General features: G+C 35.4%; 54 protein-coding genes. 52 read left to right on the top strand and 2 right to left on the bottom strand.

Going from position 1 to position 44,689, the window contains the following annotated elements; translation table 11 throughout:
• Window positions 1-561, bottom strand: a 561-nt coding sequence (locus A5819_RS19535; protein WP_217809035.1) for a hypothetical protein, incomplete at its 3' end; no start/stop codon positions are given.
• A 581-nt stretch (window positions 562-1,142) separates the two neighbouring features.
• Between A5819_RS19535 and A5819_RS17350 the strand changes: the two genes are divergently transcribed.
• The 45 genes from A5819_RS17350 (at window position 1,143) to A5819_RS17145 (ending at window position 37,131) form a co-directional block, all read left to right on the top strand.
• Window positions 1,143-1,415 (top strand): hypothetical protein, encoded by a 273-nt coding sequence (locus A5819_RS17350; protein ID WP_086282400.1) that lies wholly within the window; start codon window positions 1,143-1,145, stop codon window positions 1,413-1,415.
• Between the two features lie 61 nt (window positions 1,416-1,476).
• A complete protein-coding gene (locus A5819_RS17345) occupies window positions 1,477-2,436 on the top strand; it encodes a hypothetical protein (RefSeq protein ID WP_139843342.1) in 960 nt (319 codons plus the stop codon).
• A 15-nt stretch (window positions 2,437-2,451) separates the two neighbouring features.
• Window positions 2,452-3,813 carry a hypothetical protein gene (locus tag A5819_RS17340; RefSeq protein ID WP_086282397.1) on the top strand — a complete coding sequence of 454 codons (1,362 nt, stop codon included), beginning with the start codon at window positions 2,452-2,454 and terminating at the stop codon, window positions 3,811-3,813.
• A gap of 5 nt (window positions 3,814-3,818) precedes the next feature.
• Entirely contained in the window at window positions 3,819-5,081 is a 1,263-nt protein-coding gene (locus A5819_RS17335; RefSeq protein ID WP_086282395.1) for a CHAP domain-containing protein, read from the top strand.
• 5 nt (window positions 5,082-5,086) lie between these two features.
• Window positions 5,087-5,698, top strand: coding sequence for a hypothetical protein (locus A5819_RS17330; protein ID WP_086282393.1), 612 nt, complete (start codon window positions 5,087-5,089; stop codon window positions 5,696-5,698).
• A gap of 26 nt (window positions 5,699-5,724) precedes the next feature.
• The gene (locus tag A5819_RS17325; RefSeq protein WP_086282392.1) at window positions 5,725-6,102 is read left to right on the top strand and encodes a hypothetical protein; all 378 of its coding nucleotides are present in this window, start codon (window positions 5,725-5,727) and stop codon (window positions 6,100-6,102) included.
• 197 nt (window positions 6,103-6,299) lie between these two features.
• On the top strand, window positions 6,300-7,037 hold the full coding sequence (locus tag A5819_RS17320) for a hypothetical protein (protein ID WP_086282390.1): 738 nt from the start codon (window positions 6,300-6,302) through the stop codon (window positions 7,035-7,037).
• Window positions 7,038-7,068: 31 nt separating this feature from the next.
• On the top strand, window positions 7,069-7,407 hold the full coding sequence (locus A5819_RS17315; protein ID WP_086282388.1) for a hypothetical protein: 339 nt from the start codon (window positions 7,069-7,071) through the stop codon (window positions 7,405-7,407).
• A complete protein-coding gene (locus A5819_RS17310) occupies window positions 7,382-8,380 on the top strand; it encodes a conjugal transfer protein (protein ID WP_086282386.1) in 999 nt (332 codons plus the stop codon). Before A5819_RS17315 ends, A5819_RS17310 begins: the two co-directional genes overlap by 26 nt.
• A 12-nt stretch (window positions 8,381-8,392) precedes the next feature.
• On the top strand, window positions 8,393-8,782 hold the full coding sequence (locus A5819_RS17305) for a hypothetical protein (protein ID WP_086282384.1): 390 nt from the start codon (window positions 8,393-8,395) through the stop codon (window positions 8,780-8,782).
• Entirely contained in the window at window positions 8,728-9,126 is a 399-nt protein-coding gene (locus tag A5819_RS20160) for a TcpE family conjugal transfer membrane protein (protein ID WP_086282382.1), read from the top strand. Before A5819_RS17305 ends, A5819_RS20160 begins: the two co-directional genes overlap by 55 nt.
• Entirely contained in the window at window positions 9,126-11,648 is a 2,523-nt protein-coding gene (locus tag A5819_RS17295) for an ATP-binding protein (RefSeq protein WP_086282380.1), read from the top strand. The genes A5819_RS20160 and A5819_RS17295 overlap by 1 nt, the downstream gene beginning before the upstream one ends.
• Window position 11,649: 1 nt before the next feature.
• On the top strand, window positions 11,650-13,875 hold the full coding sequence (locus tag A5819_RS17290) for a hypothetical protein (RefSeq protein WP_086282379.1): 2,226 nt from the start codon (window positions 11,650-11,652) through the stop codon (window positions 13,873-13,875).
• Window positions 13,868-16,000 carry a TraM recognition domain-containing protein gene (locus A5819_RS17285; protein WP_086282377.1) on the top strand — a complete coding sequence of 711 codons (2,133 nt, stop codon included), beginning with the start codon at window positions 13,868-13,870 and terminating at the stop codon, window positions 15,998-16,000. The genes A5819_RS17290 and A5819_RS17285 overlap by 8 nt, the downstream gene beginning before the upstream one ends.
• Entirely contained in the window at window positions 15,960-16,391 is a 432-nt protein-coding gene (locus A5819_RS17280; protein ID WP_086282376.1) for a hypothetical protein, read from the top strand. The genes A5819_RS17285 and A5819_RS17280 overlap by 41 nt, the downstream gene beginning before the upstream one ends.
• Window positions 16,392-16,913: 522 nt before the next feature.
• Complete coding sequence (locus tag A5819_RS17275) at window positions 16,914-17,747, top strand: replication-relaxation family protein (RefSeq protein WP_139843341.1); 834 nt, start codon at window positions 16,914-16,916, stop codon at window positions 17,745-17,747.
• A 13-nt stretch (window positions 17,748-17,760) separates the two neighbouring features.
• Entirely contained in the window at window positions 17,761-17,952 is a 192-nt protein-coding gene (locus A5819_RS17270) for a hypothetical protein (RefSeq protein WP_086282372.1), read from the top strand.
• Window positions 17,952-18,404, top strand: coding sequence for a hypothetical protein (locus A5819_RS17265; protein WP_086282370.1), 453 nt, complete (start codon window positions 17,952-17,954; stop codon window positions 18,402-18,404). Before A5819_RS17270 ends, A5819_RS17265 begins: the two co-directional genes overlap by 1 nt.
• Before the next feature lie 43 nt (window positions 18,405-18,447).
• Window positions 18,448-18,936 (top strand): hypothetical protein, encoded by a 489-nt coding sequence (locus tag A5819_RS17260; RefSeq protein ID WP_086282367.1) that lies wholly within the window; start codon window positions 18,448-18,450, stop codon window positions 18,934-18,936.
• Window positions 18,937-19,350: 414 nt separating this feature from the next.
• Window positions 19,351-20,094 carry an N-6 DNA methylase gene (locus tag A5819_RS17255; protein WP_086282365.1) on the top strand — a complete coding sequence of 248 codons (744 nt, stop codon included), beginning with the start codon at window positions 19,351-19,353 and terminating at the stop codon, window positions 20,092-20,094.
• 491 nt (window positions 20,095-20,585) lie between these two features.
• Complete coding sequence (locus tag A5819_RS17250) at window positions 20,586-21,029, top strand: JAB domain-containing protein (protein ID WP_086282362.1); 444 nt, start codon at window positions 20,586-20,588, stop codon at window positions 21,027-21,029.
• Window positions 21,030-21,099: 70 nt separating this feature from the next.
• Window positions 21,100-21,519: a Cas9 inhibitor AcrIIA9 family protein gene (locus A5819_RS17245; RefSeq protein WP_086282360.1), complete on the top strand. Its 420-nt coding sequence runs from the start codon at window positions 21,100-21,102 to the stop codon at window positions 21,517-21,519.
• Window positions 21,516-22,850 (top strand): PcfJ domain-containing protein, encoded by a 1,335-nt coding sequence (locus tag A5819_RS17240; protein ID WP_176271499.1) that lies wholly within the window; start codon window positions 21,516-21,518, stop codon window positions 22,848-22,850. Before A5819_RS17245 ends, A5819_RS17240 begins: the two co-directional genes overlap by 4 nt.
• A 144-nt stretch (window positions 22,851-22,994) precedes the next feature.
• Window positions 22,995-23,156: a hypothetical protein gene (locus tag A5819_RS19395; protein WP_176271498.1), complete on the top strand. Its 162-nt coding sequence runs from the start codon at window positions 22,995-22,997 to the stop codon at window positions 23,154-23,156.
• Window positions 23,157-23,577: 421 nt separating this feature from the next.
• A complete protein-coding gene (locus tag A5819_RS17235) occupies window positions 23,578-24,060 on the top strand; it encodes a hypothetical protein (protein ID WP_086282356.1) in 483 nt (160 codons plus the stop codon).
• A 35-nt stretch (window positions 24,061-24,095) separates the two neighbouring features.
• Entirely contained in the window at window positions 24,096-24,353 is a 258-nt protein-coding gene (locus A5819_RS17230; RefSeq protein ID WP_086282354.1) for a hypothetical protein, read from the top strand.
• A gap of 15 nt (window positions 24,354-24,368) precedes the next feature.
• Complete coding sequence (locus A5819_RS19390) at window positions 24,369-24,527, top strand: hypothetical protein (RefSeq protein WP_176271497.1); 159 nt, start codon at window positions 24,369-24,371, stop codon at window positions 24,525-24,527.
• A 25-nt stretch (window positions 24,528-24,552) separates the two neighbouring features.
• Window positions 24,553-25,125, top strand: a complete 573-nt coding sequence (ssb, locus tag A5819_RS17225; RefSeq protein ID WP_086282352.1) for a single-stranded DNA-binding protein — start codon at window positions 24,553-24,555, stop codon at window positions 25,123-25,125.
• 21 nt (window positions 25,126-25,146) lie between these two features.
• Window positions 25,147-25,437: a hypothetical protein gene (locus tag A5819_RS17220; RefSeq protein ID WP_086282350.1), complete on the top strand. Its 291-nt coding sequence runs from the start codon at window positions 25,147-25,149 to the stop codon at window positions 25,435-25,437.
• A 1-nt stretch (window position 25,438) separates the two neighbouring features.
• Window positions 25,439-26,053 carry a thermonuclease family protein gene (locus A5819_RS17215; protein WP_086282348.1) on the top strand — a complete coding sequence of 205 codons (615 nt, stop codon included), beginning with the start codon at window positions 25,439-25,441 and terminating at the stop codon, window positions 26,051-26,053.
• 15 nt (window positions 26,054-26,068) lie between these two features.
• Complete coding sequence (locus A5819_RS17210; RefSeq protein WP_086282347.1) at window positions 26,069-26,353, top strand: hypothetical protein; 285 nt, start codon at window positions 26,069-26,071, stop codon at window positions 26,351-26,353.
• 37 nt (window positions 26,354-26,390) lie between these two features.
• On the top strand, window positions 26,391-26,849 hold the full coding sequence (locus tag A5819_RS17205) for a hypothetical protein (RefSeq protein WP_086282345.1): 459 nt from the start codon (window positions 26,391-26,393) through the stop codon (window positions 26,847-26,849).
• 41 nt (window positions 26,850-26,890) lie between these two features.
• Window positions 26,891-27,484, top strand: a complete 594-nt coding sequence (locus tag A5819_RS17200) for a DNA methyltransferase (protein ID WP_176271496.1) — start codon at window positions 26,891-26,893, stop codon at window positions 27,482-27,484.
• 13 nt (window positions 27,485-27,497) lie between these two features.
• Entirely contained in the window at window positions 27,498-27,995 is a 498-nt protein-coding gene (locus A5819_RS17195; protein WP_086282343.1) for a class I SAM-dependent methyltransferase, read from the top strand.
• A 397-nt stretch (window positions 27,996-28,392) separates the two neighbouring features.
• A complete protein-coding gene (locus A5819_RS17190; protein ID WP_086282341.1) occupies window positions 28,393-28,713 on the top strand; it encodes a hypothetical protein in 321 nt (106 codons plus the stop codon).
• Window positions 28,713-29,921, top strand: coding sequence for a lipase (locus A5819_RS17185; protein WP_176271495.1), 1,209 nt, complete (start codon window positions 28,713-28,715; stop codon window positions 29,919-29,921). Before A5819_RS17190 ends, A5819_RS17185 begins: the two co-directional genes overlap by 1 nt.
• A gap of 18 nt (window positions 29,922-29,939) precedes the next feature.
• A complete protein-coding gene (locus A5819_RS17180) occupies window positions 29,940-30,272 on the top strand; it encodes a hypothetical protein (RefSeq protein WP_086282339.1) in 333 nt (110 codons plus the stop codon).
• Window positions 30,269-30,538: a hypothetical protein gene (locus A5819_RS17175; protein ID WP_086282338.1), complete on the top strand. Its 270-nt coding sequence runs from the start codon at window positions 30,269-30,271 to the stop codon at window positions 30,536-30,538. Before A5819_RS17180 ends, A5819_RS17175 begins: the two co-directional genes overlap by 4 nt.
• Window positions 30,539-30,725: 187 nt before the next feature.
• Window positions 30,726-30,962 (top strand): hypothetical protein, encoded by a 237-nt coding sequence (locus tag A5819_RS17170; RefSeq protein ID WP_086282336.1) that lies wholly within the window; start codon window positions 30,726-30,728, stop codon window positions 30,960-30,962.
• Window positions 30,955-31,560 (top strand): recombinase family protein, encoded by a 606-nt coding sequence (locus A5819_RS17165; RefSeq protein ID WP_086282334.1) that lies wholly within the window; start codon window positions 30,955-30,957, stop codon window positions 31,558-31,560. The genes A5819_RS17170 and A5819_RS17165 overlap by 8 nt, the downstream gene beginning before the upstream one ends.
• A 108-nt stretch (window positions 31,561-31,668) precedes the next feature.
• Complete coding sequence (locus A5819_RS20155) at window positions 31,669-31,752, top strand: putative holin-like toxin (protein ID WP_369011017.1); 84 nt, start codon at window positions 31,669-31,671, stop codon at window positions 31,750-31,752.
• Window positions 31,753-31,958: 206 nt separating this feature from the next.
• Window positions 31,959-33,209 carry a hypothetical protein gene (locus tag A5819_RS17160; protein ID WP_086282332.1) on the top strand — a complete coding sequence of 417 codons (1,251 nt, stop codon included), beginning with the start codon at window positions 31,959-31,961 and terminating at the stop codon, window positions 33,207-33,209.
• 435 nt (window positions 33,210-33,644) lie between these two features.
• Window positions 33,645-34,490 carry a ParA family protein gene (locus A5819_RS17155; RefSeq protein WP_086282330.1) on the top strand — a complete coding sequence of 282 codons (846 nt, stop codon included), beginning with the start codon at window positions 33,645-33,647 and terminating at the stop codon, window positions 34,488-34,490.
• 3 nt (window positions 34,491-34,493) lie between these two features.
• Complete coding sequence (locus A5819_RS17150; protein ID WP_086282328.1) at window positions 34,494-35,036, top strand: hypothetical protein; 543 nt, start codon at window positions 34,494-34,496, stop codon at window positions 35,034-35,036.
• Between the two features lie 586 nt (window positions 35,037-35,622).
• Window positions 35,623-37,131 (top strand): primase C-terminal domain-containing protein, encoded by a 1,509-nt coding sequence (locus A5819_RS17145; RefSeq protein ID WP_086282326.1) that lies wholly within the window; start codon window positions 35,623-35,625, stop codon window positions 37,129-37,131.
• Window positions 37,132-37,263: 132 nt separating this feature from the next.
• Here the strand turns inward: A5819_RS17145 and A5819_RS17140 are convergent, their stop codons facing one another.
• A complete protein-coding gene (locus tag A5819_RS17140; RefSeq protein WP_086282324.1) occupies window positions 37,264-38,193 on the bottom strand; it encodes a hypothetical protein in 930 nt (309 codons plus the stop codon).
• Window positions 38,194-38,981: 788 nt separating this feature from the next.
• On the opposite strand from A5819_RS17140, the gene A5819_RS17135 reads away from it, so the two are divergent.
• The 7 genes from A5819_RS17135 (at window position 38,982) to A5819_RS17105 (ending at window position 44,618) form a co-directional block, all read left to right on the top strand.
• Complete coding sequence (locus tag A5819_RS17135) at window positions 38,982-39,296, top strand: hypothetical protein (RefSeq protein ID WP_086282322.1); 315 nt, start codon at window positions 38,982-38,984, stop codon at window positions 39,294-39,296.
• A gap of 426 nt (window positions 39,297-39,722) precedes the next feature.
• A complete protein-coding gene (locus A5819_RS17125) occupies window positions 39,723-40,010 on the top strand; it encodes a hypothetical protein (protein ID WP_086282318.1) in 288 nt (95 codons plus the stop codon).
• An 11-nt stretch (window positions 40,011-40,021) separates the two neighbouring features.
• On the top strand, window positions 40,022-40,234 hold the full coding sequence (locus tag A5819_RS17120; RefSeq protein ID WP_254907332.1) for a hypothetical protein: 213 nt from the start codon (window positions 40,022-40,024) through the stop codon (window positions 40,232-40,234).
• Between the two features lie 34 nt (window positions 40,235-40,268).
• Window positions 40,269-40,529: a helix-turn-helix transcriptional regulator gene (locus A5819_RS17115; protein ID WP_086282316.1), complete on the top strand. Its 261-nt coding sequence runs from the start codon at window positions 40,269-40,271 to the stop codon at window positions 40,527-40,529.
• A 34-nt stretch (window positions 40,530-40,563) separates the two neighbouring features.
• Window positions 40,564-40,713 (top strand): hypothetical protein, encoded by a 150-nt coding sequence (locus tag A5819_RS19385; RefSeq protein WP_176271494.1) that lies wholly within the window; start codon window positions 40,564-40,566, stop codon window positions 40,711-40,713.
• Window positions 40,714-40,730: 17 nt separating this feature from the next.
• The gene (locus A5819_RS17110; RefSeq protein ID WP_086282314.1) at window positions 40,731-41,834 is read left to right on the top strand and encodes a hypothetical protein; all 1,104 of its coding nucleotides are present in this window, start codon (window positions 40,731-40,733) and stop codon (window positions 41,832-41,834) included.
• A 162-nt stretch (window positions 41,835-41,996) separates the two neighbouring features.
• Window positions 41,997-44,618 (top strand): SpaA isopeptide-forming pilin-related protein, encoded by a 2,622-nt coding sequence (locus A5819_RS17105; RefSeq protein WP_086353074.1) that lies wholly within the window; start codon window positions 41,997-41,999, stop codon window positions 44,616-44,618.
• Window positions 44,619-44,689 lie beyond the last annotated feature (71 nt).

Below are 44,689 nucleotides of genomic sequence, written 5' to 3'. Positions count from 1 at the left end.
CAATAAAAGATACACATTAATGGGATCAATAAAAATCAAGGATTCAAATTGTATGTTTGTATTTGATTGTTTTAATGAGTTTAAATTATTTATGAAAAGAATAACCACAGGAAGAAAAGAAAAAGATTTAAACAAATTTAGTCGACGTTCTGCAAGTTCAATTTGTTTTTCATAGTAGTTCAAAAGCAATGTTGTGCTTTTTTCTAAGTCAGTTGATTTTTTTAAATAAATATCAATTTTCGCAATGCTTTGTTTAAGCATGTAAGTAGAAAAAATATTGAGTATACAAGCAACAATATATATATAAAGTCGATTATTATAAAGAATTTCTGACAACCCTGTTTTTATATACAATAAGGAATTAGATTCTAAAATAAAGGATGCAATTAATAGTAAGACTCCCCAAACTAGATTTGTGTTAAGCGAAGTTTGAACAGAAAGTAAGTTAGAAGCTTGCAGCGTTGATAAAAAGTCGACATTTTTAGAATCTAAGTGATCAAAATAGAGGTGGATAAGAAAAATGATTAAACATTGAATTAGGATTAGTAGTATTAAAAACAAGAAAGGTGCACTCCAATCATTAAGATATTGTTATATATATTATACTATGGAAAACAAAAAAACAAAACTAAGGTTAAACATACAGAAAGAGTGCAACTGTTCCAACGTAGTGAACTGTTGTGCTTTTTCTGTATGCCAAATCGGCACGTAGTTAGGCCGATTATTGCTTTTAGTGGAAAGGAGATGCAAGCATGAAATTTCTTGCAAGAAAGATTAGTAGTAGGTGTCAAAAATGAATATAAAGATTGTTGATCCGAAAAATGAATGCTAGAAAGTGCTTATAAAGCACCTGGAACGAAGAATAAAAGATCTTCAATGGCAACTAGAATCAATCATTCCAAAAACTGGAATAGTTTATGAATCTATTGATATTCAATACATTTATAGTATTAAAGAAGAAATTAGAATGCTGAAAAATGAATTACTGTCTCTAAAAATTAGGAATAAAATTGAATCTGACGGACATGCAGTTTTTTATGTAAAAAAAAGCTACACTCCATTGAATCAAAGAACACAAGATATTCTAAAGAGAGTTGCGAGTAAACGAAAGAAAATAATTAATAAATAGGAGGAATAGATCAATGTTCTATGCAATAGCTTTAGCGTTAGGTGTAGTAGTCGGACTAGTCTCGTACCCAAATATCGCAAGTATTTTTAAGTTTCAAGAAAGAGGGCAAGAACGGGCAATCTGCAAGAAGTTCGACTGTAAGAAAAATGAATTTACTTATTTCTACAGTGAGAATGACGATTTTTTTATTGCAACAGTTAACGGGAAAGAGTACCACATTAAATTTTCACAGAAAAAACCAACACAGGTTATTTACTCAGAAGAGTTGTTTACAACGCCAAATTAACAGAAGACGAAAGAAGGTGATATAGGTGGCAGTTTCTTTTGTTTTTTTGGAAGTTTCAAATATGGAAGTGCCTATAAGCCGAGAAATACCTTTAGATAATGCGCTTCTTCTATTAACCAAACAAAATCAGATTGCAGAACAAGAACACAGTCAAATGACTTTTACGTATGCTTTGTACACTGAAGATCAAGAAATTTATCAATCAACTGTAGAGCTTCCACAAGCTGATTTTTCTTTATTCTTGACCATTATTGCTGAGATAAATGAACAACCTTTTGAAGACGAACAACAAAAAGAAGAACTTTTACAGTGGTTTTACACTGTTTTTGGGGAAAAAATCAAGAAGAAAAAAGAGGCCAAAGAGAAGAAAGTAAAACAACCAAAAGAAAAAAAGCCCATGAAGATCTCTACAGGAGCAAAGAAAGTAGCTTTATTCGTTGTAGTAATCACGGGTCTAATAGCTTTTGGGGCAGGTACTTTTTACTACGCGACAAGTAGAAAAGAGATAGTGCCAACCCTGGAAGACTATTTACAACGTGAAGAGTACACAATGGCAGCTGAAAAATATCCAAATGAGATAACGACTATTGAGAATGAGCTGTTTATGCTAGTTCGTACAAAGGATAAATCTTTTTTAAAAGCGCTCAAAGAGTACAACAAGCAGTTTCCCACCATACAAGGTGAGTTTGACCTCGCAATGTTTGATTATGATTATACGACCGCTGCTAAAATCTATGGAAAAAATATAGATTTATTAAAAAAAGATAGTGATAGAAGCACTTTAGCAGGATATTCCTATCTAAAAATAGACGATTTAAAAAGCGCAAAAGAAATCTTATCTGAAACGAATAATGCAGAATTAGAAAAATTTGTTCTACTTTATGAACAGTTGACGAAGATCATTCAGGAAAAAAATAAAGAAATCAAAGAACTTCAGAAAAAGCCAAGTGAAAACAAGGAAACTATCGAAAAAGCGATCAATGAACTGTACGACGCAAAGGAAAAATTGAATCAGTTTTGATAGAAGGAGGAACTTATGAATCACAAAAAGAAGATCAGTAAAAAAATTATCGCAGGCGTTAGTCTTTGTGCTATTGCGTTAAGCGGTATTGTTGGGTATGGTGTGTACCACAATTTAACTCCTGAAAAAGTTGAAACGAAAGGAACGCCATTAAACCCAACAGAAAGAGGACACCAATTACCGGTTATTCCTGATGCTGAAAAGTCCACTAAAAAAGGAAATGCTGTAACAGACGCTGTCAAAAAAGCAACGCAAGACAGCAGCTTAGAAGACTTTAAATCCATTCCGTACACAAATAATCAACAAGAAAAAACGCAAGCATTAACACAGCTGAACAATTTAGTTCGACAAGAGCAACAGTCACAGAAGAAACAACAAGAAAACAACAAACAAGGGGAGCTAACACAGCTAGTTAACAAACCAGCTGAGGTGAAGCCGTCGGTTCCAAGTGATGGAGGAAACAAACCAGTCACACCAAAACCAGAACCAGAGAAGCCGATCAAGCCAGTTGACCCCATAGATCCACCAGTTGTTGAAATTGATTATTCAGCTTTACAAACATTAGTACAACAGGCGCAAGAAATCAATCTATCTTTGTATTTATCTTCTAGTATTGAACAATTCAAGCTTGAATTGGTTGTATCTCAACGTATGCTTGAAGATTCGTCTAGTTCTCAAGAAGCGGTGAACAATCAAGTGTACAGGTTACAGCAAGCAATCAACCAGCTGGTTTTAAAGGGAGACAAAACGGCCCTTCAAACTTTATTGATGGACAGTCAAGGAATGAAAACAGACATTTACACAGACGAAACGGTAGCTTCGTTTGAAGAAGCAAAAAGCCAAGCACAATCAGTTTTAGATAATGCTGAAGCGCCTCAAATTCAAGTTGATCAAGTGAAACAATATTTACAGCAGGCAATCGATAACTTAAAAGAAAAAGAAGAACCGTATTTAAGTTTGGCCTATCTTCAAAGAATTGTTGATCAGGCTCAAAAAATTAACGCTTCAGAGTACACACCTAGTACAGCTGAAGTTCTTACAGTTAAATTAACTGAAGTTACTGAATATCTTTCCAAAAATGAATATACCAAAGAATTAAATGAGAAATACGGTGAAGAGTTGCAACAAGCAATCGATCAGCTTCAAAAGAAAGGGGATACTTCAAAAATTAAAGAACTTTTAACGACTATTTCTGCAATTGATCGAACTAAATACACTGAGGAAAGCCTAGCGCACCTTGACACTGTATGCAGTGATATTCAAGTGCAACTTTCTAATGAAGAGCTTACACAAAAAGAAGCTGACACTCTATATCAAAACTTATCAGAAGCTTTCTCTCAACTAGAAGAACTAGTAGCTACTGACCAAGAGAAGTAGAAACAATGAAGAAAAAATTTGCGTTAGGCTGTTTTCTTTCATTTTTTTCTTCCTTTTTAGTTCTTTTCGGATTATTTATGGTCATTTTTATGGTAGCTAGTAATGAAACGGATAACACAGATTGTGTTGCACCAAGTATAGACAATCCAGGAGACGGTACAGCCGTACCAAATTCTGTTGAAGAATTTGTAAAAGGCCACAAAGACGCTTATATTCTATCATGGAAAGCAGGTGGCTTTTTACCTTCAGCTAGTATCGCACAAACAATGGTTGAAAACGGCTTTAATTTTACAAACCCTTCAGGTACTTCATTTTGGCAAGCTCACAATATGGGCGGCGTTAAAACGTCAAAAAAAGAAGACTTTCCCGTAACATTACGAATATTTGGTGCAGACTCCGTGGATATCACAGGGACGAAACCAGGGACAAATGTTGGTGATAACACTGGTGGGGCGTACACATGGTTTAAGGACTACAATGCAGGGATAGTTGGCAAAGCTGAGTTTATGGCGAATCAAACACTGTACACAGGAGCAATCAACAACACAGATGGTCTAAGCGCCCTTAATGCAATCTTTCATGGTGGGTGGGCGACAGATCCGACTTATCTTTTAAAATTACAGGCTACGTACAACAATTTAGGAAAACAATTTCAGTGGTTGGACAAAGAAGCGATTCTAAAGTATGGAGCAACACCTTATGAAAAAAGCACCGATCTATCAAAAGAGAATCCATCGCTTCCAAATGCTGAAAAAGAAACTGATTCTTCAGGTTGTGTCGTAACTTCAGACACAAAAGGTCAAGTTATCGGCGAAAATTCAGCACCAACTTTAGAAGCTCCAAATGAATATCAAGGAAAATTGACATTACCACCACCGGATAATAACAATTATGCAGGAAATGAATATCCATATGCTGAGTGTACCTGGGGAGCCTTTAATAGAATGGCTCAAATAGGTCAACCGATTGAATGGTTTTCTGGTAATGGAGGACACGGTGGTGCATGGGCTGAAAGCGCTCGAGCAAGAGGTTACACCGTTGTTAAAGGAGAACCTAAAGTCGGTTGGGCAGCCTGTTTTCAAGGCGGTGTTGCGGGATCAATTCCACCGTATGGACACATTGCGGTAGTGGAATACGTGAACTCTGATGGCAGTATTTTGGTTAGTGAAGTCAATGTTATTAACATGGGATCAGGTACTCGATCATGGCGTGTATTAAATAAAGAAGTTGCTTCTCAGCTTGATTATATTCAAGGAAAGGGGAATTAAAAAATATGGCTTACTTTTCCACCATAAGTAAATTTTTAACACCTGCACTACTAATTGTATTAGTAGCAGGTGGCTTTTTGTTCTATTCTAGTAAGCAAACAAGTTCAAGAAGAATAACTGCATTAGAAAAAGAACTAAAAGTAGAAAAAGAAAAAAATGAATCAGCAGCATATCAAAATAAACAGCTAACACAAGAGTTTGAAACCTTGTATGTAGAAAAGAATGGAACTGCAAATAAAGAGCTTACAACGGCTACTCAGGAGCTATTTTCAACAGTATTTACTTATCGTACTGATCGTGAAGAGGACAGCATTAAAAGCAGAAAAGAAAAAGCAACGGAAGTGACAAATCAAACCGCTTTAAACGGCTTATTTCCAAAAGACGCTGAGAACAGCAAGCCTTCAGTCTTAACGATTTCTCGCATGACCAAAGACCCTGAAGTGTATCTAATGCCTTCAAATGAGAAAGAGCTAACGTCATTAATTGTGGTTCATTATGCAGTATCGATCGCAGGTAGCGACGAACAAGTAGGAACATTTATGTACAAAGCGGTATTTAGCCCGCTAACAAGTCAATTCACTGAAATTCAGAACATTGGTGAAGTAAATATTCCTTAAAACGTATGAAAGAGAGGACACACGAGATGATACTATTAATCGCTGGTTCAGTGTTAGGTGCTTTTTTTCTATACGACACAATATATGGTGAAATTCAAACCGGGAAAATTAGGAAACACTACTGCGAAAGAATAAACAGGAGAGAGATTTTAAGAGAATCATTTTACGATGAAAGTAAAAAAGCGGAACACAGTAAAAATGTTCAGGTGGTGTTGAATAAACACGATCTTGTAATTAGAAAGCGGATTGCTTCGGGACAAGAAATTTACAAAGAAAGTGATCTATACACTGAACGTGTCTACTTAAGGGAGCTTTTGAAAGACATTCAGTTTGACAGGTATCAATACGAACTACTAGATATGCCTAGAGAAGATCGTAGATTGGATGATTGGAATTTATTTTAAAAAAAATCGAAAGAGGTGGTTTAGTGGACAGAGTAAGGGAAATTCTGAACACAAAAATTACCATTAAACTAAGTTATTTCAGCTTAGAACAAAAGTTACTTATTATTTTAGGTATATGCGGTTTATGTATTGTTTTAATAAGTTTTGTCTCGAAAGATTAGTATTTCCCAAAAGGATTAGCAAACAGGAGGCATTTAATGGCTGAAAAGAATAACAATTCAATGGGTTTAAAAAAATTTGTTCAGGAGCTACAAGAGATCATTTACACATCAGTTTACACTTTCAACAAAAAACACTATTTCTTTGATAATGCACATTATCCCGATATTGAAGCAATTCTGATGTTGTCAAAATTCCAAACAAGCACTAATGCTGAACTACTACTAAAAAGAATATACAATCAGCTAATCACAGAAAGCATGGAAAAGTACGCAAAGGCAATCAGTAAGTATCAGCAAGAAAAAACAGAAAAGAATTACAAAAAAATCGGGGATTTAATTGTACCAATAGCAGAAAGCCATTTAAACATAGTTCAAGGAAGAGAAACGATCGAAAAAAGCGAATGGATCAGAGAATTTGAAAAAGAGTTTCAGTTACTGTTTTTTGGAAAGTCGAACGAAGAAGAGAATATCGTCTATTTTGAAAACATGAGGCAAACCGAATATTGTGTCGAAATTAACCACAACAGAAGAATAATACACATTAAAAAGTTTGAGCTTGAAAACACTCCAGAGTCTGTCGAAAAAACAGTAAACATTCTTAATTTTCTACTAGATAACACTGATAAATGGCATGAATTGGGGTTGATAGCAGTTCCTGAAAATTCAGTTTATGTCATAAAAAATGTAATTGAGAAAGATTTCTACTATGAAGTGTTGTACGGAGAGAAAGAAGCTTTAAATGCTTTTGGAAACTTTGATTGGTCCGATTTTTAATAGCAAAATTACTTAAAAGGAGAGAAACAGAGTGAACGAACAAAACCACGAACCTCAACAAAGAAAAGAAAATAAGCAGATACAAATGAACAGGATCACGTCAGTACAAGGGGAATTTAAAGCAAATGAAAAAATTCAATTGTTTATCATGTGGCAAGTCCTCAACAAACGCTACGTAATCGGTTCTAAACTATTTTACGATGATATTGAAGCAAAAGTAGGGGCAAACAAACAAGCCTATTCTAAGGCCTGTATGTTCTTAGAGGGGGCAGGCTTGATTGTAGATAAAGTAGTAATTGCAAACAAAGTACCTGACAGTTTAGTAGAAAGGTTTGGACTAATTAATGAATCAACAACGTCCAAAAATTAACTTCGATGCACTACAGAAACAAAAGCCCCCCACCAAAGAAAAAAAGCCTAAGAAACAGAAAAAATCAAAAGATAAAGGTATTGAAAGCACTCGTGACTTTCGATTCGAGCGCAGGAAGGTTGGAAACTATCTAACCTTCTTTTTTTACGCATTGTTCTTTTCTATGGCAATTTTACTGCTGATTTTTAACAGTCGATTAGGCGAAATAACGAAAGTATCACGTTCAAAGGCAGTAGATACACAAAAAATAGTATCACTGGTCCAAAGTAAAAATGAACAAACAGACACAATCAAATTTCAAGGCAGCCAATTTTTAGAAACGCTGATCAATCGTACTACTGATGAAGAAACAGAGAAAAAGAGAGCTGAAACACTTCCGTTGTTCTTGCCAAAAGAACTAAGTGGTCAATCATTGCTGTTCTCTTCAAATGCAATCAGAACGGTAAAAAAAATTGAGTGTGTTCAGCTTGAAGCCAAAGAAAAGGATCAGTACCGATTGCTATATGACGTTATATATAGTGAGGGTAAATTTGATACGAGCTTGCTGATACGTCTAGATACTGTCTTCAAGAAGGATCAGCTTCAGATCTTAAATGTACCTACGATTATCAGCTTTGAAGAAAAGAAAGCGGAAGACATTGAAAAAGAACCATACAAACCAAGTGATTTTTACTCTAAAGGAGAAGCAGTTACAGAATCAGAGCAACAAAAAGTGAAAGAGTTTTTATCAAACTTTTTTGATCTATATGTTTCAAATAACGAAAAACTTCACTTGATCTCAGCTGTTTCAGGGTTAGAAGGTGGTACTTACGACCGATCAACGATTGAAAATGTCGTTAAAACAGGAGAAGAAACATACGAGGTACAAGGAAGTTATCAGTTTCATTTTCAAGAGGACAACAAGATCACTTCGTTTTTCAGTTTAACCATTCAGGTAAATAAAGATAGTTTTTATGTAGAAAAATTTAATTAATTGGAGGATCACATGAATAGTTTAAAAAACATAGTACCAGTTATAGGTACAGCAGCACCAGTTACAATGCCTTTTGATTTTTCACCATTAGCGAAAGGGTTTATCGGTCAAATTGTATGGATCTTAGTAGTTGTTGCAGGCTTTTTTATAATCGGAGGAATTTTCACACAGGGTATTGGGGGAGTTGTAACGAAAGTTGCTGGAATATTTTTCTTAATATTCCTACTTGTTGCACTTACAAAAGGGCAAGAAATCGGTCAATGGTTACTTGATGCAATCTGGAAAGACGACGCAACCGCAGGAGCAGGAATCATTGTTCCGCCGTTTATACGTGGAGGTGCATTTCAATGGAATATTGCTACACTAGAGAGTTCAATCAAAAGCATAAGCTTTATACGATAGGCGGAAAAGGGATCCCGTTTGCACCTAACGGGATTGCTTTAGAATCAATTTTACTCTTTTTTGGCATAATAGCAGTTTTAGCAGTAATTGCCGTTGTTGCTTTTGTCAAGAAAGTTTCTTTTTTACAATCGCTGTTTACAAATGCTTACTTGATCATAATATTCGGAGTCGTTATTTTTGTATGGTTCTTATTTTCGCTGACATGGGATAATAAGAGCTTTTTTGGATTTCTAAAAGGACGGTTCACTTTTTTTGCTAACAGTCGCATACAGACCGAACATGAACATAAAACGGTACTGTACAAGCAGAAAGTCAGTTATCAACGTAAAAAGAGGTGGATTTAGTGGATTTTAGACAGACGAAAAGTAAAGTTGTTCGTTTTCCAGTAGAGAATTATGTAGGAAATTTTTACTTCTCTTACACTAAGAACCCCATTACGCAAGATAACGACGTGTGGGTCGGCTATCACCTAAGTAAACAAAACTATCCGTTAAATGATCTGAAATTCTTCAATGAATACATTGAAGAGGGAAAAGGTCTGTTTGAAAACGATACGCTTGAATATCAGTTAATGAACATACCTACCCGTTTTGAAGTGAGTGAACACATTGACGAGACGGTGAAACACCTCGTCAAAGGTCAGTTTAAAGATTTAGGAGAAATTTACTTCAGAGAAGCAGGAGAGATCATACAAGACGAGATCCAAATCAATGAATATGATACGTATTTATTCGTTAAGCTGACGACAGCTGTTCAAATAGTCAACCCTGTTGAATGGCTGTCATTACTAAAAGAAGCAATCAGTCAAGGGTTTCAATCAGTCGCAGGTCAAGACAACAACGTTCAAACGTTGTTGTCTTATTACATGAGAAGAGAAAAACAAATCTTTAGTGATTTATTGAATCACAAGCAAGTTCGACGACTAACTGAAGACGACTACGAAAAAATTACGTATTATCAGTTTCACCGCTCGAACGATAAGATCCCGACTAGAAAACTTTTAAAAGAAGAGATCAACGAGGGAATCATTGAAAATCAAAACGGCCACATTACGATCGAACAGCTAGAAAAAACACATTATGTTTCGTTTGTTAATTTAGTTAATTTACCGTCTAGTATCTTAGGCAGTGGAATTGTTCAAAACATTCAGGATAGCTTAGCTTTTCCTATTGAAACGCAAGTAAGAGTTCGTTTTGAACATGAAAAAAAGGATATGTCTAAACTTTACAAAATGCGGAAGAGAATGCTTCAGCAGAATAAAGATATCGATACTACCGATGCGATACTAAACGATGATGAAGTTTTGCTGTTTGGTGAAGAACGGCTGACAGACCTAAACAACAAACTGAAAGCGAAAGATCGGCGGCTATGCCGTGCTTCTATCACTTTTGTAATCAGTGCCGATTCAAAAGAAGAACTAGAAAATAGGGTAAAAGACCTAGAATTTTGTTTAGATGGCACTGATTTTAAAGTTTATCGATCTGTAGCCGACCAGCTGACACTTTTCAATCAATCACTCATTGGCAGTAAATATGCTTTCAAGTCGTTTGAACAGGTTGTGACAACAGGTTATATTGCTGATCTAGGTCTAAACCTTACTAAAAAGGTAGGGAACGAGTATGGTATGCCACTAGGACGTGTCATAACGTCTAAGAAGTTTAAAAGTGTTAAGCAGGCGTTAGCCTTCAGTACGAACATTGTTTGGTTCTACCCGAACCTAACGAAAAAAGATATTGAAGGATCAGTACACAAAAATGGTAACACGATCATTACAGGCCCCCCTGGCATGGGAAAATCAGTCCTCGTAAAAAACATTTTCTTATGGTCAACGTTTCTAGGTCAAAAGGTATTATACGTTGACCCCAAAAATGAGACAGAGCTATTCTTTGCTAAAGCATTAGAGAAATACGGCCACATTTCACACTTTAGAGAAATGTATAACCGTATAAACTTTATCTCTTTGTCTGAAGACGAAAAATACAGAGGAATCCTTGATCCACTAATCTTTTTACCTAAAGAACAAGGAATCCAAACGGCCCGAACTGTTCTTCACAGCTTAGCTGAAATTCACAAAGATAGCGCAACATTTAGCACTAAAAAGACGTTGATCAATGACTGCGTTTCTGAAGTAGCCAACGGATCAGGTAAAAAGAATCTTTCACGAGTAATTGAGATTATCCGTTCTCATGATCCTCAACTAGCGAATCTGTTATCGAGCTATAATATCGGCATATCTAAAGTGTTGATCGGTAACGATGATTCTACAGCTATTGATTTTGGAAACCAAATCAATGTTCTAGGTATTCAGGGCTTGAAGCTTCCTAGTCAAAAAGAAATTGAAGCAGATAAGCTAACAAATGAACAGATTTCCAGTAACGTTATTATGGAAGTGATCATGAAGCTTACGTACATTTTCTCAACGGATAAATCAGAAGACGCGTGTATTATCTTTGATGAAGCAGGAGCGATGGAAAATACTTCTCAAGGTAAGTATCTAATTGACGATAGTCTAAGAAAAGGGCGTGCGAATAATACCGATATCTACCTTGTTACTCAGGCATTTATGGACTACGACAAAGAAGATATGAAAGAATTGATTTCTTACAAATTCGCATTCAGACCAAATCAAGAGAAAGCACAAGAAAAAATTATTGAATTTTTTGATATGGAGCCAAACAAAAGTAATATGAAACTTTTAAAATCTCTTAAATCTGGTACGTGTCTTTTCCAAGATCATTTAGGCAGAAACCAAGCGATCGCCATTGATATTATGTTTGATTCATGGTTGACGGCTATCTCTTCAACGGCCAAAGAATCAGCTGATATTCAAACAGCTTTAGCAATGGAGCAAGGGAGGGCAAGCTAACATGAAGAAAAAGTTTATTTTACGATCGATCATTCTTGCCTTACTTGTTTTTTTAGTTTTTCCTGTATACAGTTACGCAGACAAATCTTCTAGTTTATCACCTAAAGATAAAATAGAAGAGCTACACGACGAGGTAGTAGAAGAAAAGGAAGCGTCCGAACCTATTGCTTTAGAAATTCCCAAAAATGATAGTGAACTTTATGAACGATATGAAGACAGTCAATTTCAGCTGATCACAAAAGAAGCAAAAGGCATAACAGGTATATTTATAAACATAAGTGGAGCGCTTAAAGAAATTGTCTTTGCAGGAATTGTAGCTACTGGACGTTTCAACACAGCAATGGTTGATTTCATGTTTAGTTACAATCTTGACGACAGCGTAAAAAAGCCGATTCTTGACATTACTTCAGGACTTGCCGGTGGATTGCTTTCACTTGCTGGTACGTTGGGTATCGCTAGTGTTGTTCTGGTAATGGCGCTTAAATACATTGCTGAACAGAATCTCAAAAAAATAGCTATTTTATTTTTCATGACAATTTCCTTATTTGTAGGTTTATTGATCCTGAAAGATAGCACAAAAACCGACAGCATAGCTGAAACCGTTGTAAATGTAGATAATTCGATCGAAACAGTGTTTATCACAGCAAACCCGACCTTTACGCAAGAGCCTACAGATAATGTACCAATGCCCGATGAAGGCACACCGACAGGCGGGTTAAAATCAGCTAGTGATCTGATTAGTTCAAAAGTCTTTCGTACAGGTGTTTACGAACCGTATCTACTATTTACTTACGGAACAGCAAACGAAGAAACGATACGAAAAAAGACCGTCAAATACAACGAAAAAGAATACGATCGGATCGGCATTCTTCTAGACAATGACTTTGACAATGAAAACAGCCGAAAAATTTTTGAAGCAGTGACAAAGTATGAATCTGAAGAACTGAAAAACAAAACGATCTCATGGAAAAACAACATGAGCCTTTTTGTTCAAGGGATATTCTATATAACCTTAAACATAGCACAAGGGATTGTCTACTTCCTTCTAAGTATGGTACGACTCATTTTAGTGCTATTGCGTTGGATCATGTTTCCACTCACAGCTATATTACTGTTTACAGCCTTTTTCAATTCAGGAGTAAATGTCTATAAAAATGTTGGTAAGGGGTTTGCTACTGTAATTGGTCTTAAAGCGATAGTATCGTTTGCGATGGTTTTTGTCGCTAGCTATATGAGCTTAGGCTACAGTGTTTCTTCAAAAGCAGATAATCCGTTTGTTAAAATTTTTATTATTTTGATCTATCTAGTTACCCCCGTAGGGCTTTATTTCTTCCGACATTTAATCGGTAAAATGATTACTGGAAACTTGAGTTTAAATGACATAGGATCGATTATACGCAATCCTTATCGTTCAGCAAGATTAATGAACAAAGCTAGCCGAGAACAATCTAAGCTAGCTAAAGAGCGCCGAAAACAAATGAAAGAAGATCGGAAAAAGAAGAAAAACGGCGGAGATAATGAAGATGATGACAACAACGAAGACAAGAATGCACCAAATCAACCTAAGAGCAGCGAGAACACAAGATCAGATAAGCGAACAGATGGTGAAACTGATTCAGATTCACCTGAACTAGACAAAGATGGTGAAGTTCGTGAAAATGTCCAAAGTATGAGGCGTTATAGAACGGAGAAACCTGAAAAAGAAGTAACGCCAAAATCAAATACACCTCGCTTCAGTAATCTAAGAAGGGAAAAAGCCAACTCTAACACAGAGAAAAATCGTTCTAAGGCTGGCGAAAAACTAAACGATTTGCACGAAAACAGCCGTTATCAGGATATGAAAGAGAAACGTGATCAACCTGAAAGACAACACGTAAAACGCCAAGCACACCAACGAAACGCACAACGACAACAGGAACAATTAAGAGTTTCAGCCGTTGGCCGATCGCCTAGACGTTCAGGGCAAACAACCAGTCCAAAACAAGGAGAGTTCCAACGTAATGCAGGAAACACACACAAGCAATCAAATGCTCGATACGAACCGAAGAAACAAAAGACAGAAATACAACCAAAAGCAAAATGGCGTAAACCTAGTAGCAGTCATACAGTATCACCTAAAACGCCTAAAGCTTCAGTAGCACCCAAAAATACAACTAGAATGCAACAATCAAGAAAACAGACTGCACCAACACCAAAACGAACAGGAGTGAATCGTAGACGTGTTTAATGAAGAAGATCCAAACGGTAAATTCTTTGAGAAGAAACAGAAGAATAAACCGAAAGAGAAAACAAAATACGAAAAAATGGTACTTGCTTTTATAGCAAGTATCCTTTTTTTATATCCGTTTGCCTTTGTGGGACTACCTTTAGCTTTCTTAGGCTTGTGGCTTGATAAAAGAGATCAGGATAACCACATAGAAGATATGGACTACAAAAGCTTTCTAGAGCGTCATACATTGGGTTTAGGAATGGCAACGTTCTTACTATTTGCTATAAACTCACTAATTTTTGTCTTAGTAATGCCAAGAGGCTATTTCTCGGCCTACCTACTGTTTCCGTTCAATTTGTTCCAAAATACACTCGTTTTTAACTATGAAACTGTAATCGCTTTGATCATAGGTAGCATTCCAGTAACCGCATTATACTTAACAATGTATTCTTTCAGTGGTAAACGAAGAGTTCAATCTAAGTCTGATAAGAGAAGAGCGATAAAAGAATCTGCTTCATACAAAAAACGTTTGGCGAACAAGTTTACGCTATCTGAAGAGGAAACGAAAGAATACAACCGAGCGTTTTTAGAAGCCAAAAAGAACAATGATTTTGAAACATTAAATGAACTAAAACAATATATTTTCATTGGTACTGACGAGTTCGGAAACTCCTATTTCATGACCTTCAAAGAGTTCAATCAACATGGGATGTTCGTTGCTACCACAGGTGGTGGGAAAACAACAGCACTTGAATTAATGATCGAGCATTGTGCAAAATTTGATATACCTTGTCTTGTTTTAGACGGTAAAGGGGCCAAAGATACACTTGTTGCCACGCAAAAAATTGCAGGCTTACAAGGTAAAACAGTCTGTAATTTCTCAGACAAAGGAACCGTTTCGTATAACCCAATCAAGCAAGGAAACTCAACAGGAATTAAAGATAAGTTAGTCGAGTTAGCAAAAACCGAGAGTGTTTATTATTCGGCTGCCAGTGAACTATTGATCATGAACACCATACAGTTAATTGATCATTACAAGATCCCGCGTACATTTAAACAGTTTTCAAATTATCTATTGCCTAGAAATGTTTTATTACTTTTCGCTGATGAAATTCTTTTATTGAAGCCTGATTTGTTCATTTTTGAGGTAGAAAGTAAACCAAAGAAAGAACCTAAAAAAGAATCAAAAAAGAAAAAAGAGAAGGAAGAAGAAGACGATTCAATTTCACAACTTGACGAGGATCTTCAGCAATTAGAAGACGAAGTAATCGCTCATGAAGAAACAGAATATGTAACGCTTGATCCTGAAACAATAGATTTAGAACAGCTATATGGTGTTCTAAGGTATTCAAGAGAGTTACTCAACACTCGTAGCTTAGAACTGTTTAATCAACTGTTTACCCGTTACGAACACAAGAAGAACCCGTTCTATTTGTATGCGACGTCGGAGAACTTGCAAACACAAATCAACATTTTAATGGATAGTGAAGTAGGGCGTTTGTTTGATACTGAAGGTAATTCAAATGAACTCGATTTACTAAATGCAACACGCAACGGTGATATCGTTTATGTCTCTTTAAACGGCCTGATCTATTCAAAATTTATTAAAACAATGGCACAGTTTATCGTTTCAGATATCAATTTCTTAGCGGCCGAGCGATACGAAATATCCGAATCATTTCCGTTTGTGGTCCTTTTTGATGAACCGTCAGCGTACCTTACAGACGGCTTTATTGACACAGCGAATAAGACTAGAGGGGCGGGAGTACATGCAATCTTCTCACCTCAAACACTCGCTGACATTGACAAAATAGATCCACTAATCACTAAACAATTAATTGGAAACGTGAATACTTACTTTGTCGGACAAACCAATGAAGCGACCGAAGTTGATTACTGGTTGAAGCTTTTTGGAACGTATGACGATATAGAAGTTACGTCAATGATTGAACAACAGAGCGGTTATTCAGATGTAAATAAATCCGATTGGGTAGCTGAAAGAGGAACTAAAAGAAACGTTGAGAACTTCATTGTCACAGGACAAACCTTGCGTGATCTACGTACAGGTGAGTTCATAATTTATCGTAAAGGAGCAAATACTCGTGAACCAATCCGAAAAGTTTATCTGCGGAAAGTATCATAAAAGAGGGAAAGCATTATTTGTTTCCCTTCTTTTTTTATCTTCTTTTGTGCTTTTATCATGTAGCAAAGCTAATGCTGTTCAGCACTCAACACTAGACGAAGTAATGAACATAAGAGATAAAGAAGTGATTATCTACTTAGCACGTGATGATTGCCCAACTTGTAAGAAAACGGATCAGCAGTTGAAAAAAGTTACTGCTGGATCACAACCTAGCATATACAGAATAGAGACAAAAAAAGAACCAAATAGAGAACTTCTAAACAAATTAATTCAAGAGCAAAACATAAAAGAAGTACCTACTTTTTTATCAAAAAAGAACGATAAAGTATTCAAGGTCAATTTAAAAATGGACCAAAAGAAACCCACTTTTCAGAGATTGAGTGAAGATTGAGTAGAGATTGGGTGGGGATTGACTGAAGATCGAGTGCGGGGGGCGCCCTGCCCCTATCCATTGGTATTAAAGCGTTTCTGCGCCTAATTTGATTTTGACCATTATCTCCCAACGTAGTCTGACGACTACTTATGAGAGATAATGGTCAAAATCAAATTAACTACGAAACAAAATAAATGGATAGGGGCAGGGCAAAGGAGAAGTTAGGATAATAAATATAAATAATAATAAATAATAAAGGGCATGTGTGTGGTGTGCGTGTGGCTGTCGAAAGAACGTGACAGCACACGCACACCACACACACAAAGATCAACTACCTTCCGTCCTTCAATCATGAAGGAAACTTCTGTCCCCTCTAATCCCCACCTGTTCACTGGGGAGGAATCAACCCCTAGCGCCTACGCCCCAGTGTCCTTGGGGCTGTCTTAAAAGAGGGGATAATCGTTCCCTATGGCTACGCCATAGAAAACGATTATCAAGGTGGAATTAGAAATAAATTTCTAATTCAAGAGCATTTAGTAATTGGCAAAAATCGTGCCAATTAAAAGAAAGGAGATACGAATGAAAGCTTTACTCGCTCATTACTATATACGCTCGTTTTCATATCGAAATACTGACTTAATTATTTTATCTTTGCTTCATGAACTACGTATCATGACAGCAAAACAAATTCACGTCATGCTGAACTTTGAATATGAAATATCGCTTCAAAATGTTCAAAAAAACTTAACTGAATTACGCAGAAATGAACTGATAGGCCGCATCAAATCAGAAACAGATAGAAAGACTTTTTGTTACTACTTAACAAAAAACGGTCATAACAATATTGGTGGTATGTATTCATTTCCAAAAGTTCCTGAATACAATCTTAACCACCACTTGATGGTAACTAATGCTTTAATTGATACTTTTAAAATTGTTGGCCAGCAGCCACATTTAAAAGTAGTTCAAACAGAGCGACGGCAGGCTTATGAAATAAAAGATTTTAACAAAGAGATGAAGGGTAGAGTTTTTAGTGTAGCTGATTTTCTTTTCCGTTTTCGTGCGAAAAATCGACGAGATATAAACTGGTATTTTGAAATAGAGTTGTCTTCAAAAACGAAACGACGATATTTGCACGGAATTTTTCCAAAATATATTCGAGATTTAGAAAAAAATCCTGAAGCACATTTGTTTTACGTGACACCTAGTCATTACATTTTTGAAGAATTAGAACGTTATAAGGAATACTTTGTTCAAAAATCAAAAAATAAAAATATAGAAGAAGTATTTGATCGACTTCATATTATTCCACAGCCTAAATTTAAAGAAGAACTAACTAGATTAGCTAAAAATGATTTATTTATTAACTGGTGAAGGAGGAAGACTGATGAAAGAGGAAACAATCGCACTCCATTTTGAAAATAATGAATTAGCAGCGATATCCGAAGCTATTTCAGAATGTAAAAAAAATCTTGACTCTTCAAGGGACTTAACAGACTTTAACAATGCTGAGAATAAGATCGAGAATGCACTATACAATTTAATGATTAGTGAAATGGAAGATGAAGGGAGCAGCTAATGAGACGGATGGAAAAAGAATTCAACAAAATTTTTCTAAAATATCAAAACGAATTAGAAAAATTTGGAGTATTAGATACGGAGCAAGCAGAAAATCAAAAATGGTGGGCTAGAGACACGATCGCAAAAGATTGTGATTTGAATCTTGATGTTAAGAGGCTTTGTTTGATGGGACGAGTTGAGATTAGAATGTATTACGACGGAACATTCGGTCTGAGCAAGGAATGTGTGCCATTTTTTGTCAATGATCTGGTTTCTTTACAAGGCGTGATGAAGTATTTCTATGGAACACCTTTTGAACTTCATTTTAGGAAAATTAATAAGCTTGACTTTGTTCGTTATGAAGTGTCTATACCAGAAATTAAGGCAAATAATTTCAGAAAATTAGAAATCTACATTGAGCAGATGAACATTAGCTTACATGAAATCGATAAACATTGTCACTATGATTAACAGCTGTTCAAATGAAAACAAAAAGATAAGGAGAATAAAATCTATGAATGACAGAATTAGTGATGATGAACTAATTGTAAGACTTAAAGAATTAGGTACGTTTTATCATTTAAATTCAGACAGTGACGAAAAAGACTATCGTTTTACATTAAATTTACATGATATGCACACACCATATAACGGATACAATGACTTCACCTTAAATGATGATGCTAGCTTTTCAGTTGGTGGCTATACCACAACAATCGATATAAATGTGATCGAGGAACGTCATTACAATTATGACGTTGGATTATGTAGCTATGGCTTTGCGGTTACAGAGTTAGACGAATTAAGAAAATTGATTTCTATTGTATATGGTTCAAATTTTTCAGTGGAATTACAACGAATCGATGTAGGCTGGGTGAGGTACGAAGTCAAGCTATCCATGTTGAAATGTCACAACGAATACGACTTAGAAATAAATATTAGAGCACTAAGACATATAATAGTCCAAATTTTGAACCAAGTGAAATTACAAGGAAGTTTTTAAAAATAAATAAACGATGAACATTGCAGCTATGATTAATAGCAATTCAAATAAAAAGATTAAGAGCGGTCCCTAGAAAAATCTAGGGATCATTTTTGTTAAGGTCATTCATTCGATCCTGAGCCTTTTTCAATTCTTTTTCGGTTGTCTGTAACGGACAGTTGCTTTTTTAGGTTATAGCCTATTTTTAGCCATTTGAAAAGGGTATATGAACTCACGTTGTTCGCCCTGTTCAACTGCCTAAAAATAAGCTAGGGCATAACCTAAGCAAACGCCCGAACAGACTATGCGAAATAGAAACCTATTGAAAAACAGGAGAGTTGCAGTCGCTCATTCAAACACAAAAATTAAAGATCGAAAGAGCCGCCACTCACGCCTGTCGAAATAGGTTTCCAAAAACGAAAAGGACTGGTGAACATGAAAAAAGACTTTAAACAAGAAATCGTAAAAGAAATAAAACGGCTATCAGGAAAGAAGAACGTATCGCAAATATATTTTGATTGGGTTCATATCATGGCATACACACTTTCAAATGGTGCAGATAAGATTCAATTTAGAAAGCGTGAGGATGCCTATTTAGAGCTTATAAATCAATACAACAAAAAAGAAGTAGAAGTATTTACGAAATGTTTTGCGCTTCTTATAGAAGCATTGGAATACAAAATGCATGACTGGCTCGGCGATATTTATATGGGACTTGAAATCAGTAATAAAAATGCAGGTCAATTTTTCACACCTTACTCTGTATCGCTATTGATGGCAGAAATAACCTTTACCAGTAGTGAGGAAAAATTGAAAGAAAAAAACTGGATAGGATACTATGAGCCTTGTTGCGGAGCTGGAGGTATGACCATTGCGTTTGCGGAAGCAATGCAAAAGAAAAAATATAACTTTCAAACGCAGCTCGTTGTCTGGTGTGAGGATATAGACGAGAATTGCTTATTAATGACATACGTTCAACTGTCGTTATTGGGCATAAAGGCGATTTGTAAAGTGAAAAACAGTTTATCACAAGAAGAATTTTCAACATGGTACACGCCGTTTTATATCTATTTTCCGCCTAAACTTGAGAAAAAAGAGGAAACATTGGAAAAAGTGGTTGAACAGGTAGTCGAGCAACAAGAATTAACCGGAGAAATAGAACAACTAGCCTTATTCTAACTACATAAACTCTCTTTGGTAGGGGCTAAAGAGAGTTTTTAAATCATAAAGACCAGGATAAAAATAGCACGCTATTTTTCTTCAGGAAGGTCAAGTTCAAAACATAGATCAAAAGCATTAAAATTTCAGAGCGATTTTATCGTTATTCAGACTTTCTTTGATGTGATCCTTTTTACCTAACAAGGCTACTTACTATCGGCGCAGGCGCTTATACACTTTTCATATTCAGAAAAAAAGGGGCGTAAATAAATTGAAGAAACGCTGGCGCAAACAATTTTTTTACTACAGCACTCCCTTTTTTTTTGTCTATTTCAAGTGTTTGGCATAAGCACGCCGATAGTAAGCAGTTAGGTAGAAATGGATCTAAATTCAATCAAAGAAAGGGCTGAAATCTAATAACAATAAAATTGAAATTTTTAAAACCTTATCCGCCTCCTGACACACGTTGGCAAAAATGAATTTTGAAAAACACATAGAAAGAGTGATGAAATATGGATTCAGTTTATGAAATTTTGAAATTAAAGCAAGAAATAATCGTTCGTGAAGATTTTGCCCCTATGAACGCAAATTCGATTTACAGTGTTGCACGTTGGTTACAAGAAGAAATAGGACATGATGCACAAGAAAATGTAGTTGTCTTGTGTTTGGATACTAAAAGAAACGTAGTTTGTTACTCTACAGTGCATAGAGGAACCGTTAATCAATCACTTGCACACCCAAGAGACATATTCCAACGTGCGCTACTTTCAAATACTAATTGTTTTATAGTTGCCCATAATCACCCGTCAAACAATCCTAGACCTAGTGAGACTGATACGGAATTTACAGGTAGAATCAAGAAATGTGGGGATTTATTAGGTATCAAGCTACTTGACCACGTGATTGTCGGGAAAGACACCTATTTTTCCTATAGAGAAGATGGTTACCTCGTGTAAGAAGCTCATATCGAGTGCTTTCAAAAAGCGTGAAAGCACTCGAAAATAAAGAACAGAGGAGAGAAAGAGCATGACAACGAAAGAACAGGCTGTTTCAAAGATGGAAGTTGAACTATTGGAAGAACATTCAGAAATCGAACAAGCACTATTTGATTGGCTTATTGAACAAGAGGACGAGGAACTATTCAAAGGCATTTTAGAAAAAGAAAAAAGTCTTGTAAACGCTAGACAATACGCCTACAATCAAGCGTTTAAAATTCAAGTTGGCGGGTGTGCAGTCGTGAAAAAAGAAGATGTTTACGCATGGACGGCGGAATATTTCAAAACGCCAATGGTTGTAGCAACACAAGGCAAGCTCACCAAAGAGAAAAAAGTGGAGAAACCAAAACAAAAATGCGAAAACCATGTCAAAAAAGTCGAAAAAACAGAAGAAGAACCGAAAGAAGAACTGATGAAAGGGGAGCAATTAGATTTGCTAGATTTCTTATGATGAAAAAAACGCCGAATGAGTATTATAAAAATAGACTGACACCACCAAAGGCTTTCTTTGAGTGGTGTTACAGTCAAATGCCAACGTACGTATGGAAAAATAAAGAGAAAACGATCATTGCTTCAGATAGAAAACACGATTTTATCAAAGAGAAGCGCTTGACAAAAAACTCTCGTTTAACTTTTTTTGATAAAAAGGAAACCTTTGAAATTATTTTATCAACGAGCAAACGCATTGAGCGCCAATTCTATGAGGTATTTTCACTTTTTGACAATGGGATACAATATTTTGAGGTTAGATTATTGAATTTACACGTATTCACAAACAATGCATACATTAAAATCCATAGAGAAAATGAAGAAAACTATACTTTTGGACTGGCACCTGTAGTCGGTATGTTCAATTATTACGCTCAGCCGAGCCGATACCCAAATAATTGGGTAGAGCGATTAGAACGTGTATCAGAGCTAAAATACATCAATTTAGAAGAACTATCAGTTGACCTGTTGCAATGGTATTATCGCTATCGAGATAGAATTGAGATGATTCAAAAAATGGGAGCTAAAGGAATTGAGAAAGAATTTAATCAAGGACGGCTTGATTTTAGGATTGTGACGATGAACTGGTTAAAACGTTGGAAATTATATCTAAGAAATTCAACTCATACGTTTAGTGATGTACGGTTGAAACAAAAAATCGAGCAATTAGGCGGAAAGTTCGTAGAAGGAATTGAACCATATTTATCAGAATGGGACATTGAAAAACTTCCAAAAGAAATGAGTTTAGTCCGTTTTCAAAATTATTTAATCAGACAAGAAAAATCTTTTGGCTACTATAAGGACTATATCGGAATGTTAGAGGACTTAAAACGAGAAATTACGAACAAACGTCGGTTCCCTAAAAATCTAGCAGAAGCGCATGACGAGGCGGTAGATACACTAAACGCCCTAGAGCATGAAGCTGTACGTGAAGAATATGAAATACGCAAAAAAGAGCTGTCAGAACTAGAACTGACCATTGATAATTTTGTATTTGTGTTACCTTCTAATGCCAACGAATTGATTAAGGAAGGACGAGCATTAAAGCATTGTGTAGGTGCTTCAAGATATATCAACGGACATGCGGAAGGCACAACAACGATTGTTTTTGTTAGAAGAAAGGAAAAAATGAATGAATCATTTTTTACGATTGAATACAAAAAAGGAAAAATAAAGCAATTACAAGGCGTTAAAAATGAAGAAACGGTTCCTAAAGAACTAGAAGAAGCAAGTGAGAAATGGCTTAAAAGAGTAAATCAACTGATGGAAAAAGGAGGGCAACAAGTTGCCTGATGTTCACAAAGAAAAAGACTATCTTAGTTAGAGCCTAAGATAGTCAACTGAAAGCGTTGTTCGTTTGTTCTGTTGTTAATTGTACCAAATAATATCGGAACAATCAACAACAGAAAAACAACACTGAAAGGAATGTGAAGGATCATGTATCAAATCAAGGAAGAACAAGGCGAATTTGTCGTGTATTGCGGCGGAAAGGAGATTGCTCGTTTCGGAAGCGAGAGAGAAGCGGAAAAATTTTTAACAAAGGAAACGGAATATTCTATTCCGCAAGAAGGAAAAAATACATTTTCTATTATTGACTAAAAGAATAAACCCCAGGATCTAAAGATCAAAGGTCAAAAGCAGGCACTAGGTAAACCTAGTGCTTATTTTTGTCAAACCCAATCATTCGTTCCTTCTCTAGCGCTTTTTTACGTTTCCATTTCGATAGGCTGTAAAGTTCGTCTGCTGAAAGGCGGTTATAGCCCATTTTTAGCCCGTTGAAAAGGGTATATGAACTCACTGCGTTCGCCCTTTTCAACGGGCTAAAAACAGGCTAAGGCATAACCACAGCAAACGACCTAACAGCCTAAACGAAATGGTAACTAAACTAAAAAAAGAAAGGAGTAGTCGCTCATTCAATGACAAAAATAAAAAGTCAAAAGATTCCAGCTTCACTCCCAAAACGCCTGCCGAAATAGGTTTGAAAATCAAAAAAATAAAAAAGCGAAAGAAGGAAATCAGAATGTTGAAAGAAAAAAGTATTGTAGTTATTGTCGAAAATGAAAAAGAAGTTTTGTACAAGGTTGACTGTATTCCTTATACCTATCTTGCAGATTGTACAGCATATCACGCAGAATTAGGATTTTTTCAAGGGTGTTTAAATCCCCACGAAAACTATCCTTTAGCAACAGGTGAACAAGAATCGGAGTTTGAAAATGCCTTTTCTGATTTATTATCTGAAATTGAGAATCCAATTACTAAATTTAGATTTTTAGACTATCGAGTAAAAAAAATTCTAGGGGTTGATTATACATTTACAGCGATAAGCAGAACAAAACAAGGCTTAAAAGTAAAAGCTATAACACGTGACACCAATCCACTTGTTAGTGTTGAAAAGTTTGAAGAAATAGTTCTTCAAATACATGTTGATGAAGAAAAGAAAGAAGAATTTGTTCATATATTCGGAATAAAAGTTTATGCTTCTCAATTTTCATATGGATCTTGAAAGCTGATTACTCAAAAGAAAGGAGAGATTGTCTAATGAATGAACAAACAATTCAAGGGCTATGGTCAGCAAGCACAACGCTTGCGAACCATGACCCACTAAACAAACAAGAATCGGAAGCGCTACGCTATTTACTTGACCAGTTGTTAGGAACGCTGGTACCTACACCGCAAGAAGTGAAACGTTACAAAGAATGTAAAAATTATTTAGTTAAGTGTGAAAGTGAGACACAAAAAGACTATTTTGAACCAACAGTTTTGCAGTACGAACAGAAATATTCACTAGTAAATTAGGAAGGATTAATTTTAATGGAACAGATGATTGAAGTTAAAAAGACACAGTTAGAAAGTGTTTTGACACTATTGGAGCGAGCAGAGTATCTGCTCCCCGATACTGATAGCCGAGTGATTGACTACAGACAAGAAGTGTTGAACATTAAAGAGTTACTAAAATCAGACAAAGTCTAAAAAAATAGAAAAGAGGAATTTATTTATGATTAACAATGTGGTATTAAATGGACGTTTAACAGAGGATTGCGATTTGCGTTATACAGGGAGCGGTAAAGCAGTTGGCAATATCACAATTGCAGTCAATCGTGATTTTACCAATCAGCAAGGGGAGCGTGAAGCTGATTTTATCAACTGCGTTGTTTGGGGAAAGCCTGCTGAAACGTTTGCCAATTACACAAGAAAAGGGTCTTTGGTCAGTGTGGCGGGACGTTTACAGAGCCGGAACTACGAAAATCAACAAGGGCAAAAGGTATATGTTACAGAGGTAGTTGTCGAACATTTTGACTTTTTAGAAAGTAAGGATCAATTAGAATTTCGTGAACAAAAGAGACGAGAGCAACAGCAACAGGGTGGTAATACGCAACAAAATCAACAACAAAATCAGCAAGATTACAATAATGCTGCAAATAATATCGCCAACAGTCAACAGCAGCAAGCACAAAATAATCAGCAAAACTATAACACTCAACAAAATAATAATATGAATAATCAACAACAATCACCTCAAAATAACAATGGTACAAATCAGTATGGCGGTAAAAACTACCAACAATAACAAGTAATGAGGGAGAAAAAAATGACTATTTTCTATTGTGAAGCTAGATTATCTACGATCAGGAAAAAAAGTGATGTTTCAGAAATATTAGGGTTGCTTAGAAAACAAGATACTTCCATTCGCTACTTTGCGAATGGAAGCACAGTAAAACTGGAGCCTTCCCAAAACATAGACCGAACCAATTCATTTGACTACACTCAGCTTCATTCGATGAATCCACTCTTAAATGTAACGATTGTTTTATCTGAAGCTGAAGCAATTGATCAGCTTTGGAAAGAACGAAAATACTATAACATGCAGGGGAGAGAATAGAATGAAGTACCTATTTAAAAAATGGTGGCTACTACTTTTAGTAGCTACCGCCCTATTAGGGGCGAGCTGTTCTACTCAACAAGTAGATGATGCCAACAAACTAGATTTAAAGGCAAAAAAAGATGAACTCGTCAGCAAATTTTTTGGTAGTCAGTCGGAAGAGCTACAAAAAAGTGTTCTTATTCCAGTGCAACTAAGTAGCCATGTGGATGGTGATACAAGTAAATTTTTGTTAAATGATCAAGAAATAACGGTTCGATATCTATTGATCGATACGCCTGAAACGGTAAAACCGAATACACCTGTTCAGCCGTTTGGATCTGAAGCAAGCGACAGGACAAAAGAATTGCTTGAAACTGCTTCAGTAATTGAGATCATGCTCGATAAAGGAAATGAAAAAGATAAGTATGATCGTGTTTTAGGGTACGTTTTTATCGATGGCGAATTACTTCAGGACATTTTAGTTCGTGAGGGGCTTGCTAGAGTGGCTTATGTTCATGAACCTAGCACTACATATTTACAACAGCTGGAACAGAGTCAGGAGCAAGCGAAACAGCAAGGTATAGGTATTTGGAGTATAGAAGGTTACGTTACAGACAGAGGATTTCAAGAATAAATAGGGGGAGAGATAATGGAAACATTTATTGTTTACGATATGCATGAAGATGGAAAACACAGAGGCGGTAAAAGAATTGTTGGAACAGCTGAAAATTTAGCTTCTTATATTTATAGAATAGAAGATACTCACCGATGCATAGTAACAGATACTGGAGATAATTTGATTTTAGATACGTTTGGAAACATGATCAATAATTGCTTAGACAAGTCGCTATTAAATCAGCTTTTGCCGATTTTGATGCCATATCAGATGGGAAATGTTGATGAATCAGACATTCCAGAGGTTATTTATAAATAACCTCTGGAAGATCGCTTACTGGAAGGAGAAAATTGGCATGAACACAACAGAAATTGAAAAGGCTTTAAATCTTTTAGGAACTGTAGAAGATGATTCTAATAGGATAATTGAAAATTACAAAAAGGAGATGCCTCATTCCTATTTGCTCTATGAAAATAAATATAATGATGTTTCTGACGACACCATTTGTATTGAAGTATATTCAAATGGATCTTATGTAGTAACAAACGATGATATACCCTACACTTGCTATTCAAAAATAAAGTTACAGGAGTTAGAAGTCTTTTTTAAAAATACACCATTTCTTTTGGATGTTCCACCTGTGGAACAAGAAAGGTATCCAGTTCCTGTTTCAGTTACTGCAAGAGCGAATAATTTGAACGAAGTTGCTGTATTGATAAAAACATTTAGAGAAATCAATGACAAGGTTCTAAAGGAAAAAGTAAAGAAAATCAAAGGTAATGATGGACAGATATATCTTGATCGGATTGATTAATAATGACGGTTTTTAGGACAAATAAAAAAGGAGGGAATGCGATGTCTGAAATAAGATTAGATAGTCCAATTTTGACTGTTCATGTTGGAGATAATTCAGGATTAATTGAAAATGTATCAAATCTTTACTTTTCTGAAGGTGACAGCATTGCAGATGTTACTTTCGGACGTGGGGTGTTTTGGAGAAAAGTTCCTTCAAATAGATTCAGGATAATTGGATCTGATCTGAAGACAGGTATTGACTTCAGGCACTTACCCTATGAAGACAACTCTTTTGATCACAGTGTCATTGATCCGCCTTATGCACGCATTTCAAATTTACCTGGTATGGTTGATTGCTACAATACAACTCGTTACACAACACATGATGGCATTATTTCTCTTTATGAAGAAGGGATTCAGGAGTTGAAAAGGGTAACCAGGAGAAATGGCTACATTCTTTGTAAGTGTCAGGATGAAGTACACGGATGTAAACAGAAATGGTCACATATTGAGATTCATGATTTAGCTATCAAATTAGGATTGTATCCAAAAGACTTGTTTATTTTGGTAAATCAAAAGACTCCAAAGATTAATAATAAACAGCAACACGCTAGAAAAAATCACAGTTATCTTTGGGTCTTTCAAGTTAAATGAAAGGGGAAAAGGAATGAAACCTATATTAGATATGTGCTGCGGTGGTAGAATGTTTCATTATGATAAAGAAAATCCAAACGTAGAATTTGTTGACAATAGAATTTATTTTGAACAATTTTCAGATCACGCAATAGATGTAAATCCAACTACAGTAGCCGATTTTCGTGATCTTCCGTTTGAAGATAATAGCTATCATTTAGTCGTGTTTGATCCGCCGCACGTTTCATATGCAGGAGAAGATTCATGGTTAAGGAAAAAGTATGGAGTTTTAAATAAAGATACTTGGCAGCAAGACATAGCAAAAGGATTTGATGAAGCAATGAGAGTTCTGAAACCTTTTGGTACACTGGTTTTTAAATGGAATGATGTACAATATGCACCAGCTGAGATTTTAAAGTGTATTCCATATCGTCCTATATTTCTACAAAAAGTGACAAAGACAGCAAAAGGAACAAGAACGCACTGGATGGTCTTCATGAAAATGGAATCAGAAACTGAAAGGATCACCTAGAAATGATCCTTTTGTTTTTTCTCTTTTGTGTAAAATTTGAGTATAGCTAAATTTGATTCTACCAGAAGCTGGTATTACTAGTTTTTCAACGTTCATTTTGAATGAAAACTAATTATAGAGTACAATCGAGATAGGGCTAATGTCCGACTTTAAAAGCGTGGGAAGACACTATAATGAAAATTGTAGTGTCTTTTCATATTTTCAAGTAATCTTACATAACTAGCTAATATCAAATGAAATTTAGCAAATAACACATTTTTACTAATATATTGTTATTCAATTGTGTGGTATAGTTAATCTATTATTACAAAAGGAGCTTACAATGAAAAAAAGAAATAGTATAATCGTTATAGTATTATGTTTGTTAGTGTTCCTAGGATTAGGAGGGAAATATTACATGGATGAGAGAAAGAAAGATCAAGAAAAAGAGTTAATTGAAATAGAACGTCAGTCAGTAATTGTATTAAAAAATACTTTTAGTGATATTAAAGAGGTAAACATAGAAAAAACTGGACATAACAAAGCAACTGGCTCCTATAGGATGTTTGTAGACGTTACTGGTAATAATGGAGAGACTGCAAAATTCACTTACAGTTTTTGGAAAGAACGAGATGAGATAGGAAGCTATGGTATTGTTAATAGCAATGTTCAAAAAGAAGGGATAACGGCTTCTAAAGTAAAAGTTACTTATTCAGACGGCAAAGAAGGTGAAGTCTGATGGCAACTGAGAAAGAGTATAATGAATTGAGTGATATGGTTTATTGGTTAGATCCAAAGCATGAAAGCTATGATCCTTCAATTACTGAAGGCAGTTTCCAAAATATTGGTGGGAAAACATACCAGATTCTAAAAATTAAAACAGAACCAAGTAATGGAATGCAGGCTATGGCGGTAGCTCCTTTAAATTCAAACGGTTATCCGGATACAACTCAGCTGACAGTTGCCTATGCAGGCACTAATTTCGGTGGCGATTGGCGAGATGTTGTAACCGATGCTCAAACTGTTGGTTTAAGTATGAAACAAATGGGTTGGAATCCTGGTCAAGCTGTTTCAGCTCAGGAATTTGCAGATTGGATCAAATTAACGTACCCTGATGCGGTGGTTACAACAACGGGTCATTCATTGGGGGAGTATTTAGCACTTATGATTGCTGCAGAAAATGAATGGCGAAACGTTGGCTTCAACGGGCCAGATCCATACGGCATACTTTCTCCAGATGCTAAAGAGTGGGTCAAGAATAATCCGGGTATGCTGACAAACTATCGAAACTTTGCTGATTTGATTGGAAATCTAATGGGAAATGGAACAGGCGCAGAAATAATGATAGGGTATACGAAAGGGAGCCCAGGGAATCCCTTAGAGGCCCACGCTTTGACCTTATGGAAATTTGATGAAGACGGACGTTTGAGAATTCCTGATACTACATATGTTTCAATGGATGGTCAGCAGCTAGAACAAAATCTAATGAGTAAGTTTGTAACGAGTATGTATTTACTGAAGACTTTAGAAGCAAAGCTCAGAGCAAGTGGCGGTGGACTGTCCGGTACAGAGGAAATCTATCTAGATGCTACATTAGCTAGATCGATTGTGACAACAGCTTCTAGTCTATTGAAAGTCGCCATGAGTAAAGTAATTACGCACTATCAAGGAGAAATGGATAAAACAGAAGAATTATGGAATAATTTTTTAACTAAAGCTCGAGGGGCTTCTTCTGAACTATCTGAAACTGAGATGGAAAGTGAATTGTCCGCAGTTGGCTTCACTAAGGATAGAATTGTGAATAGAGCAAATGAACAATACCAGCAAAAGATACAAGAAGCCAAAGAAGTAGGAGAAACGTTTGACACGTTCGTTTCCGAAATAAATAGTAAAATTTCAGCGGTTGTTCAACAGGATCAAGATTTAGCAAGACAACTTCAGTTTTAAACGTATCGGAGGACCACTATGGATGAAGAAACTATTATAAACTCATATCGAGCGACACGTCAATCACTTGAAGAACAAGAGGATGAACTAAAGGCTGCACGGAAAAAAGGGGAGTATCTCTTAGAGGATTCTTTACAAGAGCTTTCTTATATTCTGAAAGATTTAGCATTGGACGGGGAACCCTTTAATCAAGCAAGACGTAAAATGGAAAACGAAAACCACCATTTTCTAGAGGAATTAGAAAATGAAAAGCGTATATTAAAGCAAAAAGAAGAAGCAGCAGAAAATACCTATTACACTCAGTTAAAGAAGCTTAGAGAAGAAACACAAAATATAGGAGAAGAAACATGACGGATTTAATAGATGAATTATTAAAAAAAATACGAAAAAGGTACCAGGCTGCAAGTGTTCGAGCCATTGGAATGGCTGGGGTACAAAATAGTGAAAACAATCAAAAAAATGCTGAGAAAAAAGGAAAGGTTATCCTAGAAGAAGCGAAGACTTCACTTTCAAGAACGACAAGTTCCTTAGAAGGGTCAATCAAAGGACAATTTGGAAAATCAGTAAAAGAAGCGTTTGACAAGCAAGAAAAGAAATTAGACAGTTTAGGTGATTAGAATAGATACAACAAAAAATGAGAACTTCCCCAACTAAAAATATATGAAGAAAGTCAAAACGAATTGTTTTGACTTTTTAATGTTCAATAGAGTATACCGTATTGGGTTCTTTTGCATATGTGAAAAAGACTGATATAATAGGATTCAGAAATACCCAATAGAGTTGCCCAAAATAGGTGGTGTAAAAATGGATCTAAAAGTCGGAACAGAGATTACAGCAGAAACAATTTTTGAAAAAGTAACCACAGGAATAGTGACCTCTATTTTAGAAAAAAGTGTAGTGATTGAAAATGAGATTGGCCGTCATGTAATAAAAAAAGAAACCCTCCAAAAGATGGGGTATCTAATAACTTCTCCAAAGCAGATAGATAACACACTGATTTACATAGAACCTAATAGAGATGGACGGTGGAAAGGTGACTAGAATTGGTTATGCACGTGTGAGCAGTAAAGATCAAAACATTGACCGGCAATTAGTTGCTTTAGAAGACGTTTCTAAGGTCTTTTTAGACAAATTGAGTGGACGTGACACGGATCGTCCACAGCTACAAGCAATGTTAGAATATTTACGTGAAGGCGATGTTGTTGTTGTGACGGAGTTGGATCGGCTTAGCCGGAAGAATAAAGACTTAACCGAGATCATGAATCAGATCCAACAAAAAGGAGCGACGTTGGATATTCTTAATTTACCAACAATGAATGGAATAGAAGATGAAAACTTGCGCCGGTTAATCAATCACTTGATTATTGAATTGTATAAGTACCAGGCGGAGTCTGATCGAGAAAGAATCAAAGAACGGCAGAAACAAGGGATTGCATTAGCAAAAGAAAAAGGGCGGTACACTGGAAGAAAACCATTATTTGAAAAAGATAGTGAACGACTTCAGTGGGCATTTGATCATTATATGAATGGCGCTACTGATAAAAAAGTAGCAGAGTTGACAGGGATTAGTCGTGAGACCTTCAGACGTTACCGAATAAAGTATGGAATCCAACGAAAAAAGAAAGATACGCAGCTGTAATTATGATATACTAATCATTGTAGAAAAGTGAAAAGATGGTTGGCTAAATCTCTTGAAAAAGGGGTGATGCCTTATGATTAATGGCTGTATCCCTAGAAAGGAATAGCGTTGTCAGTATATGAAGCATTGACACTTGCGATTAGTTTCGCAATGTTAGTGATTGCAATATTGAAATTTAATCAAAAAAAATAAACCATCTTTTACTTTAGCCGAGTAAGATGGTTTAAAACACTATCAAATGGCTGCCAGCTTTTCACTGGCAATCTACACTAGAGAGGTATGTTGAAGCATATCTCTCTTTTCATTTATTATTATAACGCAAAGTAGTGGGAAAATCCAGATTTAAAAGCTCTTAAATAAATTGAGATATTGTTAGAGAAAAAATAAGGAGTGATTGAGTGGCTAATATACTGTTAGATAAATTGAACCGCCCACGATTGATTTCAGCATTAACTATTGAAGAACGTTCAAGATTACTGAAACTTCTTTCGAATGAGCAAATACAGGTCGTTAATAATACTAGGAGATATAAAGCCATTTCTATTTTTGCTAATAAACATATGATAGCAGAAAATGAGTGGTCCCTTGTTGATTACAAAATAAGTAACAACTATAAAGGCAATGGTAATGGAGAGCGACTATACTGCGAATGTGGAAGAGAATTAAAGTATCAGTATGTGGTTAAGTCCAATAATGGGGAACAAAAAGATCTAGGTTTTACACACTATTTAGAATTAACAAACTTGAATCCGGATGTTGCTAGGCAGATTACTATGGATATAAATCAACTGAACTTGAAAGTCGATGAAATTTTAGTATTAATTGAACATGGATTCAGATTTCCAGAAGAAATGTACACCCAATATAAATTGTGTAAAAATATAACCTCCTTGAATGATACGCAAGTGAGTAGGGTAGAAGAGTTCAGGAAGTATGATTTACCCCTTTTGATTGCAGATTATGAAGATATGGAAAGAATCATTCGAATAGAAAAGCAGCATGAGCGAGCGAACAAGCAACAAAGGAAACCAATGGTGAGAGAGACAGTTTATGAAGATGATTCTATAAAAAAACAGAAACATGTTATTAAAAGCGTAGTATCAAAAAAAGACAGAGTTGTCCCTACACAACATTATAAATTTTTGGAACAAGTTACTGAACATGAATTTACTAAAAGTGATTTAAAACAAGGTAATACATTTAAAATATATCCAAATGATAATGTTGTTAATATAAAAAAACAAGGATACTTGAATGTGAAAACCAAACAATATATTTCTGAATATGATCTTTTTAGAAAAGTTTTGGTTGTATATGGCACAGGTAATCACATAATTGCTCGACGTGATGACACTCACGAAGTTTTAAAATGGCTAAAAAAGCATAAAAAATTTCTCAATAAAGGTATTTCTTTAACAGAACAAGATATTACGCTTCATGGATACTCAGTAAGGTGTTTCAATAATAATGTGTATGTAAATACAAATGATAATCATTGGATAAATGTGATGACATTTAATATAGTTCCTAACAGTACTATATACAAAAATGTTAAAAGCGTTATAAACTCGAAAGGATTTATGATAGCAAAAAGAAAAAATCCAAAGACACCGTTGTTAAGTATTAAACCTAAGGCAATGAGGAAATAGAGAGAGATAAAATCAGAACGATAAGAAAAATATGTTAGCAATTAAATACTTAAGCACTAAAGAGGTTAAATTTATTTCTTATCGATTCAAATTGCCATAGGCACTCGGGCCCTCCTTAAACAGCAATTAATTAATATTATTTATAAACCTTTGAAGACGTGTTATACTCTCGGTAGTGGGACACTGTTCCGCCACATCCTGAAAGCTGTTGCCACAAATGTTGTGGTAGCAGCTTTTTGTGTGTGTTTGATTAAAAGATACTTATATCAATACATTTAAGTATCTTTTAATCAAATTGTTATTAATAGATGATTAGTTTAGACTTTTCATAATGTTTGATTGAGAGATACTTATTGCAAAGTTATTCTGTTTGTGGTATCTTTTAATCAATGGGTTGAAAGATACTTAAACAAATTAACTAATGAGGTGGAAGATATGTCAGCAAATATTTATGTAGTAGGAAATTTTAAAGGTGGTACTGGAAAGTCAACGTCAGCACAAATGTTATCTTTTACAAATGCGATATATAAGAAAAGAAAAACTTTACTGATTGATTTAGATCCACAAGCTAATGCATCGGATGTAATGAGCTATACAGCTGAAAATTTTGGAAATACAAGATATCAAGCTGAAGGATTTCCAAAAACTATCTGGGATGTTTTAAGGAATGGAACTACTGAAGGAGCGATATTACCTTTATTAGAAAATCTTGATATGATAGCTGGAAATATGGCCATGAGTACATACGAGGATTTTATGAACATGAAATTTCCAAACAATAAAATTGAACAGTTTCAATACTTTGAAAAGGTATTAGCTCCACTAAAAGATAAGTATGATGAAATTTTTATTGATGTTCCACCTTCAATCGGTACCATTGTTAATAGTGCAATGTATTTTTCTGAATTTGTGATTATAATGCTTCAAACTCAACCAAAAGCCTTACGAGGAGCAGCAGATTATATTGATTACATGGAATTTTTTACAGAAAGATATAATACTCAATTAGGAATTGCTGGGATTATTTCATTTATGCTAGATAAACGTATGAGTACAGAAAATTTTATGTATGAAGAAGCAAAAAATCTGTATGGAGAAAATTTGCTTAATACTATTGTTTATCGAAATGCAAGACTTGTCAGATATGATGAAACCGGAATTACAATGGATTTAAAAAAAAATGGTGAAGTGATGAAGGTAGATTCACAACCACAAGAGCTATTTGTAAATATTTTGGATGAAATAAACGAACATGTATCATGGTTTATGGAAGGGGAATAGATCATGGAGAAACAAAGAAAATCAAATTTATTTCCTAATAGAAAAAGGCCAAAAAATAATGGATTAGAAAATATTGTGGATTTCACAAATGAACTAGCTAGTACTACAGAAATGCAAGGGAAAACTTCAAATGAAACTATAAGAGTAGATGAGAAACAAGTGTTGTATCCAAGCAAAAGCCACAAAGGCAAAGCTGGTAGAAAAGCAGAATATAATGATCCTCGGTTGAAAAAAGATTACAATGCTAAAATATCACTTAGTACGAAAGTTAGAATTGAACGGTTAATTTCAAGAAAATTTGATGGAAAATCAATGGGCGATATTATAGATATTGCTTTGGATAATTTAGTTTTAAATTTTGATCGAGATGATCGAGATTCGTTGTATAAAAGTTATAAGGAAGATATGGAGTTGTTGAAACCAATAGTTGAAGAAAAAAATATGAAACTGAAGGAGGCGGGTAAACCATATTTGACTATTACAGAAGAAATAGATATAGAAACTCTGTCAGTTCAAAAGGAACTATGGGTTGATAGAAAAATTTGATTTAAGTATCTTTCAATTAAAATAATATTAATCAATAAAGTATATTTTGATTAAAAGATACTTTATTTTTTTTTAAAATTCAATAAAGGCTAATCTAATAGGAATAATAAATTGATTGAGAGATACATTAATCAATTTACAAGATACTAAAATCAAAAAGTAACAGTGATTAAAAGATACTTTAAATGAAAATGCTGTTCAGATTAAAAGATACTTAATCAAATGAAGGTTTATAAAGTACTTTACACATGCTTATTATTAATGGTATCATGCTTCTGAAAACAAAAAAGACGAAGTAAACTACACGGTTGCCACCAAAGTTTGCTTTCGTCAAATTAATATCCTTGTCAGAAGGATTCTAAAACAGCTTCTACCAATTAAATACACTATGAGTGTCTGAGCTATTGGTTAGTGCCATTTGCTTCAAGAAATTATAGCAAATTTTGCGAAAAAATTCAATAGTTTAAGGCTTATTTCGCGTACCCTAAATGACTTTAGAGTAGACGAAATATGCTTTTTCAGAAACGGACACTGTAATTTCGAGTGTTCGTTTTTTATTATCTTAGAAAAAAGGGGGTGTCCAGTCATGCAAGTATCAGAGATCGTGAGTCTAGTATTAAAAGATGGTGTTCGCAAATATAAATTCAAGAATAGCAAAGTTCGTCCATTCAATCAGCAACCTGAAGGCAACAAAGGCGCTGTTTTTGGGTTTAGATCCAAAGAAAACATGACTTCTTCACGAGGTGTGGTTCTTACGTCTGAAGAAGCTCTTTGGGAAAATGAAGATTGCTTTACACACTGGACACCTAATGTATACAGCTACGGTACGTATGCTGATGATGGCCGAACGATCGTAAAAGGTCACGCTGAGGAGAATCTAAAGCAGATCAATACTTTTGTCATTGATTTTGATCGATCACCAGGAGAAAAACTGGATACTCAAATGATCCTTGATGCTGCACTTGATTTAGAATTGATGCCAACACTGATTTTAAAAACTCCTGGAGGGTATCAAGCGTACTTCATTTTGGAAAGTGCCTGGTATATCTCTTCAAAGAATAATTATCAATCAATCGAAGTGGCCAAACGTGTGTCAGAAAATCTACGGAAAGCTTTTGCTGAAACATTGCCTTCAGTGGATCTCGGCTGCAATCATTTTGGGATTGCTCGTATTCCACGTACGGATAATATCGCCTATTTTTACCCGGCAATGACTAAAGATATGCAACAGTTGATTGCCTGGTCGATGAAATACCAACCGTCACGTACCTACAAAAAATCAAATCTTACTTTGCTGAAGGGAAAAGAAATCCGTCAAGTTGATGAAAAATGGGTAGATACCTTGCTTAATAATCCTAAAATTGTGGGAACGAAGGGGAAACTAGGCCGTAATAGTGCCATTTATACTCTTTCTTTAGCCTACTACGCTTCAGGAATCGATCAAGATGAATGCTTTAATGTAATGGATGAATTTAATAGCAAGCTAAAAATACCATTGAGAAATCAAGATGTTGTTAGAACAGTAAAAAGTGCCTATTCTGGGCGTTTTCCAGGAGCCAATAAAGAGAAGGTATTGCTTTTGCTAGAGAACTGGGGCTCAGAATCACTCTCTGAAGACCAATTATTTACGCAAAAATTTAATGGATGGTATAAACACAAAAAAGATCGATCAGAACGTAAAAGATCACACGTCGGTGAATGGAAAGCAGATATTTTAGAATACCTGGAGAGTGAATGCTATCGATACCGACCAGAAATTGAATTGACTAAGAGTGAATTACAAGCAGCTGTACAATACCAAGATAAACCTATCCCAAAGAGATCACTAGACAAGGCTTTGAAGGAGTTAAAAGCTGAAGGCAAAATTTACGTAGAAGTAAAAGCTGGCCGAGGTGGTGGGATAGTTGTAGCAACAAGAAAAGCGCTGATCCGCACCGTAATAGTGGTGAATCAGCACGTCAGAAAGGCGTATAAAAACGCCATTAGAACCTTTTTCAAAGAAGCAGCTATACTAATCAAGATGATTGAAACACCAGAAACAGAGAAGAAAATAGGGTTATTTGGTGAGCAAACAAATCTATGGGACACCGGCTAAATTAAAACATGCACACTGCCAATACATTATATCTAGGATACTTCCCCTTAGTTTTCGAGAGAGTTGAGTAGCTTGAAAGTTTTTTTATTTATTATTTTATAGCAGGCGTGTGTATCGGGGTAGCGGCAGGAATTATTCTGAATCACTTTTACTACTTTTGTATAAACCAATACCAAATTTGTGAAGAAGTTTTTGTGGTTGTTTTTCAAAGGTTAATAATCTAATCTCTTCTTCAACATTTTTTAGATGTTCTGTTGCACCAATTTCTTTTAACATATCTTTGTATTGTTCAATTCTGTTTAAGTATTGATTTTCTCCTGTTTCTAAATAATTTAATAGGTTTTCTAGATAATAAATGTCAATTCTCGCTTGGTTAGGGTTGTCCGGTGTTTCAAGTTGTTTGGCGATTGTGATGTAGCGTCTAGCACGTTTATTCATGTTGCTATAGATACATACAGAGATTATGTTACTAATTGCTCCCTGAGCTTGAACAAAAGTTGCTGAATCTCTTTGGTTTTCATAATCTATTGGAATCATTTGTGTAAGTATTGATTCTGCAATAGCTGGGTGTAGGCTGACAATAGAGTTCGCAAGAATTTGGTAATCGTAAAAGCTATAAAATTTCTTTTTGTTAAGTGTTGTGTACACTAGTTCTAAGTCTTTTTTTGTTAGTGGAGATACTTCTTTTAGTTTATCTTTAAAATATAAGACTATGGTTGTGTAGTTCGCTAAATATCTTAGATTTACATGTTTATCTGCTTTGAATAGCTTGTAATAAGCTAATAGTTCTTGTTTAAGGGAATCATTTTCGAGATCTGAAGCGTACGAGAAAAATAAATTTTTAAAGTCAGTTTGTTTTTTATTATATTCAGCAAAAGAAAAAAATTCACTTGGTGTAACACTGATATTATCTAAAATTTCGCTTAATTCATCGGTTGAAATGGGACGGGTATTCTGTTCTATTCTTGAGTAAGCAGACTGATCCATTGTTTTTGGTTTTGCTTGACCTTGTTTAAATTTTTTTTTAGTACGAAAGAATTTTAAGGTTTGTGAAATGTTCAAAAAATCAGCTCCTATGTTATATTATGTTAAAATCACATGAGTTTGCCAGATAAAGAATGAATTATATTACTAAATTCCAAAAAGGCCCCTATATTATGTCAATTTCACATAAAGTGAAAAAGTTGTTGAATTATTTAGAAAATATGGTAATTTTAAACTATACTAGTTAAACAAAGAATGTCTGGAGTGATAGAAATGGCTGTAGTAGTTTTAGCAATTGTACCTTTGGTTATAGTGGCAGTATTATAATTATGTATTTTTTAATTTGAATAAACTAACTTTATGTAACTGTTAGTTGCAAATTAAAAAGTAATGTGCTACTGTTTAAGCACAAAGTAAGAAAGAGTAAAACTGACTTTAAGAAGTTAGCGAACAACAATTAAAGAGCCCGTTATAACCCCTTCCAACTAATCGGACTGGAATCCTTTTAGAAGGTCAAGCGGAATTATAACGTGAGCAGTTCCATGTCACCACACATGAACCTGTCGCGGCTCCTAGTTGCAACTAACGTCACAACGACTAATTATATCAATTCTTTAGGGAAAATGATAGAAGAACCTATGTTTTTCTGTCTACAAAACTATTTTAGGGTACTTTAAAATACCTTAGAAGCATTATAGCAAATAATGGTTTAGTTTTGTAGGTGTATGCCTATCTTTAAAGGGTTTGTAATAAAAAACGTGTGTGATGGTTGCAATTCCAGGGGGTGAGATACAGTAAAATGTGTCTCACCCCTTTTTTGTTGTTCGTTAACTTGTCAAAATCAATTATGGAAAGGAAAGATCATTATGGGAAAAGTGGTTCATAGACGTAAAGAAAAGCTACAGTATCGTGGAAATTGCACACAATTTGATGTGATCAAGCAAGCAACGACAGTACGGACGTTTGATAAACGTATATGGTCAAATCATGGAGAGGGTTATTTTGTTTGTATCACTGAAGATCAAAACGGTTCTATCCGGTCTGAAGTCGTACAGCTTGCTAAGATTTATAGAAATATACAAACGGTTGTTGCGAAAAATCTTGTGATCGCACGAAGAAACCATCCAAATTGGGCCCTTCGCTTTTTAGTAAATCCGTACGTGATTCGACATAGAAAATAAGCCAACACTAGCTTTCTTTTGTTGGTTAGTGAAATCCCTCGTAACACAGATTGTTTTAGTGATCTTTGAAAACTGAATACAGTATTTAGAGCAGAGAAAGGAGATTAACCAGGAAAAGAACAACTAAATAATTGCCCGTTTAGCGTTTAGTTGTTTGCTCATAAGGGCATAACTAGTATCTTTTGAGGAAAAGAGAACGTAAGCAGTGTTTGTATCACTTAATGAAAGTAAGTAGCGTGGTTGAGCGTTCTACCAGGAACCAGTCACTAGCAGAAGGATTTCTGATACTTTTTCCACGGAAGTTGAGCGATATGAAACGAAGGTTGCTTATTCAAGCCGAAGATAAGCAGGGTACGCTTTGTTGCCAAAAAGCGAATATTTCACTAATGAATAAAGGAAAGCTAAAAGAAATGAGAGGAGAAATAGATGAAAAAAGACAATCAAAAGCAACTGATCGATGACTTGATCAATTTTTTAAGATCAGGTAAGCGGAAATCAATTGTGATTGCGGACTATATTGCGCTAACAAATCCAACTAAAAAATGGACTGAAAAACAGAAAAAAGAGCTATATCGAGCATTAGAACGAACCAATGCCTTAAGTATTGCCAACACACAGTGCACAAAAATAATGAGTGTACGAGAAAATGATTCACCGAAAAATCGTTCTATTGAAGTGAATTACACACGAACAGAAGTTATGTTACTGGTTTAGAGGAAAAAAAATTGAAAATCGAATTTCATATGTTGGATAAGACGTCTAATACGTTTAGAAAAGTGTATTTTAAAGAATGGGACGGCCATTCACCTGTATTTGTAAGCACCAAAACAACAGGAAGGAACTATTGGGATGAGCGTCAAGCAGAGGAAGACTTGAAAATCCTTGCAATAGTAACGTCTCCCACCGCAAAGACGCTATCGATCAAGCTTGTGCCGTAACAGTGAATGAATAGATAGAAGAAGGAGGATTATAATGCCAAAGAAAAAGAATAGTAGTTTTGAATCAAGTATTCACGTTTACAGAGCTATGCAGCGTATGACACAACAACAATTAGCTGATAAAGTCGGTGTATCAAGACAGACGATCATTCAGTTAGAACGGAATCGATACAACCCGTCACTTTTACTAGCCCACGACATAGCAGACGTTTTCGAGGTTCCTATTGAACAAATTTTTACTTTCACACGAATAAATGAAGGAGAGAACACAGAAATGGTGGACGTTGAGGATTGAATACTTTACTATTGAAGTAGGAGTGAGTGGGATTATGAAAAAAATGAAAGTTTTAGGGTCATTGTTAGCAGCGGTACTTTTAATTTTATTGAATTTTGAACGAAATAGTTTGTTCATTGCTGTATTAATCAGTTATTCCTTATTTCAAGCGATGGACTTTTACCATGAATCAAAAATAATTTAAAAATGGAGGATTTAGATATGAAAAAGTGGACGAAAAAAACAGTAGCATTGGGTTTGGTAGCAATTGCGGTGATTGGTGGCGGTAGTGCATATGCTTACTCTAGTAACCAATCAAAACAGAAGTTGGAAGCAGCACAAACAGAAGTAAAGAACCAGGAAGCAACACTGAAGGCTTTAAATAGAGATTTGAAAGGATATTTCGATAAAAAATCACCTTCCTACCTAGTAGAAAACATGCAAGAGAGCCAGATAAAAGACCTAAAAAAAGAGGTTGAAAAGGCGACTAGTCTTAAAGAAACAACCATAAAAGTTGATCATTCTACTTTTGACAAAGAAGTAGAAGCAGTAAATGAAACAATGACGACACTTGAAAAGACATTTGAACAGCAGCAATCAGTGAATAAATTATTCCAGGGTATAGCTGTAAATGGTGCTAAGATTTCAAAAGAATTGCCGATCGCAGATGATTTGAAACAAGCGACAATCGATCAAGTTAAAAAATCAGTAGAAAAACCAACGTCTGATTTTGAAAAAACAGTTCAGTCTCTAGCAAGTGAAGCAGAAAATCAGGTAAAACAGCTAGACAAAGCGAAACAAGCTACAGAAAAAGTCTACAAAGACAAAGTGATCTCTACTGACACAAAACTTTACGACACAGCCAAAGCAGAAGTCGATAAGGTCAAAAATGAGAAAGTTAAAAAATCATTGACGGATCAACTAAATAAGGTTAAAGCTGATATCGATAAAAAAGCAGCTGAAGAAGCGAAAGGACAAGCTGAAACAAAACAAGAAAACGGAACACCGCAACAGCAAGCCAAAACGTCCGATGTAACAGAAACACCAGCAGCGCAAGCACCTGTTCAAACAGATCAAGGCTCGACACCTGATTATACTGGAACTGGTGGAGCGACTGATACTGGAAGTTATGTGCCACAAGGAGGCAATGAATATCCTCAAGCACAAGCACCACAAGAACAAACACCACCTGCAACTGGAGGTGGTCAAACCACACCACCAGCAAGCAATAATGGTGGAAATACAGCGCCAACCAATCCGAATGAAGTTCAAGGATCAGAAGACAATCCACACAGTGGTGGCACGACAGAGTGGGGCGGTTGGTAATAACATTTTTATAGAATGAGTAAGTCGATTAAGTTATTATACTTGATCGACTTTTTTATATGCCAAAAAGGGAGCAAATTTCAATGAAAATGATACGATCACCAGCGAAAATAAGGTAATCCTTCAATAGCAAAAAATAAAATAGTTCAAAAAGGAGAAATTATGAAAATTAGCAAATCATTTAGTAAATGTAGAACAATTCTAGCTACAGCTATTGTACTAGGCCAAGTAGCGGTAACACCTATTCAGGTATTGGCAACAGAAAACGTATCAAAAACAATTGATACAGAGGTTAAAGAATCAACTGAAGAAGGTTCTGTAGCAACTGAAACGACGGAATCAATAGAAGCAAGCGAACCTATCCAGGAAAGCAAAATTCCAGAAGTGAATTTCACTTTACCAGCAAGCAGTGCAATTGATAATTTTTTAGCTTCTCAACCGTTAATCTCTAGTGGTTTAACAGCCGATGGGGAACAAATTGTATTCAATCAACGGATGCAGTCACTATTAAGAGAAATCGGGAATAGTACAGGAAAGCTAACAAAATATTATAGTTCAACGGCTTATATTTCAACGCCTTATATTGATGTTGTTGGGGGTGAAACAGGTGCCGTGTGGTGTGTAAAACCTGATAAGCCGTTCCCAGTTAATGTAGAATATGCAAAGGGGGTCTACCATGATGAAGGGGTATACAATATTTTATACTATGCACTTCAAAGAGGTTGGGATCAACCAAATGAAAACTATGTTGACGTATTCGTTGCACTAAATGCTTATTTAGGTCACACATATCAAGGTGTAGATTTAAACTTACCAGTATTTACTTCAGATGCTAACGTATCTTTCTTACTTCAAAAGGCGAGAGATAAAGATGCACCATCAGGAAAATTTACGATTAAGAATAAAGTTCAAACTGCTGATTTTGATCAAAAAACGAAGCGACAATTTACCAATTGGTATACTCCTGAAACAGACGGACATGATATCACTTATGATATTCCAACCAATGATTTTGACAAAGAAGTAACAGTAGAACTGGACAATGGACAAACATTTAGCGGTAAATCAGGAACAAAAACAATTCCATCAAATGTTAAATTCAGATTAACAGCACCTGCAAATTATGCTAAGAAGTTAAATTTTGCAATTAATACGAACCAAAGAACACCAGCTGCATTGATCTTTGACCCAATTAACGCTGATGTACAATCAGTAGTTAAAGCTGGGTGGTTAAGAGATCCGATAAAAGTTGAAAATGTACAAGGAACATTCTTTGCACGAGAAGGGCAACTTCAAATCGGTAAACAAGATAAAGTGACGGGACAAATGGTTGCTAATACTACGTTTGAAGGCACAATTGGCACAGATAAAGTAACCTTTACAACGGGGGCAGACGGTTGGGCTCCAATTTCTGAAAAATATATTGATAGTACACCATACAGCTTAGTTGAAACTGCTGTTCCAGAAGGCTATACACGGGATCAAACACCAATCACAGGGACAATCAAAGCTGGAGAAACAACAAAAATTACGCAACAAAATAACCACCAAAACGCAGTGGTGACGTTTGAAAAAGAAAAAGAAGTGTTCGATGCTAAAGAAACAACATTAAAAGGAACACCAGTATATAAAGATATTCCCCTAGAAGGCGCTGAATTCACGAATAAAAACAACAATGATACGACTGCACCCGACCAAGAGACAGTCCTAACACCAGCAGGAGAATACCTTGATACTATGTTAACCGATGCTGAAGGGAAAGGAAAGAGTACGATTCCTTTCGTCAACGGTGAACAAAACGAATACATTTTTGACGAAACAAACGAACCTGAAAACTACCGCCAATTTGAACCCGTTACATTTAATGTTCCTTATGAAGTATCGACAGTTGATGTAGCAACGTATGACTTAGGTATTTTCAAGAATGAGTTAAAAACTGGTGAAATTGACTTTAACAAGAAATCTGATTTAGATCTCTCTTCCCTTTTAAATATTACAGGCGCTAAAATTCATGTTGAAGGATTAAGCGAAAATACAAAAGACGTGAACTTTACCTTCACTACAAGCGCTGAAACGAACAAACTGAAGCTAAAAGAAGGACAATATCGCTTCTCAGAAGTAGAATATCCTGACGGTTGGACAATTTCACCAAATCAACCACATTCAATGATCGTAGAAGTAAAAGACAAAACAAACAGTACCATTAATTGGGAAAATACAAAAATTCCTATGAAAATTACGACATTATTTGCAACAGTAGACGGTAAAAAAGTAATCGATCCAACCAAAGACAACAAGCTGGAAGATACAGTAAAAGTAACTGACGCCTGGGTTAATACACCTATGACATTCTACACTGAATTTGTAGCGGTTAAATACAATAATGGTGTCATTATCAATCAACGTGTTGTTGGTACGGATGAAACAGAAAAAACATTTAAAGAAAAATCTGAAACCTTCAAAGTGCCTTTAGACTTGAAAAAAGATACTTTAAAAGAAGGGGAGGCATTAGTCGCTACCCACGTTGCCAAAGATAAAGACGGCAAAGTGATTGCTGAAGAAACAGATCTATACAATAAAGATCAAACCGTAGTTACTGAAACTGCAAAAGTACCAGAGAAACCTAAAACACCAGTAACACCAAGCACACCAACAAAAACAGGAACACTACCAAGCATGGGTGAAACCATTCAATCAACATTCATGATGATTGGATTTGCTATTGCTGCATTAGTTGGTTTTCTGTTTGTCTTCAAGAAAGCAGAAACAGACGAAGTGGCATAATTTACTATATCAACAGCGAAGCGATGAACTTTAATCAGTTTGTCGCTTTTTTATTTTATCAAAGAGAGGAA

It is taken from the genome of Enterococcus sp. 7E2_DIV0204 (assembly GCF_002140855.1).
GTDB lineage: Bacteria > Bacillota > Bacilli > Lactobacillales > Enterococcaceae > Enterococcus_L > Enterococcus_L lemimoniae.
Note: the sequence above shows the minus strand (reverse complement) of the source record. Positions and strands in the feature narration are given on the sequence as shown.

Coding starts and splice junctions, on each gene's coding strand:
- A5819_RS20160 (WP_086282382.1), top strand. CDS start 8,728: ATGGAATATTGCTACACTAGAGAGTTCAATCAAAAGCATAAGCTTTAT.
- A5819_RS17245 (WP_086282360.1), top strand. CDS start 21,100: ATGACAACGAAAGAACAGGCTGTTTCAAAGATGGAAGTTGAACTATTG.
- A5819_RS17230 (WP_086282354.1), top strand. CDS start 24,096: ATGAATGAACAAACAATTCAAGGGCTATGGTCAGCAAGCACAACGCTT.
- A5819_RS17270 (WP_086282372.1), top strand. CDS start 17,761: ATGAAAGAGGAAACAATCGCACTCCATTTTGAAAATAATGAATTAGCA.
- A5819_RS17110 (WP_086282314.1), top strand. CDS start 40,731: ATGAAAAAGTGGACGAAAAAAACAGTAGCATTGGGTTTGGTAGCAATT.
- A5819_RS17305 (WP_086282384.1), top strand. CDS start 8,393: ATGAATAGTTTAAAAAACATAGTACCAGTTATAGGTACAGCAGCACCA.
- A5819_RS17220 (WP_086282350.1), top strand. CDS start 25,147: ATGACTATTTTCTATTGTGAAGCTAGATTATCTACGATCAGGAAAAAA.
- A5819_RS17260 (WP_086282367.1), top strand. CDS start 18,448: ATGAATGACAGAATTAGTGATGATGAACTAATTGTAAGACTTAAAGAA.
- A5819_RS17105 (WP_086353074.1), top strand. CDS start 41,997: ATGAAAATTAGCAAATCATTTAGTAAATGTAGAACAATTCTAGCTACA.
- A5819_RS17190 (WP_086282341.1), top strand. CDS start 28,393: ATGGATGAGAGAAAGAAAGATCAAGAAAAAGAGTTAATTGAAATAGAA.
- ssb (WP_086282352.1), top strand. CDS start 24,553: ATGATTAACAATGTGGTATTAAATGGACGTTTAACAGAGGATTGCGAT.
- A5819_RS17150 (WP_086282328.1), top strand. CDS start 34,494: ATGGAGAAACAAAGAAAATCAAATTTATTTCCTAATAGAAAAAGGCCA.
- A5819_RS17205 (WP_086282345.1), top strand. CDS start 26,391: ATGAACACAACAGAAATTGAAAAGGCTTTAAATCTTTTAGGAACTGTA.
- A5819_RS17170 (WP_086282336.1), top strand. CDS start 30,726: ATGGATCTAAAAGTCGGAACAGAGATTACAGCAGAAACAATTTTTGAA.
- A5819_RS19390 (WP_176271497.1), top strand. CDS start 24,369: ATGGAACAGATGATTGAAGTTAAAAAGACACAGTTAGAAAGTGTTTTG.
- A5819_RS17135 (WP_086282322.1), top strand. CDS start 38,982: ATGGGAAAAGTGGTTCATAGACGTAAAGAAAAGCTACAGTATCGTGGA.
- A5819_RS17235 (WP_086282356.1), top strand. CDS start 23,578: ATGTTGAAAGAAAAAAGTATTGTAGTTATTGTCGAAAATGAAAAAGAA.
- A5819_RS17145 (WP_086282326.1), top strand. CDS start 35,623: ATGCAAGTATCAGAGATCGTGAGTCTAGTATTAAAAGATGGTGTTCGC.
- A5819_RS17340 (WP_086282397.1), top strand. CDS start 2,452: ATGAATCACAAAAAGAAGATCAGTAAAAAAATTATCGCAGGCGTTAGT.
- A5819_RS17265 (WP_086282370.1), top strand. CDS start 17,952: ATGAGACGGATGGAAAAAGAATTCAACAAAATTTTTCTAAAATATCAA.
- A5819_RS17195 (WP_086282343.1), top strand. CDS start 27,498: ATGAAACCTATATTAGATATGTGCTGCGGTGGTAGAATGTTTCATTAT.
- A5819_RS17200 (WP_176271496.1), top strand. CDS start 26,891: ATGTCTGAAATAAGATTAGATAGTCCAATTTTGACTGTTCATGTTGGA.
- A5819_RS17180 (WP_086282339.1), top strand. CDS start 29,940: ATGGATGAAGAAACTATTATAAACTCATATCGAGCGACACGTCAATCA.
- A5819_RS17335 (WP_086282395.1), top strand. CDS start 3,819: ATGAAGAAAAAATTTGCGTTAGGCTGTTTTCTTTCATTTTTTTCTTCC.
- A5819_RS17345 (WP_139843342.1), top strand. CDS start 1,477: ATGGAAGTGCCTATAAGCCGAGAAATACCTTTAGATAATGCGCTTCTT.
- A5819_RS17310 (WP_086282386.1), top strand. CDS start 7,382: ATGAATCAACAACGTCCAAAAATTAACTTCGATGCACTACAGAAACAA.
- A5819_RS17210 (WP_086282347.1), top strand. CDS start 26,069: ATGGAAACATTTATTGTTTACGATATGCATGAAGATGGAAAACACAGA.
- A5819_RS17290 (WP_086282379.1), top strand. CDS start 11,650: ATGAAGAAAAAGTTTATTTTACGATCGATCATTCTTGCCTTACTTGTT.
- A5819_RS17185 (WP_176271495.1), top strand. CDS start 28,713: ATGGCAACTGAGAAAGAGTATAATGAATTGAGTGATATGGTTTATTGG.
- A5819_RS17255 (WP_086282365.1), top strand. CDS start 19,351: ATGAAAAAAGACTTTAAACAAGAAATCGTAAAAGAAATAAAACGGCTA.
- A5819_RS17155 (WP_086282330.1), top strand. CDS start 33,645: ATGTCAGCAAATATTTATGTAGTAGGAAATTTTAAAGGTGGTACTGGA.
- A5819_RS17250 (WP_086282362.1), top strand. CDS start 20,586: ATGGATTCAGTTTATGAAATTTTGAAATTAAAGCAAGAAATAATCGTT.
- A5819_RS17240 (WP_176271499.1), top strand. CDS start 21,516: ATGATGAAAAAAACGCCGAATGAGTATTATAAAAATAGACTGACACCA.
- A5819_RS19385 (WP_176271494.1), top strand. CDS start 40,564: ATGAAAAAAATGAAAGTTTTAGGGTCATTGTTAGCAGCGGTACTTTTA.
- A5819_RS17215 (WP_086282348.1), top strand. CDS start 25,439: ATGAAGTACCTATTTAAAAAATGGTGGCTACTACTTTTAGTAGCTACC.
- A5819_RS17115 (WP_086282316.1), top strand. CDS start 40,269: ATGCCAAAGAAAAAGAATAGTAGTTTTGAATCAAGTATTCACGTTTAC.
- A5819_RS17125 (WP_086282318.1), top strand. CDS start 39,723: ATGAAAAAAGACAATCAAAAGCAACTGATCGATGACTTGATCAATTTT.
- A5819_RS17350 (WP_086282400.1), top strand. CDS start 1,143: ATGTTCTATGCAATAGCTTTAGCGTTAGGTGTAGTAGTCGGACTAGTC.
- A5819_RS19395 (WP_176271498.1), top strand. CDS start 22,995: ATGTATCAAATCAAGGAAGAACAAGGCGAATTTGTCGTGTATTGCGGC.
- A5819_RS17325 (WP_086282392.1), top strand. CDS start 5,725: ATGATACTATTAATCGCTGGTTCAGTGTTAGGTGCTTTTTTTCTATAC.
- A5819_RS17330 (WP_086282393.1), top strand. CDS start 5,087: ATGGCTTACTTTTCCACCATAAGTAAATTTTTAACACCTGCACTACTA.
- A5819_RS17320 (WP_086282390.1), top strand. CDS start 6,300: ATGGCTGAAAAGAATAACAATTCAATGGGTTTAAAAAAATTTGTTCAG.
- A5819_RS17175 (WP_086282338.1), top strand. CDS start 30,269: ATGACGGATTTAATAGATGAATTATTAAAAAAAATACGAAAAAGGTAC.